Genomic DNA, 57,671 nt, shown 5'->3' on the forward strand with positions numbered 1-57,671 from the left:
TAGCACCTGGACTTTCAAAAATCGGTATGGTAACTGATGCCCTATGGACTGATTTTGATGAGAATGGAACTACAGACCTTGTGATGGTGGGTGAGTGGATGCCATTGACCATCTTTAGTCAGGAAAATGGACAATTCAAAAATGCAACGGCACTACTGGGTTTTGAAGATACAATAGGTTGGTGGTTCAGTATCGATAGTGGTGATTTTGACAATGATGGCGACGTGGATATTATAGTGGGTAACTTAGGAACCAACTATAAATATCAGGCAAGCGCAGCGGAAACCTTTGATATTTTTGCGAATGACTTTGACGAAAACGGAACTACAGACCTTGTTTTAGGCTACCATGATTCGGGAGTACAATATCCAGTACGGGGCCGACAATGCTCATCCCAACAGATTCCGGCAATTCAATTAAAATTCAAGGATTATAGTTCTTTTGCCAAGGCTACCATCAAGGATATCTATGGTGAGGAAGATCTTGCAGCTTCCTTGCACTATGGGGTTACTTCATTTGCGAGTATTTATATGGAAAATCAAGGAAATGGGAAATTTAAGCGAACGGACCTCCCGTTTATGGCACAGATTTCTCCAATTAATGATATGATAATTGAAGATTTCAATAATGATTGTTACTTGGATGTGCTTCTAGGAGGGAACCTTTATGCCTCAGAAGTGGAAACACCTCGCAGTGACGCAGGTATAGGCATAATACTTTTGGGAGATGGACGAGGGGCGTTCGATCCACTGTCGTACACTTCCAGTGGTATAAACATGTCCTACGATGTAAAGGCCATCGGACGAATTGGAGATTCCGAAAAAACTCGCATAATCGTAGCCAACAATCAAGGGCCTCTTCAATTGTTCACCACCTCAAAGGGATCCAAATCTAAATTGTTGGCTGATTGCATCGATTATGAAGAACAATTTTCACCTCATCAGGAAGTAGATACAGATATCTCAGATTTAAACAGCAAAAGGCAGGAATGAAACCATTTTATAAGTTCGTGATAGCACTTCTGATTTTATGCATTTTGATTTTCGCGGTACATTTGTATGTCGCTAGAAAAGACATTGGGGTCGGCGCAAAAGCTCCTGAAAAGGCTGAAATACTATTTGATGGTTCCCGGGAAATGTTGGATGAGAAATGGATCTATTGGGAAGGTCCTAGGTTTTCTTCGGAATTACCGATTAAATGGGAAATAATAAGTGATCCCGTGGACAAAGGAACAGTGGTTAGTAGCAAGGACCCATACGCGTTGGGCGGTAACTACGGTACAGCAGATATCGTGACAAAAAGGAAATATCGCGATTTTCGACTCCATATCGAATTCCTTGTTCAGAACAAAGGAGGGAACAGCGGGGTTTATCTTCAAAATCGATATGAAATACAGGTGCTGGACGGGGATAGCACAAAACATGGCATGGGAGCCATAATCAATGAATCGAAGGCTCCTTACGAATACTATAATGGACTTGGAAAATGGAATGCTTATGACATCACTTTTCGAGCCCCTAGATTTACGAATGGAACACTTTCAGAGAAATCGTTGGTGACGGTTTATTTTAATGATAAGAAGGCGCATACCAATATTAGGATAAACCAAGTCTGGGGAGGCGCCAATTCGGGACTGGATGGGGGAAATAATGGAGGTAAAGGCATTACGAATACTACTGGAGGCATAAAATTGCAGGCCGAAGGCCATAACGTACTTTATCGAAATATTTGGATACAGGAATTGGATTTAGAGCAAGCGGATACAAGATTTTAGCTTTCGATGGAATTTTATACATAAGGACTTGGATCTTTTCAAATTAAAACGGCAATAGACATAATTTCTACCTATAAAAACAGCTTTTCTACCTGGATTTTTGAAGGAAACTCTACTATTGTCTTCAATAAATCATGGAAAGAATAAACAATCCATAAATTACTAACCGACTAAAACAATATCCGTTAACTATGAAAATTAAACTTATGATTATTGGTTTTTACTTGATGCAATTCGCAATTGGACAAGAAAACCCAATTGGCAATTTTCAATACAATAAAGATATAGGTAATCCCAAACTAACCGGTTCTGCTTCGTATGATACCGATACACAGACCTACACTATAAAAGGCGCGGGATATAACATCTGGGGGCAACGGGATGAACATCGTTATTTGTACAATAAATTAAAGGGGGATTTTGTTGTGACCGCCAATTTTGAATTTGAAGGTTACAATGAGGTGCATCGTAAAATAGGTTGGATGGCGCGTGCTTCAGAAGCGGATAATGCCGTTATGGTAGGAGGCTTCCTCCATGGAGATGGGCTTACCGCCGGTCAATGGCGTGAAAGAAGAGGTGCCGATATGCAAAACCCAGAAGATGATATATGGGCGCCCAAGCGTTTTTATCAAATTATACAGTTGGAGCGTCGAGGAAATATCTTTATTGTAAGAGCGGCCCATCCTGGAGAACCTCTCCAGGAAATAAGCTCCAAGGAACTCAAGTTCATGCCCCCTGAAGCTCTGGTTGGAATCGTAATAGGGTCTCATGATGTGGATAAAATCGAAACAGCCAAAGTTTGGAACGTCCGTATCGATCAGCCTGTGGCAGAAACATACAATCCAAATGATGAGGGTTGGATCGGGTGCCGTATGGAAACAATGAATGTGTTTGATGGAAAACGAAAAGTTATTTACGAAAGGGATGGACGTTTTGAAGCTCCTAACTGGATGCCCGACGGCAAAGAATTGTTATTCAATATGGGCGGATCCTTGTATACTATTCCAATTGGAGGTGGAGAAACCAAAAAACTCAATACAGGTTCTGCTGACAGGCTTAACAACGACCATTGCATCTCATTTGATGGAAAACTACTTGGTATAAGTCATAACGATGGTGATGGATCCAATGTTTTTGTACTTCCTCTAACCGGTGGGGAGCCCAAACCGGTAACTAGTACGGCCCCATCTTATTTGCACGGTTGGGCGACAAACAACAAGGAATTGGTTTATGTGGCCCAACGAGGTGAAAACAAGGCCTATGACATTTACAAAAAATCGATCAAAGGGGGTAAGGAAGTAAGATTGACCAATAACAAAAAATTAGACCATGCCGATGGCTGTGAGTATTCGCCGGACGGTAAACATATTTATTACAATGGATCCAAGAATGGAGGCACCATGCAACTTTGGAGAATGAAACCGGATGGGAGTAAGAAAGAACAGCTTACGTTTGATGAGTACAACGATTGGTTCCCACATATTTCTCCTGATGGAAAGTGGATTGCTTTTATTTCTTTTCCACCAGATATTGATTTGAATTCCCACCCCTCTTACAAACAGGTAATGCTACGTTTGATGCCCGTTTCGGGAGGAGTGCCAAAAGTCATTGCACATCTTTATGGCGGTCAGGGGACTATCAATGTAAATTCTTGGTCACCGGATAGTACCCATATAGCCTTTGTTAGTAATTCAAAGAAATAGGGTTTTAGTACTGTTGTTTTATTAAAGTGTCTATTTGAACTGAAATACAATAGTATTTAAAAATAATTCATTTATTGGTTTAAATGAGTTAGTTTAAGTTTAGTTTTTTCTTTAAACACGGGTTTCGGCTCGTGTTTAATCTGTTTCATGGTTATTTGGTGGTTAATCCGTCAAAAACTAAAAAAATAACTAGTAACTGAAAATCGAATCCATGTCTTTAAAAAAATGTTTGCTCGTGACCACCTTTGTTATAACAATAGTGCTATTGTTTCCAAGCAAAGCGGTTGCACAAAAGCAATTTAAGGTATTATTGATAACCGAAACTGCTGGATGGCACCATGCATCGATTGAGAACGGAATTATGGCAATCAATGAATTGGCAAGCACCCATAACTTTGAGGTAAAACGACAGCAAAATGCCATAAAAATCACGGAAGACGGGTTGAAGGACTTTGATGCCGTAATTTTCCTTAGTACAACAGCGGATATTTTTGATGATGCTGAACAGGCAATCTTCGAAAAGTACATCCAATCTGGCAAGGGGTATGTTGGTATTCACGCGGCTTCGGATACGGAATATGATTGGGAGTGGTATACGCAGCTTGTTGGCAGAATGTTCCACATACATCCAATACAACAGACCGCTAAATTGCAGATAATCGATCATGGTTTTCCCGGTTTGGAACATTTTCCTGAAAAACTGCTATGGACGGATGAATGGTATGAATTTAGCGAGGATAAAGTGGACGGTTTGCATGACCTTGTTTTTGTGGATGAAAACTCATATGATCCAAAAGTTACATGGAAGAATAGGGATATGGATAAAAATGGCAAAATGGTAGATCGGATAGGCATGGGAATGGGTACTCATCCTATTTCTTGGTATCATGAGTTTGACGGTGGACGTTCATTCTACACAGCTCTTGGCCATATTGAAAAAGTATATGAAAATCAATGGTTCTTAGATCATTTGTACGGAGGGATTTATTATGCCGCCACGGGTAAGGGGATTGAAAAAAAATAGCGAAACAGTGACTAGTAAAAATTTAATATTACTCATAAGTTGCTTTCTTTTCTTTGGGGGAATGACCATGGCCGAAATGGCACTGCGCTTTATTTTGATGAACCGATCTGTGGGCTCCATTATTCCCAGAATGCGAAAGGAACGCAACGTTTTGACCAATACGGCGAGGAGCGATGGCAACGGATTATCGGCTGAATTGCACCAAGAACTACGGAAACACCGTTGGGACAGAAAAAAACCAACTGTCTGGTCGCAATAATTTGTTGGAGAAAGTGAGAAGTTAAACCTTGATTAGACGAATTTTTAATTTAAACAGAATTACACATGACAACCAGAAGAAATTTTTTACTACAATCGGGAGCTTTGGCAGCCAGTAGCGTGTTGCTTCCCTCTTTTACCCTTGCCCCTTATAAATCCGAAAAAAATCTGGGGATACAGTTATACACCTTTCGCAAGGAGATGGACGCCGATCCCATAGATACGCTTAAGAAGATAGCTTCCATTGGAATCAAAAAGATTGAAACAGCCAGAAGCGGCAAAGGGCATTATTATGGTCTAAAGCCAAAAGAAATGAACAATGTCTGTAATGATTTGGGTATGAAATTAATCAGTGGGCATGTACATTTGGATGATAAATGGCAAAAGACCATGGATGAGGCAGTGGAATCTGGTCAGAAATATTTGATCTGCTCCACCATGCCGACCAAAGGTCAGACCGTTGAGAATTACAAGAGCATAGCTGATAAATTCAACAAGGCTGGTGAAGCCTGTAAAAAAATGGGACTAAATTTCGGATATCACAACCATGCCTATGAATTTGAATCCGATAAAGGTGAAGTGCTATATGATGTCTTGCTCGACAATACCCAAGCGGATTTAGTTCATATGGAACTGGATTTAGGATGGGTCGTTGTCGGTGGAAAAGATCCACTGGATTATTTTAAAAAGTATCCCAATAGATTCCCTCTTTGGCATCTGAAGGATATGAACATGAGCAAGAAGGAAAGCACTGAGTTTGGCCTGGGTGGACTTGACATTGCCAAAATGCTCCAAAACAAAAAAGCATCTGGAGTGAAACATGTTTTTATTGAGCAGGAAGAATATGCAAGTACTCCATTGAAGAGCATGAAACACAATATGGCATACTTAAATACGATCCAGTAAAAACCAAGCCAAGAAAAGGTCTGCTTTGTGGAACTTTGCTATTCCTTCCAACTTGTTTGGTGAAACGGCTGTTTTAAAATACTACTTTATAAAATCACTAGGCTTTTTCTCAGAGTGTCCTATTCATGGGATCTTTTAATAGTTTCGTTAATTCACCTTTTATGGGATGCTTTTAACCTCTTTACAAAAAGCGGATTTCGTAAAGAGTTCTACTTTTTTAGATTATGTTTTAAAGGGGTTAGCTGCAATCCTGAAAATATCACGGAAAGGCGTAATGTATGGAGTTCAATAAAAGGCGGGATTAAATACACTAGTTCATTTAAGTGCGAAATAAGCTTATTTGAACTTTTAGAACGTTTAGTATATCAGTAGCAGCGGATAAATCATAACTGCCTTTATGAGGAAATGTACTTAATTAAATGTAAATGGCAGTTAAACTCTGCACCTAAACCGCTATTGCTTATAAACCTTGCTAGCCACTGGCTTTATTTTAAGTTTAATCCCAAATATTTATCAAGCAAAAAACATTCGCTACCCCCAAAACAAGCTCAAATAAAATTCCCTGGGTAATTTGCTTGCTTGGTTTTCCGTCAGCTTTTAAACTGATTAATCTTCCAATTGCAAAACCCACAAAAATGAGTGACGCAACAAAATGCGAAGTAAAGGTTAGTTTGTCGATAAAAGTTCCTAGTAAGGCAATGACACCCGCACAAAGCATTACAGCAGCCACCCCTCTTATTTCATTTAATAGGCTGATGTCATTTTCTAGTTTGATCCCTGAATTCTTTAAATAAGTTTTTATTGGATAGCTCAACCTCATGATGCCTACAAAAACAAGCATTAGACTTGATAACGACAAGATTACGATTCTGACGATTTCCATTTTCTACTATTTTAATTAATACTACTGCAAATGTAAATTGGCGTTGTGACAGAGGTATGTCAAGGGTACTATTGATTTTTTACATACTTTTCAAAATACTCCTTTATAGTCATATTGTGTGGAGTGAATGTTTCGCCCTTTGTCGTTAGCTTTTCAATGAAATCTATTCTAAAGTGTCTGAAATCTTTTCGTAATCGACAGAAAGCGACTAGTAGAAAATCTCCATGAATACTATAGATAGCAAAGGGTTCAATGTTTCGGGTACTTCGTTTATTTTCGGAAGAGAAGTAGTCTATCGTTAGGACTTTAAATTGTGTAATAGCCGATTGTATTTGCATTAAGTTATTACTTGTTTTCTCTTCACTATTGTTTCCACTAAAGTAAACTCTGTCTGCCAACAAATCTGCATTCCCTTTTTGAGAGTATCGCAAAATGGCTTTTATTTTTTCGATAGCTCCAGAAACATTTTTAACTAATGACAAATCCTTGTTTTTTATTGCCAATTGTTCTATTGTAATCAAAGCGTTGGCTTCTTCCTCTGTAAAAAGAACAGGTGGAAGATGATAACCTTCCATAATGGAATAACCTTTTCCTTCTTCGGTTACAATAGGTATTCCTGATTTTTCTAGTGTGCGGATATCCCGATAAATTGTTCTCAAACTTACATCATGTCTTTCAGCAAGTTGTTTGGCCGTAATAATTCTTTTGGATTGAAGTTGGGTGAGAATAGCAGTCAATCTTGAAAGCCTAGGTTTTTCTTCCATTTTCTCTCCATTTTTGTTGATGGTTTCACGAATTTTTGGTTTAAACTCTACTTACTTGATTTAAATATTTAAAATCAGATTTTTATACCTAAATGTTAAAAAGTCACTCCTAATTCTCCAATTCCGTATTCCGCTGCTTATAAAAGACCAATGCCTCGAAGTGCGGCCTTAAGTGTTCTTCCATGGCTACTTTGAACTCTAGTGGCTTCCCATCACGAAGTATGTTCAAAAGATCCTGATGCGAAACTGTGGTCTTTTTTGGAGGATTATCCAATTTGGCCTCATTTTTTATAACAAAGTCAAATATAGGAAGTAGTAGTTTTTGAAAGCCCTTAAGGCTCTGGTTTTGGGTAATATCGTACAACTTACTGTGGAACTTGACCTCAAGATCCAATCGCCATGTTAAATCACTTTTGTTTTTATGACTGTCCAGTATCTTTTGTAAATCATCCAAATCCTCTTGTGTCTTTCTTAAAAACAGAAAATCGGCAAGGCCCAATTCTATGACCATACGCATTTCAAATATTTCCAAGATGGTTTTTTTATCTAGAAAGGAGGGGTATAATACCCGTTCAAGTCCGTTTAGTATATTTGGTGAGGTCAGAATCATTCCTCGTTTCTTTCTTGATTCTATCAATCCAAGCATACGGAAACGGCTCAAAGCTTCTCGAATAGCACTTCTGCTAACCCCTAGATATTCAGCTAATTCCATTTCCTTGGGAATAGAATCTCCAGGCTTTAGGTCGGCTTTCTTAAAGAATTTTTTCAACTCTTCCTCCACCCTTTCGGGCACAGATGGTACACTTATAGGATTAAAACCGTAACCGTTTTTTTTACTCATGATTAATAATTTACGATAGGGCTTCAAATATAATTATTAAATCCCTATTATGTTTTATGTAATACATTATATAACCTTTTTTTCAAGATCTTTACTTAATAGTATCCAAGGGCAAAAAGTCAGTATTCCGAGGTATTGGTTATTAAGCCTATTCTAGTTTTATACACTAAATCTTGATCTTCTTAATTATTATATGTACATCTGACTTATTCTACATACACTTAAATAGATCCAAAACTGTCATAGAATAAAATATGAGGAAAGAAATAGTTAGATTCACCTGGTTGTTTCTTAAGCACATCCATCAATTTTGACTCCAGAATTCATAGCTTCTGCAGAAGACCAAAAGTAAGAACCAAAAAATTGAAAAGTTCGTCCTTGATATTGCCATACTTTAGATTTTTAATTTTAGTCTCGATGAGCAATACGCTACCAGATGAATCACTCATTTTTTATTCCCTCTGACAATAGAGTCATGTAATTCTATCGCATTAGATCTCACATTATACCCTTTTTTATTTTGCCACATTTGAATCATTTCCAAATTTTCCCTAGGTGTAGGAGGATTCATTTTGAAGTCTGTTACGGATTTCAATTCTTCAATTTTACGCTCTAATGAAACCCTAACTTTACTATACTCTCGTATTTCATATAGATTAAAAAGCTCTTCAGGATCTTCTCTCAAATTGTATAATTCATTGATAGCACCATGAAGTTCAGGGTATGTTATCAACTTATAATCATTGGTCCTCACCGCCAGAACCGTTGGACGTTCAGAGTAATCGTAATCTTCCTGAAAATATTCATATAGGAAACTTGCTCTTCCTTTTTGTTTCCTTTTTGCAACAGGAATTATGCTCTGTCCCTGTACGGTTTCGGGAATAGCTACTCCGGCCATATCTAAAAAGGTAGGCATTAAATCAATATTGAGCACCATTTCTTCGTATATAGACTTTTGATCGAAAATCTTTGGGAATCGCATTAACATTGGAACTCTAATACTTGGTTCATAGGCATGACGTTTGTCGCTCATTCCTCCATGCTCTCCTTGAAAATAACCGTTATCCGAAGAGAAGACAATCAAAGTATTGTCCAAAACTTTTTTCTTCTCAAGTAACTTCAATATTTTTCCAAGACCATCATCAACTGCAGTAATGGCTCGATTATAGTTTTTAATGGCATTCTGATTTATTTGGGGATTTTCAGACCGTTCTCGTTCTTTCCGCCACTTTTGTTTGTTCTGCAATATGTCATTTGGATTATGTTTGGAGATTACTTCTACGGTATCGAAAAGAGTTTTGTGCCTATCTGCAGGGGTAAAGGGACTATGCACAGCCTTATGGCTCAAATAAAGCATAAAAGGCTTCTCATTATCCGTTTTTTCCAAAAAATCAAGCGCATATTCCGTGAGTACATCTGTAATATAACCACCTTCCCAAACTAGATGGCCATCTACATTTAGTTCGTTACCAAAGTAATTACCTTGATTGTAAAAACTAACCCAATGATTAAATCCTCGTCTTGGTCTTTTATGACGTGCCATATGCCACTTACCTAGAAAAGCCGTTTCATAGCCTGCTTTTTGCAATAATTGAGAAAAAGTAGGCCATTTAGGGTTTGGGTCCTTAAGCGATTCAATGGTTGGGACTCCACTGCTATGGGCGTACATTCCAGTCAATATACTACCCCTTGAAGGTGCACAAATTGACGTTGTTACAAATGCATTAGCAAAGGTAGCCCCCTCATTTGCCAGCCTATCTATGTTAGGCGTTTTAAGAAACGGATGGCCAGCAGCAGAATATGCGTCATAACGTTGATCGTCCGTAAGAATAAAAACAATATTTGGTTTTTTTATTACTGAATCTTTTTTTTCTTTCTGTCTTTCAGAACAAGAGACTATTATTGAAAAAAAGAGTAGACCGGAAATTTTAAATGTTTGTCGTAATTTATTCATGTCGGACATTATTAGAGGAACTTTTAATCATTGACCTTTTAGTTAGTAATAGATGGATTTACAAATCCACTTACTTTTTGTATTTATCTCCCCTTTTTATGGGAGGCGTACAACTATGGCGGCCCAATGACCATTACTAGGGGCTGAAATATATCTATGATCACCCCCTTTTAGACTACCTTCATGTTGAATGATGGCCTTATCAATATTAATCCAATAAAAACTAAAATCTGTGCTTTTATACCTACTTAAGTCTAACTTAACAGCTCCTCCGTTTGTAAAGAAAATTAAATATTTTTCTCCTAGTTTGGCAGCCACATATGCTTCGTCTGGTTCAACTTCACTTATTAGATGCTGTTTCGAGACTACTTCCCAAAATTTTAGTTTCTCTTCTACTAATCGTACAGATTGTAAACTTTTCTTCGATTTTGGGGATAATCCAAGACCCGATTCTGGACGATGAAATCGTGCACCTGCAACTCCGGCTATTAGGCCACGCCAAAACTCTTCTATAGCATTGTTGTCACTGCCCATTACACTGGCCGTTTTTGATACACTACCATAAATTTTATTCATATGTGTAAGGCGATTTACTTCCAGAGCCTTGGTGGTTGCATAACGAACCATCTGCCAGTGTTTTTCTCCCCGTTCACGTTCAGAGGTGTTATTGGGTATAAACTGTGCAGAAATTTGAGAAATATCAAAGTAGTCATAAATTTGGACATTTTTGAGCAAATAATCATAGGATGAAGAGTCTGGCAGATGAACTAAATCCCAGAACATATCCGTACAATATATTTTCAGCTTTTTTTTGGCTGCGATTTTTTTCATGTAGTTGATCCAATATTCACCCCATGCAGATTCTTGATGCCGTACTTCGTTATTGGCAGAATAAATCAAATTATCATATTGTAAAGTAACATCAAGCAATCTATCTACAAACTTTTCTTGATAATTACGGATCTCATCCAATTGAATTCTTTTCTCCGTATTGGCCTGTAAGTAGTAAGATTGTCTTGGAGTGGTTTTACCGAAAGGGTTTTCGGAATTATCACCCTTTCCGGGATAGGAATGGGCCAAACCAGTGTTTCTGGTAGTATAGTTAACATTATTGATTGGATTGAAAGGACTTACTTGCCAACCTTTATGTCCACCGTCATACCAATCAAATCGATCCCACACCTCAATTCCAACGATAATATTTCTTTTTTGGCATTCTTTTAAAAAGAAGTCTAGCCTTTCCCAATATGGCCCTTCCATATTGCTTAGATTATATTTACCGTCAATCTTTTTACAGAAATCAAAACCCTGTCGACCTGCACCAACACCTGGGTCTAAGACACATCTAATTAGATTTCCACCAGCCTTAACAAGTTCATCAAGCGCATTAACTATTTCTAGCGTTGTGCTTGTGTCCTCATATCCACCACCGTCTTGTGTATCATGATCCAAAAATGGATTATGACCATGATTCCATCCTCCTATCAATAATACAGGTTTGTTCTTATATTCCCAGTATCCGACATGTTCATCACTCATATGTATTTGCGAATACATTTGTAGACTACACATCATTAGGGCAAGCCATAAAACCATAGCCCACATATGTTTTGAATATTCTTTTATTATTGACCTTTTAATCAATTTCATTGGTTTTTATCCATGTGTTATTTTAAATCTTTTAAGGATTCGCTTAAGGAAAATGTTTCCCATAAACTTCATCCCTTTTCTTTTCTGAGTCTTAATAAGTGGTTTCCCGCTTCTTATAATTTGAATAGGGTAAAATGAAACTAGCAACATAACCAATAATAAAACATGAAACCAAACCTGTAGTTGCATACAATAAAAAATGTAAATCAGTGTGGAAGCTAATATAATATTGCAAAATACAGCTCGAAACAAACCCAACAAACACTCCCCTGGAACTAGCTCGCTTAGTCAACATTCCTAACAAGAATACTCCTGCCAATCCTCCGCCTGTTAAGCCCATGAATAAAAGTAGCTGGTCAAAAAGAGATTTTATTTCAAAACTTGCCATAAGTACAGCAGAGGCAGTTCCAAGAACGCCTAAAATACCGACAAGGTATTTGGCTATTTTGAACAATCTGCTTTCTGGTATTTTTGGTTTAAAACGTTTATAGAAGTCCGTAATAATAACTGTGGACATACTATTCATAGCACTGTCCAAGCTAGACATTGCGGCAGCGAATATTGCGGCGATTACCAATCCTATTACACCTACGGGCAGCTGTGTAATAAAAAAGGTAGGTAAAATAGCATCGGTCTGTTCCATGGTGGGGTTCAGGTCTTGTGGAAATTGTTGATAGTAAAGAAACAATGCTGTTCCAACAAAATAAAAAATAATGACTACGGGTATAGATACCAGGGCAGAAATCCACATACTTTTAGCCGCTGCTTTTTCATTCTTGGTTGTCATAAACCGTTGCACAATGGATTGAGTGGAAACATATTCCTGAATTCTTCCAACCCAGCCCAATACTATGACCAAGACCGTTGCCTTGGTAAGGTCAAGATCCCAGTCAAAAGCCTTTAACTTTCCTTGAGTGTGTGCGGATTCATACATTGCCATAAGGCTACCCTCAGTGCGGTCTACCATAATGAAAAGCGCTATCAGTATACCGACCATCATTACGATCACCTGTATAACATCCGTCCATATTACCGCCTCTATACCCCCGATTAGTGTATAAATGGTAGCTATAAAACCAATGAGCAATATGCAGAAATACAAGTCTATGTCTGCAACAACGGATATTACGATAGCCGGGAGCAACAATAACACTCCCACACGTCCTATTTCCCAAAGGAGATAAGAAACGCTTCCCAAAATACGTATAACCACATTAAAACGTACTTCCAGATACTCATATGCCGAGGTGAGATTCATACGTTGAAAGAATGGCAATACTACTTTCACTACGAAAAATGCTAGTACAATGGAATTGAAGGGGATTAGAAAATACAGCCAATCTGTGGCGAATACCTTCGCAGGAATAGACATAAAGGTAACTGCACTTAATTTGGTAGCTACTATACTTATACCTGCAGCCCAGGCGGGTATCCGTTTTCCTCCCCTGAAATAGTCATCTGTGTTCTTAATCCGTTTAGAAAAACGGTACCCCATATATAATAGTACAATAAAATAAACGCAGAATGTAAAAATATCTAACAAGCTCAATCCGGTACTATCTATGGTAGAAGTTCCAGTATATAATTGAAGTTCATTATTTTCCGAAGTAGCTACCACTATTGCTTCCGAAGCAGGGACAAGCCCGTTGCGAATTGGCTGTATCTCTGTGTTCTGTATGTTGACCCATCTATCGGTAATCGTATGATATATCGCCGCATATTTTTCTTTCTCCTGGTTACTGGAAAGTTCGCTTGTGGATAAATACATGATATGTGCGCTACCGACCGGAAAGCCAATAGCATTCCCTAGGCGCAAAGGTGCCGGGAGCAGGGACGTCCATATCCCATTACTAGGGTTAAAACGTTGAAAGGTGTTATCGGTCTCGGAATAAGCAAAAATCGCATCGAAATTTCCCTCATTTTGCACTACTAATGATGGGTTTTTGCCCAAGCTACGGGGCACACTGGCAAGTGTTTTCCAAGAATCTTTCTCTGGAAAGTATTCATAAAATTTACCAAGAACCTTGTTTTCTAAATCTGTATACCCGCCGCCTACATATATTCTATTTTCTAGTATACAGGTTTGTTGAAGGTGTAGGGGGGTTGGTAAGGGCTTGGATGACTTTAGTGTCCAATTCTTTGTTGTATCTAGAGTCAACCGATAGACATCACTTACTACAGATGATTGTGTGCTGCCGCCAATGAAGAATATGAAATCATCCAAAACGGCCGTGGCTCCAAAAGCCATAGGTTTGGGTAGCTTAATTTTGAGTTTCTCCCAGTTTCCCGAATTTGTATCTAAAGCGTAAATAGCATCGCTTAGGGTTCCATTAGGTGTACTTCCACCTGCCAAGACAATATACTCGTCGATTTTTCCAATAAAGGCCCCTTTCATTGCTCTTGTTGGAGAAGATTCGCTTAATAACTCCCAGGCGTATGGGTCTTGAACTTCTTTGTCGCTAACCTGCGAAAAGCCAAAACTGAAAAGCGCAATACATAGTAAGGTGCTATAGCATTTTATCTTCGATATTTCCATTACTTAATCCAATGTTTTTGATTGGAGGTTGCAGCGTCCATTTCTCCTTCTGTAGGAGGTTCGTCTAAAGGTAGTTGGCCATATTCGTCTATGGCCTTTTGATTTGGAGGCCCAATGGATTGTCCAAATTCCACTCCTTGTATATCAAGTTGGTCTTGCAATTTCTGAATATCCAAATCCCTGACTGTGGTTTTATTTTTGATGGCGAGGGCCGCGGCTGTCCCGACGGCTTCTCCCTGTCCCATACATATAGGAATGACCCTTGTAGACGCTACTGCCTCATGAGTTGCCGAAAGGCACTTGCCTGCCATCATCAATCCTTCTACATCTCTTGAGATAAGGCTTCGTAAGGGAATAGTATAGGCCTTTACGTTTCTGGAGTCTACCCAACTTCCTGAAGGCCTATGGATATCTATGTGGTAGCCGCCCATACTAATGGCATCATCGAACACCCGTCCTTCCAACAAATCTTCGGCTTCCAAAACATAATCACCCATTATTCTTCTACTTTCCCTAACACCTAGCATCGGTGCAATTTCCAATAAATAGGAATTCTCGCATCCAGGAACATATTTTTTAAAAAATTCTAGCAATTGCGGTATTTGGTCGTAAATCCTGATATACGCATTGCTCATGCTTTCAACATTGGTGGGGTCCAGGCCTAAGACCCTTGTCATGACCACTTGAAACTGGTCTTCCTGATGTAATTTTACACCAACGACCCTAGTCTGGGGAACATCCATTATACCATCTTTTCTAGCCTTTTCCATCAAACCTGCAAATCCCCCAAGGATAAACACATCCGTAGTATCCAAACGTTCTTGCATTTTTTTCCATAAATCGGGATAAGGGGTTATCCATTCCCTATAATTCAGGCTTTTATCCTTGCATCCCTTAACAAATGCGGCTTTGTTCATGCCACCTATTCTGAATACCAATGTGGGAGCCTGTACCAAACCATCTGCTGTTCTTCCCTTTTCCCAAGAGACACCACCTCTGGCAGCAACATCCCCATCGCCGCTACAGTCAATGGTAATATCAGCAAGAATTTTTTGTCTTCCGGATTTATGCTCCACAACAATACCTGCTATTCGATCCCCTTCACGGACGGTGTCGACCATATGGGTATGGAGCATGACATCTACGCCAGCTTCTTGTGCCATTTGCATCGCCAAAATTTTCCACATATGACTGTTGATACTTACCAACGAGCTACATTTTGGATCCATTACATAATCGGAACTGCCTCCCATTTGATGAAGCCGTGTTACATATTCGTGGCAAAGCCCTTTAACGACTTGACGATAATCTCTATCATGGAAACCGAGCCATGGCAAAGTAGCGGATATTCCTCCTAAAAAACCGTTGTACTCTACCAATAAGGTTTTAGCACCATTTCGTGCAGCGGCAATGGCTGCGGTAATCCCTGCTGCGCCGGATCCAACCACTAAAACTTCGGTCTTAATATCTCTCATCTATAATGTTCTTTTATTCTGTTATAAACCAGTTGCTTGGTTCTTGGCGATAAGCCAGTTCAATTTTTTTCCATTTGTTGTTTTCCAATGTGGTTTTCCAGTAGGCAAGATGTGCCGTTCCTCCATCAAACAATAAGGCAGGATAGGCATAATGATGGATTCCGTCATATTCCAATTCCTTATAGTTTTTCCAGGTCAGTCCGCCATCATCGCTAATTCGGGAAGCCAGTATATATCTGGGGCCATTGCCCCAGGTACCGAACAGGTCCACATGTGGACATTGTAGCAATACAATGTAATCCGAATTGGGTATCTTGGCCACCCGGATGGGTGCCAAGGGGTTTTGAATGCCGACCGATCTGGGCGTATTCCAGGTTTTGCCGTAATCCTGTGAACGGGAGACGTATAGAAAGCCCGTGGCATTACGCCCAAAAATAGCCAAGTGTCCTGGCCTCCATTCTACCAAAGAAGCTTCGTAGAATCCATACTCTCCCAGCCCATATGGGTTTTCGTAAGTCAAAATGGTTTTATCGTTTACCTTATACCAAGTTTTTCCGCTATCATTGGTCGAATAAATATCGGTACCCAATTGTCTTCCCTTGGGATGTTCTTTGTACGCATGGACCCCATAGCCTTCTTCCAGTTTCCATTCCATAGCTTCATTATGAGCTTTCTGCACTTTTTGCGGTATTCGGCCATGGACCATATGGAATATCCGGCCATTGCTCAATTGCACAAAACGGTCGTGCGATCCGGTAGTATATGGATAGGAATCATCACTGATCCGAATCTCTTTGCTCCAAGTTTTGCCTTCGTCCATGGAATATCGAAAGACTTTTTGTGCTTCCCATCGGTCCATCACCTTTTTGGAATAGGCTACTCCGATTATGTTTTTTGAAAGTCTTATCGCAGATGGATGAAACAATGATAAGGAGTCATCTTCAAATATGATTTCTTGCACACTCCATGACTTGCCATTATCAAAGGATACTTTTCTTGTTATTCTGGATTTGCTTCGGTCGCCGACCCCGGAAAAGGAACCAAAATATAGGTGCAACTCTCCGTTTTTTGCTTTGACGAATGTGCTCTCACCTTGCCGTTGATTGGAAGATTCTATTACCTTGCTGTTCTGCACACCCAATTTATTCCTGGTTCTCGCAGCTACGGTGCTGGTATAATCGCTGAACAGACTTCCTTTATAGGCTCTTAACCTAATCTGATACTCTTGGCCGGAAAGGCACCCTCCAAGTTGGAATTTTGATATATTGGCGGGAACAAACCCTACTTCCTCCCAATATGTTCTTCCAGTTTCTTTTTTCTCAACAGCAAAACCCTCTTCGTCAGGTGAATTGTCCTTCCAGCTAATATTTATTAGTGACCCAGAACTCGCTACTACCTTAAGCTCTGAAGGAGCATTTATTGCAATGAATGCCCTCCTTTGGGCTTCCACTGAAAAAAAGGAGGAAAACAAGGCCAGAAATACGATTAATTTTTTCCACGAAACCTTATTCTTTAATTGATTCATATACTTATGAATGTTTTTATTTATAAAAGATACAACTCACCAGTCAGTAGAACAATTTAGAAACTAAGTCATTGAACAGATTTACAATCCCATATCTGAATTATAATCCTAATGGTTGTGATTCGCTATTGTTGGCTCGTGTTCCTGCTGTGCCATAGGTATGTACCACGCCGTCTGTAAATTGTAGGTCTGCAGATTGAACCAAAGCAGCACCTACTCTAATGTTCAATCCCCGACCAGTATCACCAATATTTGTTACGGATACGTTTATACTATTGCCGGCTAAAGTTGAGTAACTACCGGGAGATTGTCTAAAGTCCTCCCTTAAAAACCGACCTGATAATATATGCGTTTCTAAAATATCAGTAAGAATGTCTATCGGAATATCATCAATCGTATTCCAAGTATCATCGGAGTCTAAAATACGTTGCATCGTTACACTGCCCGGAGCGAATATGGTATTGTTCTTTCCGCTTACAGCACTTACGTCCAGCCCCGTTCTTTCCAGCGCTTGGATGAAAAGTGAGTAATCATCACTGGCAAAGGTTTCGTTAAAAAAGATGACTTGACCAGGATCTGCTAGAAACTGCATTACAGAAATATCATATGAAGTTTCTGGGACTTCAAAAGTTTCCAGACTAGTTTCTTCACAGGAGGATAGAAATGTCAAAATCAATAAAAAATAAAAGAATTTAGTTTTCATAAGTCCAGTTTTTAATAAAATGAGTTTTGTACCAAATTAGGATTCTGGGTAAGTTCTTGAACCGATATAGGCCATAGCAAGTGTTCTTCGTTTAGGATATCATCTAGTTGTGTTGCCTTTCCATTACGAATCAAATCAAACCATCGATGTCCTTCGGCAAATAATTCAATATAGCGTTCATCGAGTACGGCGTCCAAAACTGCGTCTTGTGTGTTTGCCACATTATTGGCCAACCCGGCCCTTGTTCTTATATCGTTTACTATGGTCATTGCTTCCATTAAACTTCCTTGAGCTGCTAATATCTCGGCTTTTAATAACTGAATCCCCGTTAGCCTGAATATGGGTACGTTATCGTCTGAAGTACTAAAGCCCTGTGCAGTTTGTCCTTTTCCTTTGTATTTTACTACAAACGGGTCGTTTACCAGATCGGAAGGGCCCGCCTCTTGTTTTATGACATCGATTCTAACATCATTCGGCCTCGCTTCGATAAAGGTCAAAAACAAGGGGTCAAATTCTATGGAAGCCCGTAACCTTTCATTATAAGGTTCTTTTAAGAAGGATGAGGAAAGGTTATTATCATCAAAAACATCCAAGTTAAATTGAACGGAAAATATAGTTTCTGGGGTATTTTCATCCGCAAAAACGGCTTCGTAATTACTCCATGGAGAATAACTGCTATTTCCCAAAATCTTGTTAGTGGCCGATAAAGCGGCCTGTAAATCGGCATCCCCGCCATTTTCGACCCGCGCACGCCATGCATACACATGAGCCTGTAGCGCATTTAACGCACCCACCGTCGCACGGCCACGGGTGGCATCATTACCGGAATAGGAAGTCGGAACCATACCCTCGGCAACCGATAAATCAGTAATAATTTGCTCCAGAACACTTCCTTTGGGCGATTGTGATACCTGAAACTCGTCGTTTGAAGAAGTAAAAGGGGTTAACACCACTGGTACATCGCCCCATAACCGTACTAAATAAAAATAGGCCAAACTTCTTAAGAACAGGGCTTCACCAACAATTTGGTTTTGCTTATCGGCAGAGATGTTTTCTATTTCGGGAACATTCACAATAGTTGTATTGGCATTGTTGATTAAACGATACCATGCCGACCAGTCAACAAAACCATTGGTGGTAGTTAGCAAGTTTTCGGAGATTACTACAATTGATCCCCCAGTATCGTTGGTAAGGATTTCATCTGCCCTGGCATCACCCCAAGCTACAAAATTGGCCACTGCCTGGTTTCCGGTCATAGCAGTTTGCAATTGATTATAACAACCAATTATTGCAGATTCAGCATCATCTTCGTTCTGAAAGGCATTGCTTTGTGTAATATCACTCACCGGAGCTTGCTCCAGAGCGGTCTCGCATGATGTAAGACCTATTATAAATACGAATAAAAGATATTTGACATTTTTCATTTTACTAAATTTTATAGTCCAAGGTTAACTCCAAAAATTACCGACTTTGATAATGGAAACAAAAACTCGTCCACACCGAAGATACCTGCATTGTTCGCCGAAGAAGAAACGGCCTCGGGATCATAACCGGAATAGTCGGTCAACGTCCATAAGTTCTGTCCGGTTACATAGAATCTCAATTTGCTGATGTGGAGTTTTTCTAATATCCTAGGCTGACAATTGTACCCCAAGGTTATTGTTTTCAAACGTAGGAACGAACCATCTTCGATCCATCGGGACGTATTGCCCCTACCATTTTCCTGAGGCCCACGAAAAACATTCCTTGGAATATCTGTAATATCCCCGGGCTCTTGCCATCTATTGTTATAAGTTTCGAGACTAGGTTGCACATACAGACCGGTCCAACCATTTCTATATTGACTCGCGGCATTATAGATATCATTACCGTAGGAAAAATTAAAAAAGACATTCAAATCAAACCCCTTATAGGAAAAGTTATTGGTAATACCCCCAGTAAAATCTGGAAGCGCCTGCCCTATAATAGTTCTGTCATCTTCGTCAATAATCCCGTTATTGTCCAAATCCCTAAAAATGGCATCACCACCTTCAAATTCAGGGCCATTTTCACCACCCGAACGCAGCCTTCCCTCTCCGTTAGGGCCTGAGGGCACATCTTCGGTAGTAGGGTATACCCCATCAAATTGAAACCCGAAAAACGAACCAAGGGATTCGCCTTCCCTAAGAATTGCCAACCCGTTTCCACCGTTTCCGAAGATGAAGAAATCCTCACCGTTCGGCAATTCTGTAACCTCGTTCGTATTAAAAGAGATATTAATATTTGTTGACCACTTAAAATTAGTGCCATCAAAGTTTAGAGAAGTTAGATTAAGATCTACCCCCCTGTTTTCTACGCCACCCAAGTTGGTGGTCAATGTCTCAAAACCCGAAGTGCCGGGTAACTGTACGTTGAACAACAAATCCTCAGTTTTCTTTACATAATATTCTGCTGTTAGACTAATTCTGTTATTAAAAAGAGCAATATCGGTAGCCACATTAAATTGGTTGGTTCTTTCCCATGACAATAATCTGTTAGGGATACCATTGTTAGCGGGTGCAAAACCGCCTATTCCCAAATAGGTAGGGTCACTGGTAAATAGCCCTTGAGACACAAAATTGCCTATACCTTCTTGATTGCCCGTGGAACCATAACTTACGCGTAACTTCCACTCATCCATAAAGGAGTTTGCCATAAACGGTTCCTGGGATACCCTCCAGGCAAATGACCCGGAAGGGAAAGTACCATATCTGGAGTCTTCACCAAATCTTGAGGATCCATCCGTTCTCACCGTTCCGGTCAATAAATATTTGTTCATAAAGCCATAATTGACTCTTCCGAAATAGGAGACCAGTCCCCAACTTGTTTCTGTAGTACTTGCATCCTCTATAACAGCACTGGCATTTACCGTTGGAATCTTATCGGATGGAGCTTGGCTACCACGAACGAATATGGTATTGATTTTGTTCACCTGTTGGCTAAAGCCCAATAATATGTCCAATGAATGTTTGTCATTGAAGAGCTTATTATAGTTCAATGTATTCTCATTTATCCAGCCAAGATCCTGAAAATCGCGGGCTGTCGCGGTTCTAAATGAGCCAATATTTCTAACTGTGGAAGGAACAAATAGATTCTCTTTTAAACTTAAGAGGTCCAATCCTAGATTTGATCTGAATTTAAGCCCTTCCACTATCTTCACTTCGGCAAAAATGTTTCCGATTATACGATCTGTTTTTGATTCAAAAAAAGGATCCTCCAATAAACTGACTGGATTTCTAATCCATGTCGGTTCTTGTTCAATAGGAAATGGTGTCTGATATGAAGGAGTATTCATCCATACTTGGATCGGATTATTATTGCCTGGCGATTGAACCGCTAAATTATTGAAGCCGTTGGAATAGGAAACACTGGCCCCTAATTTGATATTTTTGTAAGCCTGATAATCCACATTCAGTCGTGAAGAAACCCTTTTATAACCTGTGTCCAGTAGAATACCTTCTTGATTGAAGTAATTTGCGCTAATGGCAAATTTTAATTTTTCTGAACCTCCGGATAAGGATATGTCTACATTTTGTATTGGAGCATCATCAAAAATCAGATCTTGCCAATTGGTATTGTTGTTACCTCCGGTAGTCGGATTTAGAATGTCCGCTATTTCAGGTCGCATTTGCCTTCCTGCATTCAACCAGCCTTCATAAAAAATCTCTCTGAATTGCTGGCCGTTAACTGAGGGTAAAAAGTCTATTATTCTTTGCACTCCATAATAGGTACTTACGCTCAAGGATGGTTTTCCGGCCGAGCCTCTCTTAGTGGTAATCAAAACAACCCCATTGGACGCTCGTGAACCATAAATCGAGGCCGCAGACGCATCCTTGAGCACTTCTATGGATGCTATATCATTTGGATTGATATCGGCTAATGCATTTAGACCTATTGAACCTAGTTGGTTAGACTCACCAAAATTCCCGCTTTTAATAGGCACACCGTCGATTACATATAAAGGTTCATTTCCTCCACTAATAGAGGCGATACCCCTAATGCGGACGGTTGCGCCACCTCCGGGAGCACCTGTGTTTTGTACAACCTGCACCCCGGCAGCCTTACCCTGTAAGGCGTTGTCAAAACTGGAAACAGGTCGATTCTCAAACTCTTCGGCCTTTACCGAGGTGATAGAGCCTGTAACCCGGGCCTTGGACTGCTCGCCGTAACCTACAACTACGACTTCGTCCAACGCGGTAGAGCTTTCGATTAAGATAATCTGCAAATTGTTTTCACCCGAAACAGGAACTTCCAAGGTCGTAAATCCAAGATAACTGAATACCAGCACCGCCGTATTGGTATCGCCTACTTCGATGGAAAAATTACCGTCAAAATCAGCGACAACGCCCGTTGTGGTTCCTTGAACCACTATATTTACTCCTGGCAGGCTTTCACCGTTCTCAGAAGTTACCGTGCCAGTTACATTAGTCTGTCCTATGGCCGAGACCACAAAAACAAAGACCAACAAAAAGGAAAATAAATACTTCATAATGTCTAGTTTAATAGTTTTAAGTTATTAGTTGTTTGTTCTTATACTCATAGAATTTCGTTTTCTCAAGATTTGATTTTAAATTTTCGATGCTTTGTACATTAAGAGTTCTTAATGGAAGACGTGTTGGCCCACAATCTAACCCAATAAGGTTCATCATGGCTTTGCCGGCGATAACCCCACCACCAAATTCGACCATGACATCTATAATCTTGTTCACTTCCAAATGTATTTTTTCGGCCTCCGCGAATTTCCCATTCTCAAACAGATCAATCATTTTCAAATAAATGGGAGACATAAAATTATAGGTGCTTCCCAGGGCAGATTTTGCCCCTAAGGGCAATGCATTTAAGAGAAGCTCGTCTCTTCCAAAAATCATGTCGAAGGAAGTGTTTTGATAGTCCAGACATTTGGAATACTCGTCTAAATCCTCATGTGTATATTTGATTCCCTTGATATTGACATCCTTTTCCTTTAATTGTTGAAGAAACTGAATCATGGGAAATTCTACCCCTGTCATGGAGGGTATATGGTAATAGTAAAAATCGGTTTCTGGATGCCCTTCAATACATACGGTCAAAAAATCAATAAGATTTTCAATATCCAATGGTTTATAAAATAGGGGAGGGGACAAGACTACTGCGGCGGAATTTAAACTAACTGCACTCTCAACTAATTCTTTAATGTCAACCACTGAATTGTGACCGACATGTATCATGAGATCAAAATCATCGGAAATCACAGAACTCCACTCCGCAGCCAAAATCTTACGTTCCTTTGCGGATAGTGAGTATCCTTCCCCGGTTGTGCCACAGATCATTGTCCCCTTCACCCCATTTTTAAGAAGGTTGTTATACAAAGTTTCAACTTTTTCTAAATCCAAGCTTAGATCAGATTTTTTAAATGGCGTATAAGACGCCGAAATCAGTTTTTTAAAATTCATTAACACATCTTTATGTCGTACATAAAGACAAATATACAAATTTTTAAACATGAACCTAAAAAAGTGCAAAAAAAATGGAAATCCATTAAATACTGCGATTTGCTCCAATCATTTAGAGCCTGGGTCACAAAATTAAAATCAAGCATAGTTAGTCAAACTCCTAATATCTTCTTAAGACTAATAAAACTTGTGATTAATCAGTTCAATAAAACGACCGTTTTATGAGGTCGAGATTCTAGAGACTTAACTTTGGCACTTCACGAACATCTACATCTTTAATGTAGCGAGTTAACTGGACATATTATTGATGAAAATTGGAGGAAACCTAAATCCAGTCAATAAATAGGGTTATGCCACATTTGTAAAATATATCTACTCAGGCAACTGTTTGTAAAAAGTACCCTAATTTATGAGATCAAAACGAGTTGGAAACATGCCAAGGCCAGGGTTTAAAAAAATTCTAACGAAGGAAATTAAACCATCAATTTGATGACCTGTATTTTAAGACAATTATCTTTAATATGGCCTGCCGGAAATTTTGGGAATGTGGGGGTTAAGGTTCTTTTTGACCTTCTTTTTTTCCACTACTCATCAATCCTAAAACTGCGCCTACCAAAGCGATGACGACCACTGCAAAAACACCGATCATCCAAATACCGTTTTCCCAAGAAACCAATGAAATTATCTGAAGTATTTTCATCTTTTTTCAATTTTATTAAAATCAAATTTACTTGGCTTAATACTTATAAAACATGATATTTCTCAAACAATCCACCAAAAACTATTTCTTCTTCTTAACGTTATCTATTTTAAAAAGAGTATATAAAGGACAAAAGCCCACAAAACTTGTTAGGATAAATATTCCGGCCAATGTCATCAATACATAGGCCAACGCTCCTTCAACTACATGGAAGTAATATAACATTACTACAACTACGGCAAAGATCAATCTTGCTACACGGTCCAGACCACTCATATTTTTTTTCATAATATTTTCGTTTAAAAGGCCTAATTGAGTAATACCAATTAAAACCAGCATTATATCTTTTAGATGGTTCTTCAAAACTACCACACATAAACAAACCCTTAAGTAACCTTGGTTACATAACTACATTTAATTTTAGGGTATTTGTTATCGGTAAATAGAACGTTCTCCGCTTGTACAACAAGGAGAAAGCCGAGGTTTTGGTCTCAGCTTTTTTATAGGTGAGAAATTAGTGGAATACATTTAAAAACATACAAATTAAGTTGATTTGGATTAAGTAGAACAGCTATTAAGCGCTGATATAGAACTATGGGAAAGAATAAACCTCTTATTTAATCTTGCCAGAATAGCGTATAAATATTGGACACCTTCTGTACAGATATTTTACAGTTTTTAAAATCGATTTCATCCAACAACTATATAAGAGCATGATATTCAGATAGTTGAAAAAATGGCACACATATAGTTACTAGGAATTGCACAATTCCTTCAGAGTTTTAAAAGGGAATTGCCTTTTGGAAGTTATTATCACTCAACAATAGAGAATCATGCTAAAAAACTATCTAAAAATCGCTTTCCGAGTATTCAAAAAAGAAGGGGGATACAGTTTTATAAATATTTTTGGACTGGTGTTGGGTTTTGTCTGTTGTCTTTTAATTTCTCTATTTATTAAAGACGAGCTAAGCTATGACAATTTTCATAAGGATGGAGATAGAATTTATCGTGTGGCCGCCGCCTACATGAGGCAGGGGGTATGGGAGCCATATTCTACTAATTCATGGCCTACGGCGGAGAGGTTAAAGACCAATTTTGGTGAAATTGAACAGTTGGTTCGAATAGCTGGAAGGCCTGGAATTGTTACCTATAATAATAAAAAGTTTAACGAGGAGAGGATTGCTGTAGCGGATGAGAATTTTTTCAAGGTTTTTTCTTTTCCATTAATTTCTGGCAACCCTAATGAGGGATTAAAAGGGTCTAATAAAGTAATCATTTCTGAATCTACCGCTGAGAAGTATTTTGGCAATGAAGAGCCCATGGGTAAGGTACTCAATCTTGAAGATGGTACATTGCAATTACAGGTTAGTGGAATTATGGAAGATATGCCTTCAAATTCCCACTTTCACTTTGATTTTTTGATATCCGGTCAAACAGCAAGACAAATTTCTCCGGAGGTAATGTTTACCAGTGTGGGTTGGGACTCTCAATATGTATACATTAAAATGGAGGAAGGGGCCATGCCCTCAAAGATGGAATCCATGTTTCCAGATTTTATTGACTATCATTTACCACCATTTACTTCAGAAAATTTTAAGCTGTTTCTGCAACCCTTGTTAGATATTCACCTAAAATCAAATAACGGAACTGAGATTGAAATCAATGGGAATATTAATCATATATACATTTTTTCTGTCATAGCCATTTTCATTTTAGTTATTGCTTGTGTGAATTATATGAACCTGACCACGGCTCGATCAGTACGACGGGCCAAAGAAGTAGGTATGCGAAAAGCTCTGGGTGCTAATAAGATGAATCTGGTTGGTCAGTTTTTGAGCGAATCGTTTATCATGACATCTATAGCAATTCTTATTGCTTTCGGCTTAGCTTTTTTATTGCTACCAGTATTTAATCAGTTTGCCGGAAAAGAAATACCAAGAACTGTCTTGTTCGATGCAACGGTGTTGTTAGCATTGTTAGCGTCGTTAACAGTGGTAACGTTATTTTCAGGAGCTTATCCATCATTCATTCTTTCAGCATTTAAGCCAATAAATACGCTAAAAGGTGGTCAGTCAACAAAAAAAACCGGTTTGCTACTCCGGAAAGGACTGGTAGTTTTACAATTTGTAATCTCAATTGGGTTAATAGCCTCCACGTCCATTGTTTTTAAGCAACTCAACTTTCTAAAAAATAAAGAGTTGGGAATTAGTAAAGAATTACTTGTAGCGGTACCTCTCCAAACTATGGACAGATCTCACCTAGCTGCATTCACTGATGAACTTTTAACCAACACGGCAATTCTTAAGACCGGGGTTTCTAATATGAGAATGCCCGGTTGGATAAGTAATAGCACGCCATATAAAGCAGAAGGTGTGCCTGTTGACGAAGAGGCAAGAAAATCAATGAAAATTATTGGAGTTGATTACGATTTTTTGGGAACTGTGGAAGCTGAAATTACTAAAGGCCGGGATTTTTCCAGAGAATTCTCTTCAGATATAAACACCTCAATAATTCTCAATGAGGCCGCCGTTTCCCAGTTGGGTTGGAATGACCCAGTTGGTAAATGGGTAGAGCTTGATGATCAAAAATTTAATGTAGTGGGCATTGTAAAAGATTTTCATTTTGAATCTCTACACAGAAAAATCCCTCCGATTATTTTTATTATGTCTTCTACCTACTTAAACTGGGCGTATATAAAAGTTGATGCTCAAAATATACCTTTAACCCTTAAGCATATTGAATCGGTTTATTCAAAGTTTGTAACCGACAGGGATTTTTCTTACTCCTTTGTGGATGAAGATGTAGCGGAGCAGTACCAAACGGAGAAAAAATTTACTGAGGTATTTACCATTTTCACGGTTCTAGCCATAATCCTTGCCTGTCTTGGCACTTTTGGACTTGTGTCTTTCTCGGCAGAACGAAAATCAAAAGAAATTGGAATTAGAAAGGTACTTGGCGCTTCTGTGGGTAATGTTACTTTTCAGTTGATTAGCGAATTTATTGTGCTACTATTTGTTGCCAGTATCTTCTCATGGCCGCTCACTTACTATTTTATGAATGGTTGGATTGAAGGTTTTACATATAGAACAAATATTGGGGTTGAAGTATTTGTAATGGCTACAGTTTTAGCTTTGTTGATTACTATGGGTACTACAGGTTTTCGAGCCATAAAAGCGGCATTGGCAAACCCTGTGACAAGTTTACGAACGGAATAGCCCCATAAAACAGTGATTTTTCGAAACCATAATAATTTAGTTAGGTTATGAGTTTATCCAATTCCACTGGCTGTTGTCTTAAGTGTACTATTACCAACGTCTAGAATTAGGTACAACAACTTATTTTAATGACAAATTCAATATTCTCGTTTCATTGCTTTTATCCAAAATGCCTGCATAGTCGACAGTCAAAAGACAAAAAGTAGATTTTTACACCCGGGAACAGCAAAACACAACATTTTGCCGCTCCCATTGGTAAATTAAAATTGAGCAAAAACCATATTTTTCTTCAATATCGTCTAATTGATATACTCTAAGAGTCCCCATAAAAGAGACATATAGTTTTATTATCCGTAAAAATTTCTAGTGTTAAGATTATACGGCCAACTCTGGTTTGTGCATGCTTACTACTGAAAGTACGGCAATACCATTAACCCAATAGTAATATGCATCAATTCCTTCGAACGAAAAAATAAAGGGAGCCATAAGAAATACGATGGCGACCAAAAAATCAACAATCAAATGAATTTGATAAGAAATTACCCGAAATGCACCTAAGTGATGGTCGGTTAATAAAGTCAAAATAAATGCTGCAATTCCGGTTACTACTGAAAGCTCCATTGCAAGCGGATTGGAGCTGCCCAAGCCCAGTAAAAAAGGAAGCACTATTAAGGCAATGGCAACTGGATAATCTAAAAAAGCGTGTATTCTCTTGGTTATAAATCTCATGATTTTAAGTTTAAATTATTATAGGCCAAAGATGAGATATAATCAAAGTAATGGTGCTACAAAAAAGTCGCCTTTTATTGTACTTTTTATGATAAAATGCAACGGTGTTGCATGTTTTTTAACTTTATCTTTGTCAAAATTTATTTTTGAAACACATAGGTATTTTTATATTGACCCTTGTTTTGCTTCTACCTCCGTTACAGGTGCATGCAGATGTTGTGGTTTATGAAAAAGCCGAACCACACCATTTTCTTTCGGATACCCCTACCCATACTCAAAACCACACAGGAGATAAGGGGCATGATAACAAAAGCGAACACCATCATCATTGCATGGATATTCATATCACAGGTGCTTTTTTAAAATCTGTGGCGGTTTCTGAACGGCCCAAAGCAATTTTGGATAAGGCCAAACGGTGCAATTTTTATGAAGCCACCTACTGTTCTTCTTATTTGGATGAGGTTTTTCAACCGCCCAAGGGTTTGTTCAGCATATTTTCTCAAGAGTAGACTACTATTATATGTGATTAATTTTTGATGTTTCTCTCAAAAAATACTTCACACATTATTGCATACATGTTTAACTGAATGAATCATTAAAATGTTAGATCGTATTATAAAATTTTCGATTAAGAATAAATTGATTGTAGGCACCATGGTATTGGCCTTGGTAGGTTGGGGAATCTATTCTATGCAGGAACTTCCTATTGATGCTGTTCCTGATATTACCAATAATCAAGTGCAAATTATTACATCTGCACCCTCGCAATCGGCCCAGGACATAGAACGTTTGGTAACTTTTCCTTTAGAGATCACCATGTCAAGCATTCCCAATATTGAGGAAATACGTTCCTTCTCTCGTTTCGGCCTAAGTGTGGTGACCGTGGTTTTTAAGGATCAGATAGACATTTATTGGGCCCGGCAACAAATTGGTGAGCGCTTGGTGGCTGCTAAAAACCAGATCCCGGCAAACATCGGCACGCCGGAAATGGCTCCGGTTACTACGGGTCTGGGAGAAATTTATCAATATACCCTCTATGCCAAGGAGGGTTATGAAGACAAATATTCGGCCATGGAACTCCGCTCTATTCAGGATTGGATCGTAAGAAGACAATTATTGGGCATTGAAGGGGTGGCCGATGTAAGTAGCTTCGGCGGTTTTTTAAAACAATACGAAGTAGCCGTTAATCCGGAGCGTATGCTGAGCTTGGATGTAAGTGTAAACGAAGTGTTCCAGGCCTTGGCGGTAAACAACCAGAACACTGGGGGCGCCTATATCGACAAGAATCCTAAGGCTTATTTTATACGTTCACAGGGGCTTATTCAAACACCGGAGGATATCACGAACATAGTAATTAAAAATACCAGGGAGGGTACGCCTATTTTAATAAAAGATATAGGCACGGTACAATTGGGCAGTGCTGTCAGATATGGCGCTATGACCCGTAATGGGGAAGGAGAGGTGGTAGGAGCCGTAGTAATGATGTTAAAAGGTGCCAACTCCTCCAAAGTTATCGCCAACGTTACCAAGCGTGTAGCTCAGATACAGCAAAACTTACCCGAGGGCGTAGCCATTAGACCTTTTTTGGATAGAACCAAACTGGTGAAGAAAGCCATAGGTACGGTTACCACCAATTTAATAGAAGGGGCCCTTATTGTTTTATTTATACTGGTTATACTACTTGGGAATTTAAGGGCAGGCCTAATTGTGGCTTCAGTTATCCCTTTGGCCATGCTGTTTGCCATTAGCCTTATGAAAGTATTTGGTGTCTCTGGTAACCTAATGAGTTTAGGTGCCATAGATTTTGGTATTATCGTAGATGGGTCTGTAATCATCGTAGAGGCTACCTTACATTACTTGGGCCTTAAAAAATCTGGAACGCAGCTTAGCCAACAACAGATGGACGAGCAGGTATATACTTCCGCTTCAAAAATACGTACAAGTGCCGCTTTTGGTGAAATAATAATCCTTATAGTGTACTTGCCAATTTTGGCATTGGTGGGCATAGAAGGAAAAATGTTTAGGCCTATGGCCACTACAGTAAGTTTTGCTATTCTCGGGGCATTTATCCTTTCGCTTACCTATGTGCCTATGATGAGTGCACTCTGCCTTAAAAAGACCATGAATAATAAGCGGACCCTTTCGGACAGGATTATGGAAAAACTGCAAAATGTCTATACGCCCATTTTGGAAACTGTATTGCGCAACAGAAAAAAAATGGTGCTGGTTTCCCTGCTAGTATTTGCAATGAGCCTATTTACCTTTACACAGATGGGTTCGGAATTTATCCCATCCCTGGATGAGGGAGATTTTGCCATAGAAACCAGGGTTTCCACTGGCAGTTCCGTTTCCCATACTATAGATGCGGTCAATGACGCTTCCAAACTATTGATGAAAGAGTTTCCAAATGAGGTAAGGGAGGTAGTTGGCAAGATAGGTTCATCCGAAATTCCTACAGACCCCATGCCCATTGAAGCAGCTGATATGATAGTGGTCTTGAGTGAGCCGGATGTTTGGACCAAAGCCGACTCCAAAGATGAACTCGCAGAAAAAATGCAAATGTTTTTAGAACAAAATACCGTTGGGGTAACTTTTGGCTTTCAACAACCTATCCAAATGCGGTTTAATGAACTTATGACTGGTGCCAGGCAAGATGTGGTGGTTAAGGTGTATGGAGAAGATCTAGACCAGCTCGTTACTTACGGAAACCGTATAGGGGCTTTGGCGCAGACCATTGAAGGTGCAGAAGACCTCTATGTGGAGGAAATTACCGGTTTAAAACAAATTGTTATCGATTATGACCGGAGTCAGTTGGCCTTGTACGGTTTAAACATTGAGGAGGTCAATACAGCGGTAAACACGGCATTTGCAGGGCAGCGCGCAGGTTCTGTGTATGAAGGCGAAAAACGGTTTGATCTGGTAGTACGCCTAGATCATGGAAATAGGGAGAGTATAGCAGATATTAAAAAACTGTATATCACTACACCCCGAGGTGTGCAAATACCATTGACCAATGTGGCCCGTGTAGATTTTAAAACCGGCCCCAACCAAATTCAACGCGATGATGCCAAAAGGCGCATCACTGTAGGATTCAATGTTCGGGGTAGGGACGTAGCCGGTATTGTAGCAGAGTTGCAACGTAAGATAGCTGCTAACATCCAATTTAATTCAGGGTATTATGTTACCTATGGCGGAACCTTTAAAAACTTGGAAGAGGCCCGTTCCAGGCTGGGTATTGCAGTACCTGTGGCACTGCTCCTTATATTTATGCTGTTGTACTTCACTTTTAAATCGGTTAAGCAAAGCGCGCTCATCTTTACCGCAATTCCGATGTCGGCCATAGGAGGAATTTTTGCCTTGTGGATTCGCGATATGCCCTTCTCCATTTCGGCTGGGGTTGGATTTATCGCCCTGTTTGGAGTGGCGGTGCTAAACGGAATTGTTTTAATAGCCGAGTTCAATAGACTTAAAAAAGAAGGAATGGATTCTGTAAGTGAAATTATAAAAAGAGGCACCTCCATTAGATTGCGTCCTGTGGTCTTAACTGCCTCTGTGGCATCGTTGGGGTTCTTGCCTATGGCCATTTCAACTTCTGCCGGGGCCGAAGTTCAAAAACCTTTGGCTACCGTTGTCATAGGTGGTTTAATTTCGGCCACCGTGCTTACCTTGCTAATTTTACCTGTTCTTTATGCATTGCTGGAAGAAGGCAAATTTAAGTTAAGAAGCACCAAAGTTACGGTCACTATTGTTTTATTACTCTCCTTCTCTTTTTCCCAAGCGCAACAAAAACCAATGTTGTTATCGGAAAAAGGAGCTGTAGATTTGGCACTGAAGCAATCACTGGTAAACAAAAAAGCATTATTGAGTGTAGAAAAAGCGCAACAGGCAAAGAAAGGTGCCGTAGCCCTAAAACCCTTGTCGGTTACTCATCAGGATGTTGGTGTCGGGGTAAATGCGGATGAAGAAGAATGGGCGGCGGTACAAAACTTCGGCTCCATTCTAAATCACATACAAAGCAAACAGTTGGCGGGTGCGCAGTACCAACTGGCCAAAACCCAGCAGCAATTATCGCAAAGGAATCTTGTCAAACAAACAAGGCAAATATACCAACAATGGCATTATTTGTATGCGCTTACCAACTTGCTAAGGGAACAACAAAATACTACGGATCAAATTAAGGGGATTTCCGAAAAACTATACGAATCCGGGGAAATTGGTGGTTTGGAAAACGACTTGACCCAACTACAAAGCTTGTCGGTTCAATCGCAAAAAAGTAGTGTTTTTAGACAATACCTTGCAGTAGAAAATAGGTTGAAGCAACTCTTGCAACTGGATGTGGAAATTATACCGGAGACCGATTTGCCCGCAAGATTATCAAGACGTATAGAAAACGATAGTATTTTAGGCGAGTTTTCACAAGTACTAGACCAACGGTCCTTAGTGGCCCAGAAACAAGTAGCCTTGTCCAAATCGGTATACTTTCCACAAATATCGGCCGGAATCGTTCAAAGAAAGACAGGGAATGCCCCTTCCTTTAATGGTTTTCGGGTAGGATTGAACGTTCCATTGTCCTTTTGGTCCAATAATGCAAAGATTAAACAACAAAAAATTGTGCGGGAAGAAATGATGCTTACCAATACCAATCAGTATTTGGCGATGGAAAATGAATTCTATAGCCTTCAAAAACAACTTACCTTACTGGAAAAAGAATTGCACGCCCTAGAGCCAACGGCGGACAAGGCAAAAGCGTTTATCGCAAAGTTAAAGATTGCCTACAAAGCAGGGGAGATAGATGCCTATAAATACAACCAGAGTTTTGAGACTTATTTTAAGGTAATGCAAAACTATTTGACATTGATACAGACTTATAATAAAACAGTTATAGACTACGAATTTTATACCAAAAAATGAAAACATGAAAACTTTTATATATTTATTCTTATCCCTTGTTCTACTGAGTTGTGGCAATAAGAAAGGCGATACGGCAGGCCAAGAAAATGGGGAGGCGGTTGTAGAGGAGAACCATCACGACAAAATTCTTTTGAACGATACTCAACTGGCATCTGCTGGTGTTGAGGTTGCTTCTATAGCAAAACGGAATATTAGGGAGCGCATCCACGTTACAGGTACAATAGAAGTGCCCCCGCAAAGCAAGGCAACCGTTTATGCGCCTTTGGAAGCCTTCGTTCATCAGACCGATCTGCTTCCGGGGGACAAAGTGGTAAAGGGTCAGACCGTGGCTACCTTGCAGCACCCCAATTTTATACAGTTACAATACTCCTATTTGGAGGCCATAAACCAACGCGATGTTAAGAAGGCCGACTACGATCGCAAAAAAATGCTGTTGGAAAATGATATCGCTTCCAAAAAATCGTTTCAGATTGCAGAGGGAGGCTATAAGTCTGCCCAAAGTTTGGTGGAAAGCTATAGCTCCCAGTTAAAAATGGCAGGGTTAAACCCAGCTAGTATAAGAGCGAATGGCATTCAACAATATATCTTTATAAAAACACCCATATCTGGTTTTGTTGTTGAGAATAATCTTAACCAAGGAAAGTTTTTGGCAGCCAATGAAGAAATGCTAGAAATTATCGATACCGATCATATGCATGCAGAGTTGAAGGTTTTTGGTACGGACATTAGCAAAGTTACCAAGGGCACCGATTTTGTATTTACCCCCTCCGGTATAGACGCGGAATATGATGGGTACATAAAATTGGTTGGGCAGGCCGTAAACGAGGGTGATAAGACAGTAAATGTGCACGGCCATTTTGAAGATGAAAAAGGCTTATTAAAAGCGGGTACCTTTATCAATGCCCAAATACTGACCAGTTCAAAAGAAGTGTTTGCCATACCCGAAGAGGCAATCATAGAACGAGAAGGGGAGCACTACGTCTTCATTACCCATGGCGACAAGGAATTTATTCCTGTGGAGGTGAGCTTAGGGAATGATGATAGCGGTTTTGTGGAATTAAAGTCGATGGTAAATTACAATTTTGACGAACGTATAGTGGTCAAAGGAGCACATTTTCTAAAAGGCAAATGGATGGAACTCTCTGGTGAAATGGAAGGTCATGGTCATTGATAAGCTGTATATTATATAACGAATCACCAAGGATTATCTCGATTGTATTTAAATATCTAAATTAGAGCTCGCGAATTTTTTAAAATCTAATTTTTTATTGGATCGTAATGAAGAATGTCCTAAATGATCTCCCAAAGTACTCTGGCAAATGGTCATTTAAACTGGTATTTCTCCTATTCCTCCTGTTTTTTTCAATGTCGATGGCAGCGCTGATCTATTGGAAGGAAGATTCGTTCAGAAACCATGTTTATTTTATTGAAGTCCTATTTTGGCAAATAATGATATGGCTTCCTTGGTATTTTTTCATCCCGATTGTTGAGAAAGGACTAAAAAAAGTAATTGCAAAAAACGGCTTTTTAAGGTACGCCTCCATTGTGGTGTTTTTTATAGTGCTTATTGCCCTGCACTGGGCATGGTTTGTATTTTATAGTAGTTTTTTGAGTCCCTATATCGATGCACCCCAATCTAGATATGGTGTCTTTCAATATTTTTTTATTTTTTGGACTCTGATCGACTTCGTTTTGTTAATGGCGATCTCCGCATATTTTACATTGTATAAAACCAAGTCGGAGACTGCAACAATTGCCTCGACAACAATTCAGGTAAAACGGGGAAACAAAAAGATACTCCTAAAGTTTGATAGTGTTTACTGGATTTCTGCCGAGGGCTATTATGCGTTACTGTATTCTGATCAAGGCCAGTTTTTGTTAAGGCGCTCACTAAAGGATTTGATCGAAACTTTACCTAACCCCCAGTTTATTAGAATACATCGTTCTGCAATCATAAATATTAATCACTTAAATGAGGTGCAACAATCCTCCAAGAATGGAATTAATGCCATTATGAAGGACGGAAAATCACATCCTGTGAGCAGAACGTACATCAAAGATCTTAGAGAAGTTTTAAAAAACACTTCCATTTAAACGGCCAGGGTCTCATTCATTATCAAAAAGGTGTTCGTTCACTGCATTCTTATTGACTTCGGGTTTTTATTGCTGGTTATTTGTTGCTCCTAAATAGCCAATCGAGAATATTCTATTCCAAGTAATAATTGCTAACCCAATAATTGTTTTGCCGTGTATCCTATCAAAAAGATCTACTTTTTAGTTTTAGTTGGTTTTATAAACTTTTGTTATTCACAGCGTCCAGAAGTTCATATCCCACAAATAAATGAACCAATCGTACTGGATGGAAATATAGATGAAGTGCAATGGCAAAACGCCTACTTAATGAACAATTTTAAGCAGTTTACGCCAAGTTTAGGGGCCAACGCAACGGAACGTCCTATTTTTTATGTATTGTATGATCAAGACTATATATATGTAGGTGCTACCATTAAATACAACGAACCTTCAGAAATGTTCGCCAGGGTTTTAGAGCGCGATGTTTCCCTAAATCGGGATGATTATATAGAAATACATATCGATAGTTATAATGATCATACCAACAGCCTGGTATTTAGCACCAATTTACTCGGCGCCCGATATGATTATGAGGTCAGTAGAAACGGTGAGGAAATTAATGACTCTTGGAATGCATTTTGGGATGTCTCAACTTCGATCGTGGAAAATGGTTGGAGTGCGGAGTTTAGAATACCCTTTACGTCATTAAAGTACGTTCAAAGGTCAGAAAATACCATGCGTATAAAAGCTGTGGTTAAATACAAAAATAAAAACGAACTAATACTTTCTCCCTTAAATGATACCGAGAGACAACCTGTTATATATCAATACAAAAATGCAGAGGAGATTGTTTTCAAAGATTTACCCAAAGCAACACCATTATTTATTACTCCTTATGTAAAGGGCGGTATTTTGACAGAGAATATGCTTAATTCCGAAGGGTCGGCTTTTGAGGGCTCAACACAAATATTAGAGGAAAAGGGATTTAGCAGCAATAAAGGGCTGGATAAATTTTTGAGCAATGTTGGCCTCGATATTAGGTATAAACCAAACCCCAACCAAACCCTTAACGTAACCTTGAATACCGATTTTGCCCAAGTAGAAGCAGATGACAAAATTGTTAATACCACCCGATTCCCTATTTTTTTAACCGAAAAAAGGTTGTTTTTTCTAGAAAATGCGGACTTATTCAATTCCAATCAATTTGATCATCGCCTTTTTCATTCAAGGCGAATAGGAATAGACGAAGGAAAAGCTGTGCCGATCATTGGCGGCGTAAATTTTGCCGGTGATACCAGAAAATGGCAATTCGGAGCGCTTTCTATGCAAACAAATAAGGCAGAAGATCTACCTTCGGAAAATTTGAGTGTTTTAAGGCTTAAAAGAAAAATTGGAAGTAAAGGCTCCTATATTGGGATAATAGGTACTGGAAAGATCTCGAACAACGATTACAATTACCTTACGGCCCTAGATGCCAATATTAGGATTAAAGATAATGTACAGACCCAATTTACCATTGCCAGCACTTTTGATAAAGAAGAAGGAAATTGGAAACCTATGTACGGGGCATCTATCAATACCTTTCAATCCAATGGGTTTGGGATAGAGTATAGGTTTAGGGAGTATACGGAAAATTTTAATCCCGAACTGGGTTTTTTGTCAAGACCAGATACCAAAAGGGTTACCTTAAATCATGGATGGCGAAAAACATATACAAATCACTCGTTTTTGCAACGACTTTCTTTGGGTAATTGGTTAACAAGATATTGGATTGCTTCAAACGGAAAACCAGAATTTTTTCAAACCAATATTTACTTTTTCGTCGATTTTACGTCAGGTCACGAATTTGGAATGTTTGCCCCTATGTATCAGACAGACCATTTGTTTGTACCATGGAACTTTGCTGAAAATGTATCCATACCTCAAGGAAACTACGCTAATTGGAAGGCGCAACCATCCTTTTCCACAGGAAATGCTTATCCCTATACCCTATCGGGAGAATTGGAGTTCGGTGAGTTTTATGGCGGAAAACAGACCACGGTTATTGGAACCTTTAGTTATGATTTCAGCAAAACTTTTCAGGCAGAAATAGGTACCACCATCAATAGGTTCAGATTTCCAGATTCCTACGTACTGCAAGGAGGTAATCGTGTGAAGGCCGATTTACATTTTTCCCGACTAAAATTAGCTTTCTCTTCCAGCTCTTTTTTAAATTCTTTGATTCAATTCGATACCAGCGAAAATAAAGTTGGATGGAACATTAGGTACAGATATACTCCCAAAGAGGGAACTAACCTCTATGTGGTATATAACCACAATATAAACAACGATAGGACCAGGGTTTCCCCTGAATTGCCGTTTACGGAAAATGTGGGTTTTACTATTAAATTTTCCCAAACATTCTTTTAGGCACTAAAAACTGCTGTATAATTAAGGCGGATGCTACCGACTTTAGGAGGTCATCAATAATGTCCACATCTTCTTTGGCTTTTCTTTGGTAAAACACAAAGATGCTTTGTTTTCATCAAAGAGTTTACATTGCCATACCCGTCCGGTTTTTCAATATCAATTTCACTAAAACCAAACTAGGCCGTTAAGAGTCTGTACATTAGGTTAACTATAAAACCTTTGTCCTATCCAAATTACCTAAAAGGCAACTTTGCCAGGTCAACATTGCCTCCGGAGATAATGACACCTATTTTCTGACCCGAAAAGTGTTCTTTTTCCTTTATTAACGCAGCTAGTGCAACTGCACTAGATGGTTCACAAACAATTTTCAATCGTTCCCATAAGATTTGCATGGCCTGTATTATTTCTTGTTCGGTAACTCTAATGATCCGTTCCACGTTTTGCCGTATAATCGGGAAGTTCTTATCACCAAGTTGTGTTTTAAGTCCGTCCGCTATGGTATTCGCTGTTGCGTTAGTTTCAATAACACCACTTTGTAAAGAACGGTAGGCATCGTCTACTTCAAAAGGCTCTCCTCCTATTACTTTACAGTCATTGCCAAAATACTTGGCCGCAAGGGCGGTACCAGCTATAAGGCCTCCGCCTCCAACCGGGGAAAATACGCAATCCAAATCCGGATAAATTTCCAGCAGCTCTTTGCAAGCGGTTCCTTGGCCCAAAATAACATCGTTGTCGTTGGAGGGGTGGATAAAAGTGGCCCCCTTTTCTTCTACAATTTGATGGGCCATACTTTCGCGGGCAGCTAGGTTGGGTTCGCATTCCGAAATAATCCCGTTATACCCCCTAACCGCATCTTTTTTTACTTGGGGCGCATTAAATGGCATTACGATATATGCGTTTACCCCTAAACTTTGAGCAGCCAATGAAAGAGCTTGGGCAAAATTACCAGAGGAATGGGTTACTACGCCCTTTATACGTTGTTGTTCGGTTAGTTGCATTATGGCATTTACCGCCCCTCTCATTTTAAACGCTCCCATTTTCTGAAAATTCTCGCATTTAAAAAAAATCGTAGTCCCTACCATATCATTTATTAATGTTGAGGTAAGTACTGGTGTAAGATGAATAAACGGTGCAATTCTACGATGGCATTCAATAAGGCTGTTCTTGTCCATTTTGTTCTCCATAACTGTTGGTTCTGTAGACGGCATTCTTCTAGTTTTTGATGAGTTTTTATAAAAGTAAGATGATTCTTGGTAAGATTTTAACAAAATTACAAATTGCTACTGACAGAGTGTTGTCAGTGTTTTGCTATATTTTTGTGTAAATACAATTAACACCTATTTATACCATGGCAGAACTACTTAAAAATAGATATAACGGGCCCTTTTTTGAACGATTCTTATATTCCGTAAGGCAAGTATTGCCCCATTTTCATGAGAAGTCTTTTTTAACGGATATTTACGATGAGGATTGGAAGTATCGCGAGCTAAAACCAAGGATGCAGCATATTGCGATGGTACTTAAAGAGTATTTGGGTCCAGATTACAAGACCAACGTAAACACTATTCTCGATATTATTCAACAACTTCAGGTAGATGGGGTTAAGGAAGACAGTTTTGAATACATGTTTTTTCCCGATTTTATAGAACGATACGGTTTGGAGTATTACGAAGTATCTGTTAAGGCTTTAGAGAGCGTTACACAGTTTACCAGTTGCGAGTTTGCCGTTAGGCCTTTTATAATAAAATATGAACAGCGGATGATGAAGCAAATGCTTTTATGGTCTAAACACAAACATGCAAGTGTAAGGAGATTATCGTCAGAGGGTTGTAGGCCTCGTTTGCCTTGGGCCATGGCGTTACCTGCATTAAAAGAAGATCCTGGCCCTGTACTTCCTATTTTGGAGAATTTAAAGAACGACGAGTCGGAATCGGTACGACGCAGTGTGGCCAATAACCTAAACGATATTTCCAAGGATAATCCTGCTTTGGCCATAAAACTTATAAAAAAATGGGAGGGAAAAACGGCAGAAACGGATAAACTTGTTAAACATGCTGCCAGAACTTTGTTAAAGCAAGGAGAACCGGAATTAATGGAGCTCTTTGGGTTTGGTTCCCTTTCCAAAATAAAGATTGATGGTTTTAAAGTAATAACACCCAAGGTGCATATAGGAGAATCGCTTCAATTTGATTTTGATCTGCACAATACCAACGGAAAAGAAACTATCTTAAGACTAGAATATGGTATCTACTACCAAAAGGCCAATGGTTCCCTGTCTAAAAAAGTATTTAAAATAAGTGAAAGGGCTTATCCCAAGGAATCAGTTACCCCTATCACAAGAAAGCAACCGTTTAAGGTAATCAGTACCCGAAAATTTCATGTTGGAAAACATCAGGTATCACTTATCATTAATGGACAGGAACTAGAAAAGAAAGATTTTGAACTGCAGCAGTAGCAAAGGGTGTTTTTAGAACGGGATTCGGATAGTAATCCGGTATGTTCTACTCCCAAACCAATTTGCAATTACACTTAAGGCCGCCCAAACTTAAACGATTAAGAGATAGGTGGCCCTAAGGCACATTGTAAACTTTGATGTGTGTTTTGTTCACAGCACACCCAAAATGGCAAGTAAGCCACCAAAGGCTATTAAAACCAGTATTGCATCTAGTCCCAAAACAACCAACGAAAGAATTGCGTTTAGAATTCCACTTGTAAATGATAGATCATTCATAACATGTTCATTTTAAGGGTTCATAACTCTTTTTTGCTCTAATATCAAGTTACTAATGAAATGAAAGCATGGGCCTTAAAATGTTGTGAAAGTGCCAAAAGTTGTGGTTTAAACGTATTTTTTGTGCATTTCATCGATAAAAACCAAAAAAATGTAGTATTCGTGGTTTAGGAAAAAAGCATTTTACGTAATGGAATTATCGATCTAGACGTATAACGGTATAACAAAAAAAGCCTTTCAGAAACGAAAGGCTTAGGTAATCCAAATTTTATATAGCAAAGGAAATGTAGGTATTTCCGCATTGTGTACTGCATGTTTGAAGCTCTGGGGAAGCCAGATTCTTTTTCAAAAGAATCCTAAGGCAGCCAAAATAAGGCTTACCACAACCGCGACAAGGATAGCCACAAGCACCACAATCATAACGCTGAGGAACCCGTTCAGTACCCTTGTACCAAAATCAATTTCTTCCATAATCGTATAATTTTCTACTACAATGTAAGAATAAATGCCTAATAGTCATAAACATACACTGGGAATTCTAGCAAAAATGGCTAAAATGTCTTGTTTATTAGCCGTAGTGTAAATTGTACCGATTAGGTATAAGCTAAATTTAGACCCTCTTTTTGCCTAAAGAAAGTTTTTTGCTTAGCTCCTCTAAGGACAATCCTTTGGTCTCTGGCATCATAAACATTACGAACAGTAATTGCAATACCATCATAAAAGCAAAAAAAGCGAATACCGGGCCGGGACCTACCCAACTAAATAGCAGGGGAACCAGAGATGGAATTATTGCGGCCAAAACCCAATGCGTTGAGGATCCAAAGGCTTGCCCAGAACTTCTTAAATGATTGGGGAATATTTCGGATATAAACACCCAAATAACCGCTCCTTGTCCTATGGCATGTGAGGCAATAAACAAAAACAGAAATATGGGAACGGCCATACCCGTCCAGTTCAGAAAAAATGCTGCCGCTACCAAGGATAGGGATATGATATACCCCACAGAACCAAAATACATGAGTTGTTTTCTACCTAAGCGATCTATCAGAAAAATACCCAATAGCGTAAACAGAAGATTGGTTACCCCAATGCCTATGCTGCTAAGTAAGGCGGTACTCTCTCCCAGACCGGCTTCCTCAAAAATTCTTGGGGCATAGTACAGAAACGCGTTTATGCCAGAAAGTTGGTTAAAAAAGGCAATCAAAAAAGCCAAAATTAAAGGAAATCTATATTTTTTTGAGAAAATGTTTTCCGCAGATAAAGAATCATCTTTGCCATTGTCCATATCGGCCTTAAGCCCTTCAATGGTTAGGCTGGGATTTATAGTAGCTAAAATTTCTTTGGCCTCGTCCGTTCTGTTTTTGGTCAACAGCCATCTAGGGCTCTTGGGTACGGTAAAGACAAAAAGGGTGTATATAATTGCCGGAAAGGCTTCCACACCTACCATCCATCTCCAATCGTTTTCACCTATACCACTTAGCAGGTAATTGGAAAGAAAGGCAATTAAAATACCAAAAACCAGCATAAATTGATAAAAGCCTACCAGTCTGCCCCGATCTTTTGCGGGTGCCACCTCAGAGATATATGCTGGGGCCGCAATTGTGGAGGCGCCTACCCCCAAGCCGCCTATAAATCTAAATATGGCGAAGGTTACGGGGTCATTTGAAAAAGCGGATCCAATGGCAGATAAAGAATATAGGATACCTATCAATATAAGGGTTTTTTTGCGCCCCATCTTATTGGTAGGAATGCCTCCAAAGATGGCACCTACGACAGTACCCCAAAGGGCCATACCCATAACAACTACCCCATGAAAGCCATCGGAAGAATTCCAGAGCAGTTGTAGCTTTTTATCCGCTCCGGAAATCACTACGGTATCAAAGCCAAATAGGAATCCGGCCAAGGCCGCAATTAATGAAATTCGCAGAATTTTGTTGTTCATTGCTCTGGTTGGTTTCAACAAATCTAACAAAAAAAGTAAAGCAGGGATGATTGGTTATCAGAATCGGCAGATTTAGGAAGTAAGGTATCTAAAGCCGATGGTTTGTTATTTTGGATTTCCCTTGGAGGAACCTTTTCTTGTGGCTTGGGTACCACCCGCTCCTTTAGAGGGTAATGGTTATCATGTATTTCTTGATGCTCTTTATGCTTTTTGCCGCACGAAACCAAAAGCACCACTAGGCATATCAAACAAAAATACGGAAAAAGGGGCTTCATAAAGATATCCGAAAAATCAGTTTAATAATGTACGGATGTAAGCCATAATTTGGATGCTTGCTCCTTTGTTGTCCTCAATATGAACAGCGTTGATCTTGCCGGTCAACTTTCTAAATGCAGCATCTTCTATACATTGGTTTAGCACCTTGTTGAAGTCGGATTTGTTGTTAACGCTTAGGATACCCCCCTGCGCCACAAGTGCTTCGGCCTCCCTAAATCCTGCGTAGTTGGGTCCTATAATTACCGGAATTCCAAAAACTGCAGGTTCTAAGGTATTGTGCAATCCGGTGGCAAAGGCACCACCAACATAGGCAATGTCCGCATAACTATAAATTTTGGTGAGCAGACCAATGGTATCTATGATTAAGACATCCGCATCGGATACATCCGCATGTTCCAAATCTGAATATAAAACAACTTTCTTGGTAAAGGATTCCTTTAGGTTTTTTATATGGTTGACCTTAATATCGTGCGGAGCAACTACAAATTTTGCATTGGTGCGGCCATGGTTTATGTAGTCTGCCAAAAACGATTCCCCTTCGGGCCAGGTGCTGCCCGCCACTAGACATAGGCGATCTTGTTTAAAGTGCTCCATAAATTCCAAAGAATTATCCCTGTTCAAAATTTCGGATACCCTATCAAATCGGGTATCACCGCTAACCCCAACACGCGTTACCCCAATGGTATCCAATAATTTCTTCGAATTTACATCCTGCACAAAAAAATAGGAAAAAGTTTCCAGGGCCTTTCGCATAAAATTGCCATACCATTTGAAGAAGACTTGCTCTTTTTTAAATAGGGCCGATATAAGGACGCTAGGGACTTTTTCCCTCTTTAATGCTCTAAGATAATTGGGCCAAATCTCATATTTTACAAAAATTGCCAGCCGGGGGCGCACTATTTTCAGGAACTTTTTTGCGTTACTTGCGGTGTCCATAGGTAAATAACATACCAAATCGGCAACAGGAGTATTCTTTTTTACTTCATAACCCGATGGAGAAAAAAAAGTGATTAGTATTTTATGATCGGGGTAGTCGCTTTTCAATTTTTCTATTACCGGTAAGCCTTGTTCAAACTCTCCCAGGGAGGCGGTGTGTATCCAAATAACCCGGTCCTTCTCTGAAATACCATTTTGCAAGGTCATAAAGGTGCTTTTTCTTCCACTTACGAACAGTTTTATCTTAGGGTTAAAAAAGGCGACAATTTTCAGTAGCAATGATGAAGCAAGTACGGCTATATTGTATATGGAATACACTTCGGAATCGTTTGTGGCTAAAATACGCTTCTTTACATAAATTCATTGGCTACCGTTCCATATTTTTGTAATATTGTTTCGATTAACCCGTGCCGATGAGGAAAATACAAATGGTTGACTTAACAAGTCAATATCAAGAAATTAAAGAGCAAGTAAATTCATCCATTTCCCAAGTTTTAGACACAGCAGCTTTTATCAATGGTCCCGAAGTGCATAAGTTCCAAGCACAGTTAGAGACCTACGTGGGAGCCAAGCACGTAATTCCCTGTGCCAATGGTACGGATGCGTTGCAAATTGCCATGATGGGCCTAGGTCTAAAACCGGGTGATGAGGTAATTACCGCGGATTTTACTTTTGCCGCTACCGTAGAGGTTATTGCGTTGTTGCAATTGACTCCCGTTCTTGTAGATGTGGAACCCGATACGTTTAACATAGATCCCATATGTATTGAAAAGGCCATTACACCCAAAACTAAGGCAATAGTACCTGTGCATCTTTTTGGTCAGTGTGCCAATATGGACGCTATTTTGGAGCTAGCGGAAAAACACAACCTATTTGTCATTGAAGACAATGCTCAAGCCATTGGGGCCGACTATACTTTTGCCAATGGACAAAAACAAAAGGCCGGAACCATAGGCCATGTATCCGCAACATCATTTTTTCCATCCAAAAATTTAGGGTGTTATGGTGATGGAGGCGCTATTTTCACCAATGACGATGAACTGGCGCATACCATTAGGGGAATGGTAAACCATGGCATGTATGTAAGGTACCATCATGACGTTGTGGGCGTAAATTCCAGATTAGATTCCATTCAGGCTGCGGTGCTGAACGCAAAGCTCCCTAATCTAGATGAATACAATAACAAACGGAGGGAAGCGGCACAGAAATATTCCAAAGCTTTCGACGGGCAAGAAAATATAATTGTACCCAGAACAGTAGGGAGATGTGAAGAAATTTGTGACACCTGCAATTGCCACGTATTCCACCAATATACATTAAGAATTTTGAATGCGGATAGGGATGCCCTTGTACAGCACCTAAATGATAAAGGAATTCCTTGCGGGGTATATTACCCCATTCCCTTACATAGGCAGAAGGCTTATTTGGATGAAAGATATAAGGAAGCAGATTTCCCAATCACCAATCAGTTGGTAAAAGAGGTTATTTCGCTGCCGATGCATACCGAATTGGATGATGAACAGATTGCCTACATTACGGAAACAGTCTTAGGATTTTTAAACAACGAAGCATGAAGATATTGGTTACCGGAGGTCTCGGATTTATAGGATCCCATACTGTTGTAGAACTCCAAAATGAAGGATTTGAAGTGGTCATTATAGATGATCTTTCAAATTCTTCGGAGAATGTTCTAGACGGTATAACTGCCATAACGGGCAAAAAACCTGTATTTGAAAAACTAGACCTGCGAGAGAAAGCGAAAGTCCAGGATTTTTTTAAAAGGCATTCGGATTTAGATGGGGTAATTCATTTTGCAGCCTCAAAAGCTGTCGGTGAAAGCGTGGAAAAACCTTTATTATACTACGAAAACAATTTAGGTACCTTAGTATATATCTTGCAAGAATTATCCAAGAAAGAGCGTGCAAGCTTTATTTTCAGCTCTTCTTGTACCGTTTACGGGCAGGCAGATAAACTACCCATAACGGAAGACGCACCTGTGAAAAAGGCAGAATCGCCATACGGCAATACCAAACAGATTGGGGAGGAAATTATTTCCGATACCTGCAAGGTGACCCCCAGCCTACAAGCCATTTCCTTAAGATATTTTAATCCCATGGGGGCGCATCCAACAGTTAAGATAGGCGAATTGCCTATTGGCGTACCTCAAAATTTGGTGCCCTTTATTACCCAAACAGGAGTAGGTATAAGAGAAAAATTGTCTGTTTTTGGTGATGACTATCCTACTGATGATGGAACTTGTGTACGTGATTATATCCACGTGGTAGATCTTGCAAAGGCACATGTTGAGGCGTTAAAACGTCTTATGGCCGGTGATAATGAAAAGAATTACGAGGTTTTTAATGTGGGTACGGGAAAAGGAAGTTCGGTCTTGGAAGTCATAGAAAGCTTTGAAAGGGTCTCCGGAAAAAAACTAAACTACCAAATTGTGGATAGAAGACCGGGAGATGTTGTCTCTGCCTATGCAGATACGGCTAAGGCCAATACAATTTTAGGCTGGAAATCACAATCAACGCTTGATGAGGCTATGAAATCTGCCTGGGAGTGGGAACAAAAGTCAAGGACTAATTAAACCAAGATATAGTATGAAGAAAATTATTTTAGCCGTTAGCCTATTGTTTGCAATGGGTATTACGGCCCAAGACACCTATTTACAGTGTGGAAGCATCGTTGATACCAAAGCGGGGAAAGAACTAAAAGAAAAGACAATTGTTGTGTCTGGCGATAAGATCAAGGCCGTACAAGATGGTTTTACAACCGGAGGTAAAAATGATATTGTAATCGATTTAAAGGATAAGACCGTATTGCCAGGGTTTATAGACCTACATGTGCATATTGAAAGCGAATCGGGGCCCAAGGCATATATGAATAGGTTTACGAAAAACGAGGCAGATGTTGCCTTTCAATCAACGGTATATGCCAAGCGTACACTTATGGCAGGCTTTACCACTGTGCGCGATCTGGGAGGTACCGGTGTAAATATAGCACTCAGAAATGCTATAGATAATGGATTGGTAGATGGCCCACGGATTTTTACGGCAGGAAAATCATTGGCCACCACAGGAGGGCATGCAGATCCCACCAATGGGATGAAAAAAAGCCTAATGGAAGACCCGGGGCCAAAGCAAGGCGTGGTGAATTCTCCAGAAGATGGAAGAAAAGCGGTTAGACAACGTTACAAAGACGGTTCGGACGTTATAAAAATTACGGCTACAGGTGGGGTGTTGAGCGTCGCAAAAAATGGCAAAAACCCACAGTTTACCATAGAAGAAATAAAAGCTATTACTGAAACCGCTGAAGACTACGGGATGCTCACCGCGGCCCATGCACATGGAGACGAAGGTATGCGACGTGCGGTATTGGGAGGTATAAAGACCATAGAGCATGGAAGTTATATGAGCAACGAGACTATGGAGCTTATGATACAGCACAATGCATACATGGTACCTACAATAACCGCTGGCAAACAGGTGGCCGAAAAGGCAAAAATTCCTGGATTTTTCCCTGAGGTGGTGGCAAAAAAAGCAATAGAAATAGGACCGTTGATCCAAGATACTTTTGAAAGGGCCTATAAAAAAGGAGTTCCAATCGCTTTTGGTACGGATGCAGGTGTTTTTCCGCATGGACTAAATGCCAAGGAGTTTGGGTATATGGTTGAGGTAGGAATGCCCATCATGGAAGCTTTGGCTTCCGCTACTATTACCAACGCCCAACTGCTGGGAATGGAAGCTGAACTTGGACAACTTAAAGGCGGGTTCTTGGCAGATATTGTTGCCGTGGATGAAAGCCCCAAAACAAATGTGGCAACCTTGGAAAACGTGATGTTCGTTATGAAAAATGGAAAAGTTTATAAAAATGAATAAACCGAATTGATGGAAAATACGTACATAATGCATGACGACAAATTTCCAGAACGGTATTGAACTATTGCATAATGCGGTTAATGAGCAGCTGTATCATAAACTAGTGCAACAAGTCAAGAAAGATTTTCAGCTAGCCAACATTTCCATAGATTTTTCCCTGGACTTAGAACCCCATGATTTGGCAACTACTTTAAGAGAGAAAATCTATGTTCTAATCATGGAAAAGTTTTCAGACTATCTAAATCTGTTATACATTGTTGATGTACCCGAGCATTCGTTTAAGGAAATTAAGGCCACCGACGTGGTAGAAGTGGCCGAAGAGGTCTCTTTCCTTATTTTAAAACGCGAATGGCAGAAGATTTGGCTTAAGTCCAAATACGCCTCATAAGGAAAACTAGCTTATCGCATTAGTGTCTAATTCTATCCGTAGCGTTAATTTTTCCAATATTACAAGCGCAAGACCATACTGGAAATGTTAAATGTTGTATTTTTGAGTAAATTTTGTTCAAAAAACAGAGATGATCGTTCATGGATAAGTATTCCTTTTTAAACACTGCCCATACTTCTTTCTTTGCAGAGCTTTATGACAAATATTTATCAAACCCGGATAGTGTAGAGCCAAGTTGGCGAGCATTTTTTCAAGGGTTCGATTTTGGTCAGGAAAGTGCAACCGAAGAATACGCGGCCGGTAACCTTAACGGGTCTGCCACAATGGTCAATGACCAGACCGTAGAAATGCCCAAATCGTTACAAAAGGAGTTTAGGGTCGTTAAACTTATAGATGGCTATAGAAGTAGGGGACATTTGTTTACCAAGACCAATCCCGTTCGGGACAGGCGCAAATATGTGCCTACCCTGGATATTGAAAACTTCGGACTTACCTCTGACGATTTGGATACAGTGTTCAACGCTGGTGAAATATTGGGAATAGGGGCCAGTAGCCTAAAAAATATAGTTAGCCATCTACAGCGGATCTATTGCGATGCCATTGGCGTAGAGTATATGTATATTCGTAATCCGGAGCGTTTGGAATGGATGCAAAACTGGTTGAACGTTAACGACAATCATCCTAAGTACGATAGCAAAAGGAAAAAACACATTCTCAAAAAACTTAATCAGGCAGTATCTTTTGAATCTTTTCTTCACACAAAATATGTAGGACAAAAACGATTTTCGTTAGAAGGCAACGAATCGTTGATTCCTGCCTTGGATGCCGTAGTGGAGCGCGCTGCGGAAATGGGTGTAGAACAGTTTGTAATGGGAATGGCACACCGTGGTAGGTTAAACGTTCTGACCAATATTTTTGGGAAGGCCGCCAAGGACATTTTCAGTGAGTTTGATGGAAAGGACTACGAACAGGAGATTTTTGATGGTGATGTAAAATATCATTTGGGATGGACATCTGAACGCAAATCCGCAAGTGGAAACAGAATAAAAATGAATATTGCGCCCAACCCTTCGCACCTAGAAACCGTAGGTGCGGTAGTTGAAGGCATAGCAAGGGCAAAACAAGATTCGCACTACCCCGAGGACTTTTCAAAGGTGCTACCCATTGTAGTACATGGAGATGCTGCCATCGCTGGCCAAGGACTTGTCTATGAAGTGGTGCAAATGGCCGCTTTGGATGGATATAAGACCAACGGAACCATTCATATGGTAGTCAACAATCAAATTGGTTTTACCACTAACTATCTTGATGCAAGATCATCCACATATTGTACCGATGTAGGCAAGGTTACCCTAAGCCCGGTATTGCATGTTAATTCCGATGATGCGGAGGCCGTGGTACATGCGTCGCTTTTTGCTCTGGAATATCGAATGCGGTTTAACCGTGATGTTTTTATAGATCTCTTGGGCTATAGAAAATATGGCCATAACGAAGGCGACGAACCTCGTTTTACACAACCCAAATTGTACAAGGCCATTGCAAAGCATCAAAACCCCAGGGATATTTATGCACAGCGGTTAATTGCCGAAGGTGTAATCCAAGAAGGACATGTTAAGGAATTGGAAGCAGAGTACAAGGCTTCCCTGGAAGAGGAATTGGAAGATTCCAGAAAAGAGGACAAAACCATCATTACCCCGTTTATGGAAGATGAGTGGAGTGGTTTTACTGCAGTTAGGGAGTGGGAAATGATGGATGCCGTAGACACCACTTTTAAAAAAGATCGTCTTTCTGAGATTGCAAAAGTGATTACGGAACTTCCTTCCGATAGAAAGTTTTTGCGAAAAGTGGAAAGGTTGATAGGAGATCGTAAGAAAATGTTCTTTGAGACCAATAAGCTAGACTGGGCCATGGGAGAGCTATTGGCTTATGGTACGTTGCTCGATGAAGGTTTTGGAGTGCGTATGTCCGGGCAAGACGTAGAAAGGGGTACTTTTTCACATCGTCATGCCGTGATAAAAGTAGAAGATAGCGAAGAAGAGGTCTTGCTCCTCAATAGGCTTTCCAAGACTCAAGGAAAATTTCAGATATACAATTCCCTGTTGTCCGAATATGGAGTAGTTGGTTTTGACTATGGATATGCCATGGCAAGCCCTAATACACTTACCATTTGGGAAGCACAGTTTGGAGATTTTAGCAATGGGGCACAGATTATGTTGGATCAATATATTTCTGCGGCAGAGGATAAATGGAAACTTCAGAATGGATTGGTAATGCTACTTCCCCATGGTTATGAGGGTCAGGGTGCAGAACATTCATCGGCAAGGATGGAGCGTTATTTGCAGTTGTGCGCAAGGGATAATATGTATGTGGCAGATTGTACCACACCCGCAAATTTGTTCCATATTCTTCGCCGACAGATGAAAGTCAATTTTAGAAAACCTTTAATCATCTTTACACCTAAAAGTTTACTGAGGCACCCCAAAGCTGTATCCACAGTGGAAGAACTAACAAACGGAGGTTTTCAGGAGGTCATCGATGATAGTACGGCAGAAGTGAACAAGGTCAAAAGTTTGGTTTTCTGCACTGGGAAGTTCTACTACGACCTTTTGGCGGTAAAGGAAGAAAACCAAAGAGACGATATTGCTTTAGTACGGATAGAGCAACTATTTCCATTACCTTCCGAAAAGATGAAGGAAATTATTAAAAAGTATAAAAAAGCGGATGATTTGGTGTGGGCACAGGAAGAACCCAGAAACATGGGCGCGTGGAGCCATATGATGATGCACTTTAGTGATTCGAATAAATTTCGAGTGGCCTCCAGAAGATTTTATGCGTCCCCTGCGGCAGGTAGTGCGGTACGCTCCAAAAGACGCCAACAGCAAATTATCGATTATGTCTTTGACAAGACCAAGGACAATATGACCAGAAGAAAAACAAAGGAATAATCCATTACAAATTATAGAACAGTATGATTTTAGAAATGAAAGTTCCCTCCCCTGGGGAATCCATTACAGAAGTTGAGATTGCAGAATGGTTGGTACAAGATGGCGATTATGTAGAAAAAGACCAGGCAATTGCAGAAGTAGATTCAGATAAGGCAACCTTGGAGCTTCCAGCGGAAGAAAGTGGCATTATTACACTAAAGGCCGAGGAGGGAGATGCCGTTGCTGTAGGGGAAGTGGTCTGTCTAATAGATACTAGTGCGGAAAAACCGCAAGGTGCAGCTGCACCGGTAGAAGAGAAAGTAGCAGAGAAGAAAGCCGAACCGGCAAAAAAAGAAATAAAAACAGAAGCGAAGAAAGATACTTATGCCTCTGGAACCCCTTCCCCGGCCGCCAAGAAGATTTTGGACGAAAAAGGGATACCGCCAGCCCATGTTACAGGAACAGGTAGGGATGGTAGGATAACCAAGGAAGATGCGGTAAATGCTGTTCCATCTATGGGAACACCCACAGGAGGTAACAGGGGAGAAACCCGCTCCAAGTTATCCATGCTAAGACGTAAGGTTGCAGAACGGTTGGTTGCCGCTAAGAATGATACGGCCATGCTTACAACCTTCAACGAAGTTGATATGTCGCCCATTTTTGCCCTTCGTAGTCAATACAAAGAAAAGTTTAAGGAGAAACACGGAGTAGGTTTAGGATTCATGTCCTTTTTTACAAAGGCCGTTGTACGTGCCCTAGAACTATATCCTGCGGTAAATTCCATGATAGATGGCAAAGAAATGCTCACTTATGATTTTTGTGATATAAGCATTGCCGTTTCCGGACCAAAAGGATTAATGGTCCCCGTTATACGAAATGCTGAGAACCTTACTTTTAGGGGCGTTGAAGCCGAAGTTAAACGCTTGGCAATACGTGCCCGTGAAGGGGAGATCACCGTAGATGAAATGACCGGTGGTACCTTTACAATTACTAACGGAGGTGTATTTGGTTCCATGCTGTCCACACCGATTATTAATCCACCACAAAGTGCCATTTTAGGAATGCACAATATTGTGGAAAGGCCTATTGCCAAAAATGGTGAAGTGGTCATTGCCCCAATTATGTTTGTGGCATTGTCCTATGACCATAGGATTATAGATGGTAAAGAATCGGTTGGTTTCTTGGTAGCGGTAAAAGAGGCCTTGGAAAACCCTACCGAACTTTTGATGGACAATGCGGTGGAAAAGTCTTTGGAGCTATAACTATCAGCTTTTTCGTCTCAGGTATAGGCAGTTATCCTTATAATCGATTACGGCTTTAGACCTTTTTAAGATATCTGCCCCTATTATTCCGTCTACCGGCAGCGATTTATGGGCCGTTAGCGCTTCGTTTACGTGGATAAGGTCAAACAGTACTATTTTGGATTTTTTGTGACTCCAGGCCCCTATTTCCAGTTTGTTCTTAGTGGATATTTGGGTTTCCATATCGGTTGCCCCGGCACCAGCAGCTTTTATCTTGGAGTCTTTGGTAGTAAGCTTAAAAAAAGCAATCTTATCTAGCCCAACACAGGTGTTGGAAGCGCCGGTATCCAGTATAAATCGTCCCCCGATCCCATTTATTTTGGCCGAAAGTTCATAATGATTGGTTGAGGTCAATACCAGAGGTATCTTTAGATATTTTTTATCCTTTAAAAATTTTTTGAGACTGCCCATTCATTTTTTGACAAAGATAAGGCTATTTTTGCGCTATGATACTTACGGATACGCATACACATTTATATAGCGAGGCTTTTGATGAAGACAGGGACCTGGTTATAAAAAAAGCCATGGAAAATGGTGTGGACAGATTTTTTATTCCGGCAATAGATTCTACCTACACCCAAGCAATGTTGGATTTGGAGGCGGCGTACCCAAAAAATATGTTTTTGATGATGGGGCTGCATCCAACGCACGTAAAGGAAAATTTTGAAGAAGAATTGGCCCACGTAGAAATGATGCTCGCCAAAAGAAAGTTCTATGCCGTCGGTGAAATAGGAATAGATATGTATTGGGACAAGTCTCTTTTAGACATACAAAAGAAGGCCTTTAGATTTCAGATCCACTTGGCAAAGGAATATGGGCTGCCCATCGTAATACATTGCAGAGAAGCATTTGACGAAATCTTTGAGGTTTTGGAACGGGAAAAGGGGGAGGACCTGTACGGAATTTTTCACTGTTTTACGGGAGACCAGTCCCAAGCTCACAAGGCCATATCCTATAATATGAAGCTCGGTGTTGGGGGAGTGGTTACCTTTAAGAATGGTAAAATCGACACCTTTTTGGAGACTATTCCGTTAGAACATATAGTTTTGGAAACAGATTCGCCTTACTTGGCACCGGTACCCTTCAGGGGAAAGCGAAACGAAAGTGCCCATTTGTCCTTGGTGTTGGAAAAATTATCCCAAATCTATGGGTTGGGTGTAGACGAGATCGCATCTATTACCACAGAAAACTCTAAAAATGTCTTTGGGGTGTAAAAATTGTTTTGAGGAAAAACAAGATAAACTTGTAAAAATGATAAGACTAAATAATTGACCGTGAACACTCAGAAAAGAAATATCCTGCTTATTTATACCGGAGGTACCATTGGTATGGTAAAGGATTATGATTCCGGGGCCTTAAAGGCATTCGATTTTGAAAAACTCATGGAGAGCATTCCAGAGCTCAACCAATTAGATTGCAATATAGATAGCGTTTCTTTTAAGGAACCTATAGATTCCTCTAATATGAACCCTTCGCACTGGATATCCATAGCAACCATTATAGAAAAGCACTACGAACGCTACGATGGTTTTGTGGTCTTGCACGGTAGCGATACAATGAGTTATACTTCCTCGGCCCTTAGTTATATGTTGGAAAATTTAGGGAAACCGGTAATTTTTACAGGATCTCAACTGCCCATAGGAGATTTAAGAACCGATGCCAAAGAGAATCTAATTACATCAATTCAAATAGCTTCCTTGTACAAAAACAATAAACCAATAATCCAAGAGGTAGGCTTGTATTTTGAATATAAGTTGTATCGGGCAAATAGGACAACCAAGATAAACGCAGAACATTTTCAGGCTTTTTCCTCCTTAAATTACCCTCCGTTGGTAGAATCTGGGGTACATTTAAAGGTTAATGAGGATTACATTTTAAAAGAAAAAAAGCCGAAGAAATTTAAGGCCCATAAAAAAATGGACGGCAACGTAGCCATCTTAAAGTTATTCCCAGGCCTTAGTCCGGCCTTGTTTCAGAGCATTTTAAATACCCCCAACCTAAAAGCAATTGTTCTGGAAACCTATGGGGCGGGTAACGCACCTACCGAAGATTGGTTGTGGCAACAGCTAAAGACTGCCATAAAAAACGGGCTGCATGTGGTGAACGTTACACAGTGTTCTGGGGGCAGTGTTTTAATGGGGCAATATGAGACCAGTGAGCAGCTAAAAAAACTACAAGTAATTAACGGTAAGGATATTACCACAGAAGCCGCTATTACAAAGCTCATGTATCTTTTGGGGAATAACGTTTCGGCTAAGTTGTTCAAAACCATATTCGAAACATCCCTTCGAGGAGAAATGCAATAAAAATAGCCTTCTAAATTTTCTTAACTAATATTTTTTTTGTTATTTGACCCCCTTGTAAACAATAAAAGAGAGAGGTGGCCGAGTGGTCGAAGGCGCACGCCTGGAAAGTGTGTATACACCAAAAGTGTATCGAGGGTTCGAATCCCTTCCTCTCTGCATTAAAGTTTTAATTTTTTAATTACAATTTTTTTTTATCTTTAACCCATTAACTAACTAAATTTAAGTTTGAAAGAAATGAAAAAGTTATTCTCAATCCTGGCAATGGCTGGGCTATTTGTTCTAAATACAAATACGGTAAGCGCAAAAGCAATAGTATCAAACCTATCTTCAACGATAGCGACAACAGCGGTAATGCTTCAAGATGAAGCCGCAGCAGAAGCAGAAAAAGGATTTACACAAGTCCTGAAAGAGCAATTCATCCAAGGGGGTGCCGGTTTTATGGGTATCGTTCTTTTGTGTTTGATTTTAGGTCTAGCCGTCGCGATTGAAAGAATTATTTTCCTTAACCTGGCCAGTACTAACACAACAAAACTAAAGCAACAAGTTGAAGATGCGTTGGCTTCGGGTGGCGTTGAAGCGGCCAAAGAGGTTTGCAGAAACACCAAAGGCCCTGTTGCCTCTATATTCTATCAAGGATTGGATAGGGCAGGAGAAAGCGTAGAATCTGCTGAAAAAGCGGTAGTTGCCTATGGAGGTGTTCAGATGGGACAATTAGAGAAGAACGTTTCCTGGCTTTCTCTCTTTATTGCCATTGCACCAATGCTTGGTTTCATGGGAACGGTAATCGGTATGATACAGGCCTTCCAGAAAATTGCTGCTGTAGGTAACTTAAGTGCATCGCTTATTGCAGGTGATATCCAAGTGGCGTTATTAACAACGGTATTCGGTCTTATTACTGCAATTATACTTCAGATTTTCTACAACTATATTATTGCTAAAATAGATAGCATCGTAAACGACATGGAAGATTCTTCCATCTCTTTGATCGATATGTTGGTTGATCACAAAAAATAAGTCACACCTAATAGATAAACGTCATGCATAAAATATTAAAAATTGTATTAGTTGTCTTGGGTTTGGCAGGATTTGTCCTTTGGACCCAACTTCCTGACAAGGACGCACCTGTATCCGAAGCGATTCAGAGTTCGTCGATGAATCTTATGTTCCTTATTACTTACTTACTTTTGGCCATCGCCGTAGTGGTAAGTCTAGTGTTTACGCTTAAAAATCTGTTCGCTAACCCTAGTAGTTTAAAGAAAACCTTGTTCGTTATCGGTGGATTTCTTTTGGTTGTCCTTATTTCTTTCGGATTGGCAAGTGGCACGGATATTGATATAGCTAAAATGGCAGAAAAGGGAATAGAAACTTCAGAATCTACCGTTAAAAGAATAGGAATGGGACTTAATGTCTTTTTCATCTTAACAATTGTTGCGGTTGCAGCAATGGTATTGCCAGGAATAAAAAGAATGTTCAGTAAATAAAATCTAATAATTATGGCTAGAAGAGCAGGAGCACCAGAGGTAAATGCAGGTTCTATGGCCGACATAGCATTCTTGCTGCTTATCTTTTTCCTAGTGACTACCACTATTGAAACAGACGCAGGATTGGATCGTATGTTGCCACCAATGGAGCCGCCAGAGGATGATGTTGTTATTAAGCAGAAGAATATATTCACGGTTAATATTAACAAGAATGGTCAATTGTTGGCCGATGAAGAGTTAACCAATCTTAAGGATTTAAGAGCCAAGGCCATTGCCTTCTTAGATAACGGAGGGGCCCCTTCTGGTACAGCAGAATATTGTAATTTTTGCAAAGGAAAAAGGGATGCCGCTTCTTCGGATAACCCTTCCAAGGCAATTATATCATTAAAGAATGACCGTGAGACCCCGTATGGTACGTACATAACGGTTCAGAACGAACTAGTGGGAGCCTATAACGACTTACGTGATAGGGAAGCACAACGTCTTTACAAAAGAGATTTTACGGAAATGGAAGCTGCTTTTCTTAATCCCGAAACCCCATCTTCTGTAAGGGATGAGTTAAAGGAGAAGGTACAACGTATAAAAGAACTTTTCCCTCAAAAATTATCTGAGGCGGAGACCACATCAAATTAACAAGAAGCAAAAACTAGAATATGTCAAAATTCAATAAGAAAAAAGATGGGGACACCCCGGCGGTATCAACTGCTTCCTTGCCAGATATTGTATTTATGCTCTTGTTCTTCTTTATGACAGTTACTGTTATGAAGGATAGTACGCTTAAGGTAGAAAACACTTTGCCAAATGCTAGCGAGATCAAAAAGCTTGAGAAGAAGGATAGAGTTATTTATCTTTATGTTGGTAAGCCTACACGCGAGTATCAGAAGGTTTTTGGAACTGAATCCAAAATTCAGTTGAACGACAAGTTTGCAAACGTCTCCGATGTTGGCGATTATATTTTGGCGGAAAGAGCCAAGAAACCTCAAGAACTTCAAAATGTGCTTACAACGGCACTTAAGGTAGACAAGAGTGCCAATATGGGAATTATTTCCGATATCAAACAAGAATTGAGAAAAGTTAATGCCCTAAAAGTTAACTATACCACCTATGATGGTGATGCTTTCAGAAACTTACAATAATAACTTTTAGGATTTATAATTTATTAAAAGCTTCGGATTAAATGTCCGAAGCTTTTTTTGTACGCACTATTTGTTCTAATTTTAACCCATATGAGAGGCCTGCTTTTACTTTTTCTTTTTGGTGTATGCCTGCAGCTGCATGCTCAAGAAAATGATGGGACAACTTTAGCCGATTCGTCTTATTTGGAAGATCAGTTTTACATTGGCATCACCTATAATTTATTGTTGGACAGGCCTACCGGTGTTTCGCAGAATAATCTATCGTATGGGCTCCAGGCCGGGTTTATTAAGGATATCCCTATAAACAAAGCGAGAACAATAGCTTTAGGCATTGGTTTGGGTTATAACAACAACTCGTATTATACAAACCTGTTCGCTTCAGAATCTGCGGATGGTTTTGAGTATACAATATTGGATTCTGACACCAGTTTTAAACGAAATAAAATTGAAGTTCATTCTTTAGAGGTCCCTTTGGAATTTAGATGGCGTAATTCTACCGCGACCAGCTATAAGTTTTGGCGGATATACACAGGTTTTAGATTGGGCTACACGGTAGGGGCCAGATCAAAATTTGTATCAAACGAACAAGTGATTTCTTTTACCAATACGGATGTAAGGGATTTTCAATATGGCCTAACGCTAAATTTTGGCTATAACACCTTTAATTTTCACGCCTATTATGCCCTGAACAATCTTTTTAATGATAATATTAATATTACAAATGGTAATGCAGTTTCTTTAACCCCACTGCGGATAGGGATTATTTTTTATATTCTGTAAGTGGTTAAATGACAATTGGGGAATTGACTCTAAAGGGAATTACAACCAAAATTTAACAGTAAGTAATTGCGATACCGACCCTATTAGAAAACCGATAATCACTTCG

Annotated in this window: 48 protein-coding genes and 1 tRNA gene (2 of these 49 cut by a window edge); 27 read left to right on the top strand and 22 right to left on the bottom strand. The window is 39.7% G+C overall.

Features of this window, described 5'->3' with window-relative positions:
• From ACEQ81_RS06195 to ACEQ81_RS06220, 6 genes are all read left to right on the top strand, one after another.
• Positions 1 to 992, top strand: partial view of a VCBS repeat-containing protein gene (locus ACEQ81_RS06195; RefSeq protein ID WP_411029981.1) — the 3' end only. 2,428 nt of this gene lie to the left of the window's left edge; 992 of the gene's 3,420 nt are visible here — the last part of the coding sequence; its start codon lies off the left edge, out of view; it ends in the stop codon at positions 990 to 992.
• The gene (locus ACEQ81_RS06200) at positions 989 to 1,774 is read left to right on the top strand and encodes a DUF1080 domain-containing protein (protein ID WP_411029982.1); all 786 of its coding nucleotides are present in this window, start codon (positions 989 to 991) and stop codon (positions 1,772 to 1,774) included. The genes ACEQ81_RS06195 and ACEQ81_RS06200 overlap by 4 nt, the downstream gene beginning before the upstream one ends.
• Before the next feature lie 191 nt (positions 1,775 to 1,965).
• A complete protein-coding gene (locus ACEQ81_RS06205; protein WP_411029983.1) occupies positions 1,966 to 3,477 on the top strand; it encodes a TolB family protein in 1,512 nt (503 codons plus the stop codon).
• Positions 3,478 to 3,688: 211 nt separating this feature from the next.
• Entirely contained in the window at positions 3,689 to 4,501 is an 813-nt protein-coding gene (locus ACEQ81_RS06210; RefSeq protein ID WP_411029984.1) for a ThuA domain-containing protein, read from the top strand.
• Between the two features lie 7 nt (positions 4,502 to 4,508).
• Entirely contained in the window at positions 4,509 to 4,760 is a 252-nt protein-coding gene (locus ACEQ81_RS06215; RefSeq protein ID WP_411029985.1) for a hypothetical protein, read from the top strand.
• 65 nt (positions 4,761 to 4,825) lie between these two features.
• Positions 4,826 to 5,665, top strand: coding sequence for a sugar phosphate isomerase/epimerase family protein (locus ACEQ81_RS06220; protein ID WP_411029986.1), 840 nt, complete (start codon positions 4,826 to 4,828; stop codon positions 5,663 to 5,665).
• Positions 5,666 to 6,161: 496 nt separating this feature from the next.
• On the opposite strand, the gene ACEQ81_RS06225 is transcribed toward ACEQ81_RS06220, so the two are convergent.
• The 14 genes from ACEQ81_RS06225 to ACEQ81_RS06290 all read right to left on the bottom strand — a co-directional run bounded on the left by ACEQ81_RS06225 (position 6,162) and on the right by ACEQ81_RS06290 (position 24,434).
• Complete coding sequence (locus ACEQ81_RS06225; protein ID WP_411029987.1) at positions 6,162 to 6,548, bottom strand: DUF4345 domain-containing protein; 387 nt, start codon at positions 6,546 to 6,548, stop codon at positions 6,162 to 6,164.
• 68 nt (positions 6,549 to 6,616) lie between these two features.
• The gene (locus tag ACEQ81_RS06230) at positions 6,617 to 7,312 is read right to left on the bottom strand and encodes a helix-turn-helix transcriptional regulator (protein ID WP_411029988.1); all 696 of its coding nucleotides are present in this window, start codon (positions 7,310 to 7,312) and stop codon (positions 6,617 to 6,619) included.
• Positions 7,313 to 7,421: 109 nt separating this feature from the next.
• Positions 7,422 to 8,153 carry a FadR/GntR family transcriptional regulator gene (locus tag ACEQ81_RS06235; protein ID WP_411029989.1) on the bottom strand — a complete coding sequence of 244 codons (732 nt, stop codon included), beginning with the start codon at positions 8,151 to 8,153 and terminating at the stop codon, positions 7,422 to 7,424.
• Between the two features lie 445 nt (positions 8,154 to 8,598).
• Positions 8,599 to 10,107, bottom strand: coding sequence for a sulfatase (locus tag ACEQ81_RS06240; RefSeq protein ID WP_411029990.1), 1,509 nt, complete (start codon positions 10,105 to 10,107; stop codon positions 8,599 to 8,601).
• A 96-nt stretch (positions 10,108 to 10,203) separates the two neighbouring features.
• A complete protein-coding gene (locus ACEQ81_RS06245; RefSeq protein ID WP_411029991.1) occupies positions 10,204 to 11,757 on the bottom strand; it encodes a hypothetical protein in 1,554 nt (517 codons plus the stop codon).
• Positions 11,758 to 11,848: 91 nt separating this feature from the next.
• Positions 11,849 to 14,293 (bottom strand): sodium:solute symporter family transporter, encoded by a 2,445-nt coding sequence (locus ACEQ81_RS06250; RefSeq protein WP_411029992.1) that lies wholly within the window; start codon positions 14,291 to 14,293, stop codon positions 11,849 to 11,851.
• Complete coding sequence (locus ACEQ81_RS06255; protein WP_411029993.1) at positions 14,293 to 15,768, bottom strand: FAD-dependent oxidoreductase; 1,476 nt, start codon at positions 15,766 to 15,768, stop codon at positions 14,293 to 14,295. The genes ACEQ81_RS06250 and ACEQ81_RS06255 overlap by 1 nt, the downstream gene beginning before the upstream one ends.
• 13 nt (positions 15,769 to 15,781) lie before the next feature.
• Positions 15,782 to 17,293 (bottom strand): exo-alpha-sialidase, encoded by a 1,512-nt coding sequence (locus ACEQ81_RS06260; protein WP_411029994.1) that lies wholly within the window; start codon positions 17,291 to 17,293, stop codon positions 15,782 to 15,784.
• A 100-nt stretch (positions 17,294 to 17,393) separates the two neighbouring features.
• Positions 17,394 to 17,963: a fasciclin domain-containing protein gene (locus ACEQ81_RS06265; RefSeq protein ID WP_411029995.1), complete on the bottom strand. Its 570-nt coding sequence runs from the start codon at positions 17,961 to 17,963 to the stop codon at positions 17,394 to 17,396.
• Between the two features lie 44 nt (positions 17,964 to 18,007).
• Positions 18,008 to 19,420: a RagB/SusD family nutrient uptake outer membrane protein gene (locus ACEQ81_RS06270; protein WP_411029996.1), complete on the bottom strand. Its 1,413-nt coding sequence runs from the start codon at positions 19,418 to 19,420 to the stop codon at positions 18,008 to 18,010.
• 11 nt (positions 19,421 to 19,431) lie between these two features.
• The gene (locus ACEQ81_RS06275; RefSeq protein WP_411029997.1) at positions 19,432 to 22,503 is read right to left on the bottom strand and encodes a SusC/RagA family TonB-linked outer membrane protein; all 3,072 of its coding nucleotides are present in this window, start codon (positions 22,501 to 22,503) and stop codon (positions 19,432 to 19,434) included.
• Positions 22,504 to 22,522: 19 nt separating this feature from the next.
• Entirely contained in the window at positions 22,523 to 23,446 is a 924-nt protein-coding gene (locus ACEQ81_RS06280; RefSeq protein ID WP_411029998.1) for a dihydrodipicolinate synthase family protein, read from the bottom strand.
• Between the two features lie 553 nt (positions 23,447 to 23,999).
• Positions 24,000 to 24,146, bottom strand: coding sequence for a hypothetical protein (locus ACEQ81_RS06285; protein WP_411029999.1), 147 nt, complete (start codon positions 24,144 to 24,146; stop codon positions 24,000 to 24,002).
• Between the two features lie 81 nt (positions 24,147 to 24,227).
• Positions 24,228 to 24,434, bottom strand: coding sequence for a DUF2892 domain-containing protein (locus tag ACEQ81_RS06290; protein WP_411030000.1), 207 nt, complete (start codon positions 24,432 to 24,434; stop codon positions 24,228 to 24,230).
• 545 nt (positions 24,435 to 24,979) lie between these two features.
• Between ACEQ81_RS06290 and ACEQ81_RS06295 the strand changes: the two genes are divergently transcribed.
• Positions 24,980 to 27,361 (top strand): ABC transporter permease, encoded by a 2,382-nt coding sequence (locus tag ACEQ81_RS06295; RefSeq protein ID WP_411030001.1) that lies wholly within the window; start codon positions 24,980 to 24,982, stop codon positions 27,359 to 27,361.
• Between the two features lie 375 nt (positions 27,362 to 27,736).
• On the opposite strand, the gene ACEQ81_RS06300 is transcribed toward ACEQ81_RS06295, so the two are convergent.
• Positions 27,737 to 28,090 (bottom strand): hypothetical protein, encoded by a 354-nt coding sequence (locus tag ACEQ81_RS06300; RefSeq protein WP_411030002.1) that lies wholly within the window; start codon positions 28,088 to 28,090, stop codon positions 27,737 to 27,739.
• Positions 28,091 to 28,236: 146 nt separating this feature from the next.
• Here ACEQ81_RS06300 and ACEQ81_RS06305 point away from each other — a divergent pair, with 146 nt between their 5' ends.
• The 5 genes from ACEQ81_RS06305 (at position 28,237) to ACEQ81_RS06325 (ending at position 37,483) form a co-directional block, all read left to right on the top strand.
• Positions 28,237 to 28,599, top strand: coding sequence for a hypothetical protein (locus ACEQ81_RS06305; protein ID WP_411030003.1), 363 nt, complete (start codon positions 28,237 to 28,239; stop codon positions 28,597 to 28,599).
• Between the two features lie 91 nt (positions 28,600 to 28,690).
• Positions 28,691 to 33,001, top strand: coding sequence for a CusA/CzcA family heavy metal efflux RND transporter (locus ACEQ81_RS06310; RefSeq protein ID WP_411030004.1), 4,311 nt, complete (start codon positions 28,691 to 28,693; stop codon positions 32,999 to 33,001).
• A gap of 4 nt (positions 33,002 to 33,005) precedes the next feature.
• Positions 33,006 to 34,172 (top strand): efflux RND transporter periplasmic adaptor subunit, encoded by a 1,167-nt coding sequence (locus ACEQ81_RS06315; protein ID WP_411030005.1) that lies wholly within the window; start codon positions 33,006 to 33,008, stop codon positions 34,170 to 34,172.
• Between the two features lie 107 nt (positions 34,173 to 34,279).
• Positions 34,280 to 35,095 carry a LytR/AlgR family response regulator transcription factor gene (locus ACEQ81_RS06320; protein ID WP_411030006.1) on the top strand — a complete coding sequence of 272 codons (816 nt, stop codon included), beginning with the start codon at positions 34,280 to 34,282 and terminating at the stop codon, positions 35,093 to 35,095.
• Positions 35,096 to 35,248: 153 nt separating this feature from the next.
• Positions 35,249 to 37,483, top strand: coding sequence for a DUF5916 domain-containing protein (locus ACEQ81_RS06325; RefSeq protein ID WP_411030007.1), 2,235 nt, complete (start codon positions 35,249 to 35,251; stop codon positions 37,481 to 37,483).
• A gap of 233 nt (positions 37,484 to 37,716) precedes the next feature.
• Here the strand turns inward: ACEQ81_RS06325 and ACEQ81_RS06330 are convergent, their stop codons facing one another.
• A complete protein-coding gene (locus ACEQ81_RS06330) occupies positions 37,717 to 38,655 on the bottom strand; it encodes a pyridoxal-phosphate dependent enzyme (protein ID WP_411030375.1) in 939 nt (312 codons plus the stop codon).
• A 176-nt stretch (positions 38,656 to 38,831) separates the two neighbouring features.
• Here ACEQ81_RS06330 and ACEQ81_RS06335 point away from each other — a divergent pair, with 176 nt between their 5' ends.
• Positions 38,832 to 39,938 carry a DNA alkylation repair protein gene (locus tag ACEQ81_RS06335; protein ID WP_411030008.1) on the top strand — a complete coding sequence of 369 codons (1,107 nt, stop codon included), beginning with the start codon at positions 38,832 to 38,834 and terminating at the stop codon, positions 39,936 to 39,938.
• A gap of 150 nt (positions 39,939 to 40,088) precedes the next feature.
• Here ACEQ81_RS06335 and ACEQ81_RS06340 read toward each other — a convergent pair whose 3' ends face one another.
• The 4 genes from ACEQ81_RS06340 to ACEQ81_RS06355 all read right to left on the bottom strand — a co-directional run bounded on the left by ACEQ81_RS06340 (position 40,089) and on the right by ACEQ81_RS06355 (position 43,686).
• Positions 40,089 to 40,214, bottom strand: a complete 126-nt coding sequence (locus tag ACEQ81_RS06340) for a hypothetical protein (protein ID WP_411030009.1) — start codon at positions 40,212 to 40,214, stop codon at positions 40,089 to 40,091.
• A 345-nt stretch (positions 40,215 to 40,559) separates the two neighbouring features.
• Entirely contained in the window at positions 40,560 to 40,685 is a 126-nt protein-coding gene (locus tag ACEQ81_RS06345; protein WP_411030010.1) for a hypothetical protein, read from the bottom strand.
• 139 nt (positions 40,686 to 40,824) lie between these two features.
• Positions 40,825 to 42,156 (bottom strand): sugar porter family MFS transporter, encoded by a 1,332-nt coding sequence (locus ACEQ81_RS06350; RefSeq protein WP_411030011.1) that lies wholly within the window; start codon positions 42,154 to 42,156, stop codon positions 40,825 to 40,827.
• Positions 42,157 to 42,447: 291 nt separating this feature from the next.
• Positions 42,448 to 43,686, bottom strand: a complete 1,239-nt coding sequence (locus ACEQ81_RS06355) for a 3-deoxy-D-manno-octulosonic acid transferase (RefSeq protein ID WP_411030012.1) — start codon at positions 43,684 to 43,686, stop codon at positions 42,448 to 42,450.
• Between the two features lie 95 nt (positions 43,687 to 43,781).
• Here ACEQ81_RS06355 and ACEQ81_RS06360 point away from each other — a divergent pair, with 95 nt between their 5' ends.
• The 6 genes from ACEQ81_RS06360 to odhB all read left to right on the top strand — a co-directional run bounded on the left by ACEQ81_RS06360 (position 43,782) and on the right by odhB (position 51,823).
• The gene (locus ACEQ81_RS06360; protein WP_411030013.1) at positions 43,782 to 44,942 is read left to right on the top strand and encodes a DegT/DnrJ/EryC1/StrS family aminotransferase; all 1,161 of its coding nucleotides are present in this window, start codon (positions 43,782 to 43,784) and stop codon (positions 44,940 to 44,942) included.
• On the top strand, positions 44,939 to 45,958 hold the full coding sequence (gene galE, locus ACEQ81_RS06365) for a UDP-glucose 4-epimerase GalE (RefSeq protein WP_411030014.1): 1,020 nt from the start codon (positions 44,939 to 44,941) through the stop codon (positions 45,956 to 45,958). Before ACEQ81_RS06360 ends, galE begins: the two co-directional genes overlap by 4 nt.
• A 13-nt stretch (positions 45,959 to 45,971) precedes the next feature.
• Positions 45,972 to 47,249 carry an amidohydrolase family protein gene (locus ACEQ81_RS06370; RefSeq protein ID WP_411030015.1) on the top strand — a complete coding sequence of 426 codons (1,278 nt, stop codon included), beginning with the start codon at positions 45,972 to 45,974 and terminating at the stop codon, positions 47,247 to 47,249.
• 31 nt (positions 47,250 to 47,280) lie between these two features.
• Positions 47,281 to 47,637 (top strand): hypothetical protein, encoded by a 357-nt coding sequence (locus ACEQ81_RS06375; protein ID WP_411030016.1) that lies wholly within the window; start codon positions 47,281 to 47,283, stop codon positions 47,635 to 47,637.
• Positions 47,638 to 47,777: 140 nt separating this feature from the next.
• A complete protein-coding gene (locus ACEQ81_RS06380; RefSeq protein ID WP_411030017.1) occupies positions 47,778 to 50,582 on the top strand; it encodes a 2-oxoglutarate dehydrogenase E1 component in 2,805 nt (934 codons plus the stop codon).
• A 23-nt stretch (positions 50,583 to 50,605) separates the two neighbouring features.
• On the top strand, positions 50,606 to 51,823 hold the full coding sequence (gene odhB / locus ACEQ81_RS06385) for a 2-oxoglutarate dehydrogenase complex dihydrolipoyllysine-residue succinyltransferase (RefSeq protein ID WP_411030018.1): 1,218 nt from the start codon (positions 50,606 to 50,608) through the stop codon (positions 51,821 to 51,823).
• Positions 51,824 to 51,826: 3 nt separating this feature from the next.
• Here the strand turns inward: odhB and ACEQ81_RS06390 are convergent, their stop codons facing one another.
• Positions 51,827 to 52,273 (bottom strand): TIGR02281 family clan AA aspartic protease, encoded by a 447-nt coding sequence (locus ACEQ81_RS06390; RefSeq protein ID WP_411030019.1) that lies wholly within the window; start codon positions 52,271 to 52,273, stop codon positions 51,827 to 51,829.
• 35 nt (positions 52,274 to 52,308) lie between these two features.
• On the opposite strand from ACEQ81_RS06390, the gene ACEQ81_RS06395 reads away from it, so the two are divergent.
• The 8 genes from ACEQ81_RS06395 to ACEQ81_RS06430 all read left to right on the top strand — a co-directional run bounded on the left by ACEQ81_RS06395 (position 52,309) and on the right by ACEQ81_RS06430 (position 57,565).
• Positions 52,309 to 53,076, top strand: a complete 768-nt coding sequence (locus ACEQ81_RS06395) for a TatD family hydrolase (protein ID WP_411030020.1) — start codon at positions 52,309 to 52,311, stop codon at positions 53,074 to 53,076.
• Positions 53,077 to 53,190: 114 nt separating this feature from the next.
• Positions 53,191 to 54,168, top strand: coding sequence for an asparaginase (locus ACEQ81_RS06400; RefSeq protein ID WP_411030376.1), 978 nt, complete (start codon positions 53,191 to 53,193; stop codon positions 54,166 to 54,168).
• Between the two features lie 68 nt (positions 54,169 to 54,236).
• Positions 54,237 to 54,324, top strand: a tRNA-Ser gene (locus ACEQ81_RS06405).
• Positions 54,325 to 54,402: 78 nt separating this feature from the next.
• The gene (locus tag ACEQ81_RS06410; protein ID WP_411030021.1) at positions 54,403 to 55,182 is read left to right on the top strand and encodes a MotA/TolQ/ExbB proton channel family protein; all 780 of its coding nucleotides are present in this window, start codon (positions 54,403 to 54,405) and stop codon (positions 55,180 to 55,182) included.
• Between the two features lie 23 nt (positions 55,183 to 55,205).
• Entirely contained in the window at positions 55,206 to 55,649 is a 444-nt protein-coding gene (locus tag ACEQ81_RS06415; RefSeq protein ID WP_411030022.1) for a hypothetical protein, read from the top strand.
• 12 nt (positions 55,650 to 55,661) lie between these two features.
• Entirely contained in the window at positions 55,662 to 56,282 is a 621-nt protein-coding gene (locus ACEQ81_RS06420; RefSeq protein WP_411030023.1) for an ExbD/TolR family protein, read from the top strand.
• 20 nt (positions 56,283 to 56,302) lie between these two features.
• Positions 56,303 to 56,785, top strand: coding sequence for an ExbD/TolR family protein (locus ACEQ81_RS06425; protein WP_411030024.1), 483 nt, complete (start codon positions 56,303 to 56,305; stop codon positions 56,783 to 56,785).
• A 90-nt stretch (positions 56,786 to 56,875) separates the two neighbouring features.
• On the top strand, positions 56,876 to 57,565 hold the full coding sequence (locus ACEQ81_RS06430) for a porin family protein (protein WP_411030025.1): 690 nt from the start codon (positions 56,876 to 56,878) through the stop codon (positions 57,563 to 57,565).
• A 39-nt stretch (positions 57,566 to 57,604) separates the two neighbouring features.
• Here ACEQ81_RS06430 and ACEQ81_RS06435 read toward each other — a convergent pair whose 3' ends face one another.
• Positions 57,605 to 57,671 carry the 3' portion of a hypothetical protein gene (locus ACEQ81_RS06435; RefSeq protein WP_411030026.1) on the bottom strand. It continues 539 nt past the right edge of the window, so the window shows 67 of its 606 coding nt (coding positions 540-606); its start codon lies off the right edge, out of view; it ends in the stop codon at positions 57,605 to 57,607.

The sequence above is a fragment of the Spongiimicrobium sp. 3-5 genome (assembly GCF_046557915.1).
GTDB lineage: Bacteria > Bacteroidota > Bacteroidia > Flavobacteriales > Flavobacteriaceae > JBHEBG01.

What these genes read in the sequence shown, in the direction of transcription:
- ACEQ81_RS06200 (WP_411029982.1), top strand. Translation starts at nt 989, where the DNA reads ATGAAACCATTTTATAAGTTCGTGATAGCACTTCTGATTTTATGCATT.
- ACEQ81_RS06205 (WP_411029983.1), top strand. Translation starts at nt 1,966, where the DNA reads ATGAAAATTAAACTTATGATTATTGGTTTTTACTTGATGCAATTCGCA.
- ACEQ81_RS06210 (WP_411029984.1), top strand. Translation starts at nt 3,689, where the DNA reads ATGTCTTTAAAAAAATGTTTGCTCGTGACCACCTTTGTTATAACAATA.
- ACEQ81_RS06220 (WP_411029986.1), top strand. Translation starts at nt 4,826, where the DNA reads ATGACAACCAGAAGAAATTTTTTACTACAATCGGGAGCTTTGGCAGCC.
- ACEQ81_RS06225 (WP_411029987.1), bottom strand. Translation starts at nt 6,548, where the DNA reads ATGGAAATCGTCAGAATCGTAATCTTGTCGTTATCAAGTCTAATGCTT.
- ACEQ81_RS06230 (WP_411029988.1), bottom strand. Translation starts at nt 7,312, where the DNA reads ATGGAAGAAAAACCTAGGCTTTCAAGATTGACTGCTATTCTCACCCAA.
- ACEQ81_RS06235 (WP_411029989.1), bottom strand. Translation starts at nt 8,153, where the DNA reads ATGAGTAAAAAAAACGGTTACGGTTTTAATCCTATAAGTGTACCATCT.
- ACEQ81_RS06240 (WP_411029990.1), bottom strand. Translation starts at nt 10,107, where the DNA reads ATGAATAAATTACGACAAACATTTAAAATTTCCGGTCTACTCTTTTTT.
- ACEQ81_RS06245 (WP_411029991.1), bottom strand. Translation starts at nt 11,757, where the DNA reads ATGAAATTGATTAAAAGGTCAATAATAAAAGAATATTCAAAACATATG.
- ACEQ81_RS06250 (WP_411029992.1), bottom strand. Translation starts at nt 14,293, where the DNA reads ATGGAAATATCGAAGATAAAATGCTATAGCACCTTACTATGTATTGCG.
- ACEQ81_RS06255 (WP_411029993.1), bottom strand. Translation starts at nt 15,768, where the DNA reads ATGAGAGATATTAAGACCGAAGTTTTAGTGGTTGGATCCGGCGCAGCA.
- ACEQ81_RS06260 (WP_411029994.1), bottom strand. Translation starts at nt 17,293, where the DNA reads ATGAATCAATTAAAGAATAAGGTTTCGTGGAAAAAATTAATCGTATTT.
- ACEQ81_RS06270 (WP_411029996.1), bottom strand. Translation starts at nt 19,420, where the DNA reads ATGAAAAATGTCAAATATCTTTTATTCGTATTTATAATAGGTCTTACA.
- ACEQ81_RS06275 (WP_411029997.1), bottom strand. Translation starts at nt 22,503, where the DNA reads ATGAAGTATTTATTTTCCTTTTTGTTGGTCTTTGTTTTTGTGGTCTCG.
- ACEQ81_RS06280 (WP_411029998.1), bottom strand. Translation starts at nt 23,446, where the DNA reads ATGAATTTTAAAAAACTGATTTCGGCGTCTTATACGCCATTTAAAAAA.
- ACEQ81_RS06285 (WP_411029999.1), bottom strand. Translation starts at nt 24,146, where the DNA reads ATGAAAATACTTCAGATAATTTCATTGGTTTCTTGGGAAAACGGTATT.
- ACEQ81_RS06290 (WP_411030000.1), bottom strand. Translation starts at nt 24,434, where the DNA reads ATGAAAAAAAATATGAGTGGTCTGGACCGTGTAGCAAGATTGATCTTT.
- ACEQ81_RS06295 (WP_411030001.1), top strand. Translation starts at nt 24,980, where the DNA reads ATGCTAAAAAACTATCTAAAAATCGCTTTCCGAGTATTCAAAAAAGAA.
- ACEQ81_RS06300 (WP_411030002.1), bottom strand. Translation starts at nt 28,090, where the DNA reads ATGAGATTTATAACCAAGAGAATACACGCTTTTTTAGATTATCCAGTT.
- ACEQ81_RS06310 (WP_411030004.1), top strand. Translation starts at nt 28,691, where the DNA reads ATGTTAGATCGTATTATAAAATTTTCGATTAAGAATAAATTGATTGTA.
- ACEQ81_RS06315 (WP_411030005.1), top strand. Translation starts at nt 33,006, where the DNA reads ATGAAAACTTTTATATATTTATTCTTATCCCTTGTTCTACTGAGTTGT.
- ACEQ81_RS06320 (WP_411030006.1), top strand. Translation starts at nt 34,280, where the DNA reads ATGAAGAATGTCCTAAATGATCTCCCAAAGTACTCTGGCAAATGGTCA.
- ACEQ81_RS06330 (WP_411030375.1), bottom strand. Translation starts at nt 38,655, where the DNA reads ATGGACAAGAACAGCCTTATTGAATGCCATCGTAGAATTGCACCGTTT.
- ACEQ81_RS06335 (WP_411030008.1), top strand. Translation starts at nt 38,832, where the DNA reads ATGGCAGAACTACTTAAAAATAGATATAACGGGCCCTTTTTTGAACGA.
- ACEQ81_RS06340 (WP_411030009.1), bottom strand. Translation starts at nt 40,214, where the DNA reads ATGAATGATCTATCATTTACAAGTGGAATTCTAAACGCAATTCTTTCG.
- ACEQ81_RS06345 (WP_411030010.1), bottom strand. Translation starts at nt 40,685, where the DNA reads ATGGAAGAAATTGATTTTGGTACAAGGGTACTGAACGGGTTCCTCAGC.
- ACEQ81_RS06350 (WP_411030011.1), bottom strand. Translation starts at nt 42,156, where the DNA reads ATGAACAACAAAATTCTGCGAATTTCATTAATTGCGGCCTTGGCCGGA.
- ACEQ81_RS06360 (WP_411030013.1), top strand. Translation starts at nt 43,782, where the DNA reads ATGAGGAAAATACAAATGGTTGACTTAACAAGTCAATATCAAGAAATT.
- galE (WP_411030014.1), top strand. Translation starts at nt 44,939, where the DNA reads ATGAAGATATTGGTTACCGGAGGTCTCGGATTTATAGGATCCCATACT.
- ACEQ81_RS06370 (WP_411030015.1), top strand. Translation starts at nt 45,972, where the DNA reads ATGAAGAAAATTATTTTAGCCGTTAGCCTATTGTTTGCAATGGGTATT.
- ACEQ81_RS06375 (WP_411030016.1), top strand. Translation starts at nt 47,281, where the DNA reads ATGACGACAAATTTCCAGAACGGTATTGAACTATTGCATAATGCGGTT.
- ACEQ81_RS06380 (WP_411030017.1), top strand. Translation starts at nt 47,778, where the DNA reads ATGGATAAGTATTCCTTTTTAAACACTGCCCATACTTCTTTCTTTGCA.
- odhB (WP_411030018.1), top strand. Translation starts at nt 50,606, where the DNA reads ATGATTTTAGAAATGAAAGTTCCCTCCCCTGGGGAATCCATTACAGAA.
- ACEQ81_RS06390 (WP_411030019.1), bottom strand. Translation starts at nt 52,273, where the DNA reads ATGGGCAGTCTCAAAAAATTTTTAAAGGATAAAAAATATCTAAAGATA.
- ACEQ81_RS06395 (WP_411030020.1), top strand. Translation starts at nt 52,309, where the DNA reads ATGATACTTACGGATACGCATACACATTTATATAGCGAGGCTTTTGAT.
- ACEQ81_RS06400 (WP_411030376.1), top strand. Translation starts at nt 53,191, where the DNA reads ATGGTAAAGGATTATGATTCCGGGGCCTTAAAGGCATTCGATTTTGAA.
- ACEQ81_RS06410 (WP_411030021.1), top strand. Translation starts at nt 54,403, where the DNA reads ATGAAAAAGTTATTCTCAATCCTGGCAATGGCTGGGCTATTTGTTCTA.
- ACEQ81_RS06415 (WP_411030022.1), top strand. Translation starts at nt 55,206, where the DNA reads ATGCATAAAATATTAAAAATTGTATTAGTTGTCTTGGGTTTGGCAGGA.
- ACEQ81_RS06420 (WP_411030023.1), top strand. Translation starts at nt 55,662, where the DNA reads ATGGCTAGAAGAGCAGGAGCACCAGAGGTAAATGCAGGTTCTATGGCC.
- ACEQ81_RS06425 (WP_411030024.1), top strand. Translation starts at nt 56,303, where the DNA reads ATGTCAAAATTCAATAAGAAAAAAGATGGGGACACCCCGGCGGTATCA.
- ACEQ81_RS06430 (WP_411030025.1), top strand. Translation starts at nt 56,876, where the DNA reads ATGAGAGGCCTGCTTTTACTTTTTCTTTTTGGTGTATGCCTGCAGCTG.